Annotated in this window: 57 protein-coding genes, 1 tRNA gene and 2 pseudogenes (1 of these 60 only partly in view); 26 read left to right on the top strand and 34 right to left on the bottom strand. The window is 62.4% G+C overall.

Features of this window, described 5'->3' with window-relative positions; genetic code table 11:
* Together ABDX79_RS16770 and ABDX79_RS16765 are read left to right on the top strand one after the other, a co-directional pair.
* On the top strand, window positions 1-847 hold the end of the coding sequence (locus ABDX79_RS16770) for an ABC transporter transmembrane domain-containing protein (RefSeq protein WP_346221499.1). Its footprint begins 953 nt before the window's first position; only the last 847 of its 1800 coding nucleotides appear in the window; the start codon falls outside the window, past its left edge; it ends in the stop codon at window positions 845-847.
* A 133-nt stretch (window positions 848-980) separates the two neighbouring features.
* Window positions 981-1397, top strand: a complete 417-nt coding sequence (locus ABDX79_RS16765; RefSeq protein ID WP_346221454.1) for a DUF7282 domain-containing protein — start codon at window positions 981-983, stop codon at window positions 1395-1397.
* Window positions 1398-1493: 96 nt separating this feature from the next.
* Here ABDX79_RS16765 and ABDX79_RS16760 read toward each other — a convergent pair whose 3' ends face one another.
* The 7 genes from ABDX79_RS16760 to ABDX79_RS16730 form a co-directional block, all read right to left on the bottom strand.
* Entirely contained in the window at window positions 1494-2021 is a 528-nt protein-coding gene (locus ABDX79_RS16760; protein WP_346221453.1) for a peroxiredoxin-like family protein, read from the bottom strand.
* A gap of 132 nt (window positions 2022-2153) precedes the next feature.
* The gene (locus ABDX79_RS16755; RefSeq protein ID WP_346221452.1) at window positions 2154-2486 is read right to left on the bottom strand and encodes a c-type cytochrome; all 333 of its coding nucleotides are present in this window, start codon (window positions 2484-2486) and stop codon (window positions 2154-2156) included.
* An 84-nt stretch (window positions 2487-2570) separates the two neighbouring features.
* A complete protein-coding gene (locus tag ABDX79_RS16750; protein WP_346221451.1) occupies window positions 2571-3830 on the bottom strand; it encodes a PQQ-dependent sugar dehydrogenase in 1260 nt (419 codons plus the stop codon).
* Between the two features lie 114 nt (window positions 3831-3944).
* Complete coding sequence (locus tag ABDX79_RS16745) at window positions 3945-4637, bottom strand: dimethylsulfonioproprionate lyase family protein (protein WP_346221450.1); 693 nt, start codon at window positions 4635-4637, stop codon at window positions 3945-3947.
* 53 nt (window positions 4638-4690) lie between these two features.
* The gene (locus ABDX79_RS16740; RefSeq protein ID WP_346221449.1) at window positions 4691-5725 is read right to left on the bottom strand and encodes a peptidoglycan -binding protein; all 1035 of its coding nucleotides are present in this window, start codon (window positions 5723-5725) and stop codon (window positions 4691-4693) included.
* Between the two features lie 3 nt (window positions 5726-5728).
* A complete protein-coding gene (locus ABDX79_RS16735) occupies window positions 5729-6775 on the bottom strand; it encodes a MotA/TolQ/ExbB proton channel family protein (RefSeq protein WP_346221448.1) in 1047 nt (348 codons plus the stop codon).
* Between the two features lie 170 nt (window positions 6776-6945).
* Window positions 6946-7809 carry an inositol monophosphatase family protein gene (locus ABDX79_RS16730; RefSeq protein ID WP_346221447.1) on the bottom strand — a complete coding sequence of 288 codons (864 nt, stop codon included), beginning with the start codon at window positions 7807-7809 and terminating at the stop codon, window positions 6946-6948.
* Here ABDX79_RS16730 and ABDX79_RS16725 point away from each other — a divergent pair.
* On the top strand, window positions 7808-7978 hold the full coding sequence (locus tag ABDX79_RS16725; protein ID WP_346221446.1) for a hypothetical protein: 171 nt from the start codon (window positions 7808-7810) through the stop codon (window positions 7976-7978). The genes ABDX79_RS16730 and ABDX79_RS16725 overlap by 2 nt on opposite strands.
* Here ABDX79_RS16725 and efp read toward each other — a convergent pair.
* The 4 genes from efp to ABDX79_RS16705 form a co-directional block, all read right to left on the bottom strand.
* Window positions 7957-8520 (bottom strand): elongation factor P, encoded by a 564-nt coding sequence (gene efp, locus ABDX79_RS16720; RefSeq protein WP_346221498.1) that lies wholly within the window; start codon window positions 8518-8520, stop codon window positions 7957-7959. The two genes, ABDX79_RS16725 and efp, sit on opposite strands and share 22 nt — an antisense overlap.
* Before the next feature lie 183 nt (window positions 8521-8703).
* Window positions 8704-9723 (bottom strand): tetratricopeptide repeat protein, encoded by a 1020-nt coding sequence (locus ABDX79_RS16715; RefSeq protein WP_346221445.1) that lies wholly within the window; start codon window positions 9721-9723, stop codon window positions 8704-8706.
* Window positions 9720-10400 (bottom strand): thiamine phosphate synthase, encoded by a 681-nt coding sequence (locus ABDX79_RS16710; RefSeq protein ID WP_346221444.1) that lies wholly within the window; start codon window positions 10398-10400, stop codon window positions 9720-9722. The genes ABDX79_RS16715 and ABDX79_RS16710 overlap by 4 nt, the downstream gene beginning before the upstream one ends.
* Window positions 10401-10521: 121 nt before the next feature.
* Window positions 10522-11661, bottom strand: coding sequence for a hypothetical protein (locus ABDX79_RS16705; protein ID WP_346221443.1), 1140 nt, complete (start codon window positions 11659-11661; stop codon window positions 10522-10524).
* A 223-nt stretch (window positions 11662-11884) separates the two neighbouring features.
* Here ABDX79_RS16705 and ABDX79_RS16700 point away from each other — a divergent pair, with 223 nt between their 5' ends.
* The 3 genes from ABDX79_RS16700 to ABDX79_RS16690 all read left to right on the top strand — a co-directional run bounded on the left by ABDX79_RS16700 (window position 11885) and on the right by ABDX79_RS16690 (window position 14464).
* The gene (locus ABDX79_RS16700) at window positions 11885-12463 is read left to right on the top strand and encodes a nitroreductase family protein (RefSeq protein WP_346221442.1); all 579 of its coding nucleotides are present in this window, start codon (window positions 11885-11887) and stop codon (window positions 12461-12463) included.
* Window positions 12464-13081 (top strand): flavin reductase family protein, encoded by a 618-nt coding sequence (locus ABDX79_RS16695; RefSeq protein ID WP_346221441.1) that lies wholly within the window; start codon window positions 12464-12466, stop codon window positions 13079-13081. It begins immediately after the preceding gene.
* A gap of 240 nt (window positions 13082-13321) precedes the next feature.
* Complete coding sequence (locus tag ABDX79_RS16690) at window positions 13322-14464, top strand: DUF2336 domain-containing protein (protein WP_346221440.1); 1143 nt, start codon at window positions 13322-13324, stop codon at window positions 14462-14464.
* A 14-nt stretch (window positions 14465-14478) separates the two neighbouring features.
* Here the strand turns inward: ABDX79_RS16690 and ABDX79_RS16685 are convergent, their stop codons facing one another.
* Entirely contained in the window at window positions 14479-15252 is a 774-nt protein-coding gene (locus tag ABDX79_RS16685; protein WP_346221439.1) for an NAD kinase, read from the bottom strand.
* 269 nt (window positions 15253-15521) lie between these two features.
* Between ABDX79_RS16685 and ABDX79_RS16680 the strand changes: the two genes are divergently transcribed.
* From ABDX79_RS16680 to ABDX79_RS16660, 5 genes are all read left to right on the top strand, one after another.
* Window positions 15522-15597 (top strand) — tRNA-Thr (locus ABDX79_RS16680).
* A gap of 153 nt (window positions 15598-15750) precedes the next feature.
* A complete protein-coding gene (locus tag ABDX79_RS16675; RefSeq protein ID WP_346221438.1) occupies window positions 15751-16146 on the top strand; it encodes an acyl-CoA thioesterase in 396 nt (131 codons plus the stop codon).
* A 76-nt stretch (window positions 16147-16222) separates the two neighbouring features.
* Window positions 16223-17470, top strand: a complete 1248-nt coding sequence (locus tag ABDX79_RS16670; protein ID WP_346221437.1) for an MFS transporter — start codon at window positions 16223-16225, stop codon at window positions 17468-17470.
* Window positions 17471-17709: 239 nt separating this feature from the next.
* A complete protein-coding gene (locus tag ABDX79_RS16665) occupies window positions 17710-18528 on the top strand; it encodes an outer membrane protein (protein WP_346221436.1) in 819 nt (272 codons plus the stop codon).
* 243 nt (window positions 18529-18771) lie between these two features.
* Entirely contained in the window at window positions 18772-18996 is a 225-nt protein-coding gene (locus ABDX79_RS16660; RefSeq protein WP_346221435.1) for a YrhK family protein, read from the top strand.
* 40 nt (window positions 18997-19036) lie between these two features.
* Here ABDX79_RS16660 and ABDX79_RS16655 read toward each other — a convergent pair whose 3' ends face one another.
* From ABDX79_RS16655 to mnmA, 4 genes are all read right to left on the bottom strand, one after another.
* Window positions 19037-20104: an extensin-like domain-containing protein gene (locus ABDX79_RS16655; protein ID WP_346221434.1), complete on the bottom strand. Its 1068-nt coding sequence runs from the start codon at window positions 20102-20104 to the stop codon at window positions 19037-19039.
* A gap of 184 nt (window positions 20105-20288) precedes the next feature.
* Window positions 20289-20771 (bottom strand): cupin domain-containing protein, encoded by a 483-nt coding sequence (locus ABDX79_RS16650; protein WP_346221433.1) that lies wholly within the window; start codon window positions 20769-20771, stop codon window positions 20289-20291.
* An 82-nt stretch (window positions 20772-20853) separates the two neighbouring features.
* Window positions 20854-21798: a DUF547 domain-containing protein gene (locus ABDX79_RS16645; protein ID WP_346221432.1), complete on the bottom strand. Its 945-nt coding sequence runs from the start codon at window positions 21796-21798 to the stop codon at window positions 20854-20856.
* A gap of 123 nt (window positions 21799-21921) precedes the next feature.
* Window positions 21922-23106: a tRNA 2-thiouridine(34) synthase MnmA gene (mnmA, locus tag ABDX79_RS16640; RefSeq protein WP_346221431.1), complete on the bottom strand. Its 1185-nt coding sequence runs from the start codon at window positions 23104-23106 to the stop codon at window positions 21922-21924.
* A gap of 287 nt (window positions 23107-23393) precedes the next feature.
* Here mnmA and sciP point away from each other — a divergent pair, with 287 nt between their 5' ends.
* Window positions 23394-23684, top strand: coding sequence for a CtrA inhibitor SciP (gene sciP / locus ABDX79_RS16635; protein WP_346221430.1), 291 nt, complete (start codon window positions 23394-23396; stop codon window positions 23682-23684).
* A gap of 302 nt (window positions 23685-23986) precedes the next feature.
* Here the strand turns inward: sciP and ABDX79_RS16630 are convergent, their stop codons facing one another.
* The 3 genes from ABDX79_RS16630 to ABDX79_RS16620 form a co-directional block, all read right to left on the bottom strand.
* Window positions 23987-25615: a BCCT family transporter gene (locus ABDX79_RS16630; RefSeq protein ID WP_346221429.1), complete on the bottom strand. Its 1629-nt coding sequence runs from the start codon at window positions 25613-25615 to the stop codon at window positions 23987-23989.
* 322 nt (window positions 25616-25937) lie between these two features.
* Window positions 25938-26276, bottom strand: coding sequence for an SMI1/KNR4 family protein (locus ABDX79_RS16625; RefSeq protein ID WP_346221428.1), 339 nt, complete (start codon window positions 26274-26276; stop codon window positions 25938-25940).
* Window positions 26277-26420: 144 nt separating this feature from the next.
* Window positions 26421-26981, bottom strand: a complete 561-nt coding sequence (locus ABDX79_RS16620; protein ID WP_346221427.1) for a hemerythrin domain-containing protein — start codon at window positions 26979-26981, stop codon at window positions 26421-26423.
* 321 nt (window positions 26982-27302) lie between these two features.
* Here ABDX79_RS16620 and ABDX79_RS16615 point away from each other — a divergent pair, with 321 nt between their 5' ends.
* The 5 genes from ABDX79_RS16615 to ABDX79_RS16595 all read left to right on the top strand — a co-directional run bounded on the left by ABDX79_RS16615 (window position 27303) and on the right by ABDX79_RS16595 (window position 32252).
* On the top strand, window positions 27303-28301 hold the full coding sequence (locus ABDX79_RS16615) for an ABC transporter ATP-binding protein (protein WP_346221426.1): 999 nt from the start codon (window positions 27303-27305) through the stop codon (window positions 28299-28301).
* Window positions 28302-28365: 64 nt separating this feature from the next.
* Entirely contained in the window at window positions 28366-29649 is a 1284-nt protein-coding gene (locus ABDX79_RS16610) for an ABC transporter substrate-binding protein (protein ID WP_346221425.1), read from the top strand.
* A 4-nt stretch (window positions 29650-29653) separates the two neighbouring features.
* On the top strand, window positions 29654-30619 hold the full coding sequence (locus ABDX79_RS16605) for an ABC transporter permease (RefSeq protein WP_463671190.1): 966 nt from the start codon (window positions 29654-29656) through the stop codon (window positions 30617-30619).
* A gap of 3 nt (window positions 30620-30622) precedes the next feature.
* Window positions 30623-31525 carry an ABC transporter permease gene (locus ABDX79_RS16600; protein ID WP_346221424.1) on the top strand — a complete coding sequence of 301 codons (903 nt, stop codon included), beginning with the start codon at window positions 30623-30625 and terminating at the stop codon, window positions 31523-31525.
* Window positions 31526-31541: 16 nt separating this feature from the next.
* Window positions 31542-32252 carry an aspartate/glutamate racemase family protein gene (locus ABDX79_RS16595; protein WP_346221423.1) on the top strand — a complete coding sequence of 237 codons (711 nt, stop codon included), beginning with the start codon at window positions 31542-31544 and terminating at the stop codon, window positions 32250-32252.
* 380 nt (window positions 32253-32632) lie between these two features.
* Here the strand turns inward: ABDX79_RS16595 and ABDX79_RS16590 are convergent, their stop codons facing one another.
* The 3 genes from ABDX79_RS16590 to ABDX79_RS16580 form a co-directional block, all read right to left on the bottom strand.
* On the bottom strand, window positions 32633-34069 hold the full coding sequence (locus ABDX79_RS16590) for an NAD(P)(+) transhydrogenase (Re/Si-specific) subunit beta (RefSeq protein WP_346221422.1): 1437 nt from the start codon (window positions 34067-34069) through the stop codon (window positions 32633-32635).
* Window positions 34070-34088: 19 nt separating this feature from the next.
* A complete protein-coding gene (locus ABDX79_RS16585; protein WP_346221421.1) occupies window positions 34089-35663 on the bottom strand; it encodes a Re/Si-specific NAD(P)(+) transhydrogenase subunit alpha in 1575 nt (524 codons plus the stop codon).
* Window positions 35664-36054: 391 nt separating this feature from the next.
* Window positions 36055-36582, bottom strand: coding sequence for an IS110 family transposase (locus tag ABDX79_RS16580; RefSeq protein ID WP_346221420.1), 528 nt, complete (start codon window positions 36580-36582; stop codon window positions 36055-36057).
* Window positions 36583-37133: 551 nt separating this feature from the next.
* On the opposite strand from ABDX79_RS16580, the gene ABDX79_RS16575 reads away from it, so the two are divergent.
* A complete protein-coding gene (locus tag ABDX79_RS16575; RefSeq protein WP_346221419.1) occupies window positions 37134-37496 on the top strand; it encodes a thiol-disulfide oxidoreductase DCC family protein in 363 nt (120 codons plus the stop codon).
* 44 nt (window positions 37497-37540) lie between these two features.
* Here ABDX79_RS16575 and ABDX79_RS16570 read toward each other — a convergent pair whose 3' ends face one another.
* Window positions 37541-39109: a S41 family peptidase gene (locus tag ABDX79_RS16570; protein WP_346221418.1), complete on the bottom strand. Its 1569-nt coding sequence runs from the start codon at window positions 39107-39109 to the stop codon at window positions 37541-37543.
* 111 nt (window positions 39110-39220) lie between these two features.
* On the opposite strand from ABDX79_RS16570, the pseudogene ABDX79_RS16565 reads away from it, so the two are divergent.
* Window positions 39221-40132 (top strand): annotated as a pseudogene (locus tag ABDX79_RS16565) (glutamate synthase-related protein); the annotation flags it as partial.
* 289 nt (window positions 40133-40421) lie between these two features.
* Here ABDX79_RS16565 and ABDX79_RS16560 read toward each other — a convergent pair.
* The 7 genes from ABDX79_RS16560 to ABDX79_RS16530 all read right to left on the bottom strand — a co-directional run bounded on the left by ABDX79_RS16560 (window position 40422) and on the right by ABDX79_RS16530 (window position 46898).
* Window positions 40422-41411: an alcohol dehydrogenase catalytic domain-containing protein gene (locus ABDX79_RS16560; RefSeq protein ID WP_346221416.1), complete on the bottom strand. Its 990-nt coding sequence runs from the start codon at window positions 41409-41411 to the stop codon at window positions 40422-40424.
* Window positions 41408-42169 (bottom strand): SDR family NAD(P)-dependent oxidoreductase, encoded by a 762-nt coding sequence (locus tag ABDX79_RS16555; RefSeq protein ID WP_346221415.1) that lies wholly within the window; start codon window positions 42167-42169, stop codon window positions 41408-41410. Before ABDX79_RS16555 ends, ABDX79_RS16560 begins: the two co-directional genes overlap by 4 nt.
* Window positions 42170-42178: 9 nt before the next feature.
* Window positions 42179-43486: a histidinol dehydrogenase gene (hisD, locus tag ABDX79_RS16550; RefSeq protein ID WP_346221414.1), complete on the bottom strand. Its 1308-nt coding sequence runs from the start codon at window positions 43484-43486 to the stop codon at window positions 42179-42181.
* Window positions 43487-43547: 61 nt separating this feature from the next.
* A complete protein-coding gene (locus tag ABDX79_RS16545; RefSeq protein ID WP_346221413.1) occupies window positions 43548-44864 on the bottom strand; it encodes a TRAP transporter large permease in 1317 nt (438 codons plus the stop codon).
* Between the two features lie 9 nt (window positions 44865-44873).
* A complete protein-coding gene (locus ABDX79_RS16540) occupies window positions 44874-45389 on the bottom strand; it encodes a TRAP transporter small permease (RefSeq protein ID WP_346221412.1) in 516 nt (171 codons plus the stop codon).
* A gap of 136 nt (window positions 45390-45525) precedes the next feature.
* The gene (locus tag ABDX79_RS16535; RefSeq protein WP_346221411.1) at window positions 45526-46677 is read right to left on the bottom strand and encodes a TRAP transporter substrate-binding protein; all 1152 of its coding nucleotides are present in this window, start codon (window positions 46675-46677) and stop codon (window positions 45526-45528) included.
* Entirely contained in the window at window positions 46674-46898 is a 225-nt protein-coding gene (locus ABDX79_RS16530) for a hypothetical protein (protein ID WP_346221410.1), read from the bottom strand. Before ABDX79_RS16530 ends, ABDX79_RS16535 begins: the two co-directional genes overlap by 4 nt.
* A gap of 161 nt (window positions 46899-47059) precedes the next feature.
* Here ABDX79_RS16530 and ABDX79_RS16525 point away from each other — a divergent pair, with 161 nt between their 5' ends.
* Window positions 47060-48070: a LacI family DNA-binding transcriptional regulator gene (locus ABDX79_RS16525; RefSeq protein WP_346221409.1), complete on the top strand. Its 1011-nt coding sequence runs from the start codon at window positions 47060-47062 to the stop codon at window positions 48068-48070.
* A gap of 78 nt (window positions 48071-48148) precedes the next feature.
* Here ABDX79_RS16525 and ABDX79_RS16520 read toward each other — a convergent pair whose 3' ends face one another.
* Both ABDX79_RS16520 and ABDX79_RS16515 read right to left on the bottom strand, forming a co-directional pair.
* Window positions 48149-49189 carry a YeiH family protein gene (locus tag ABDX79_RS16520; protein ID WP_346221408.1) on the bottom strand — a complete coding sequence of 347 codons (1041 nt, stop codon included), beginning with the start codon at window positions 49187-49189 and terminating at the stop codon, window positions 48149-48151.
* 118 nt (window positions 49190-49307) lie between these two features.
* Entirely contained in the window at window positions 49308-50036 is a 729-nt protein-coding gene (locus tag ABDX79_RS16515; RefSeq protein ID WP_346221407.1) for a GntR family transcriptional regulator, read from the bottom strand.
* Window positions 50037-50309: 273 nt separating this feature from the next.
* Here ABDX79_RS16515 and ABDX79_RS16510 point away from each other — a divergent pair, with 273 nt between their 5' ends.
* From ABDX79_RS16510 to ABDX79_RS16495, 4 genes are all read left to right on the top strand, one after another.
* Window positions 50310-50600, top strand: a complete 291-nt coding sequence (locus tag ABDX79_RS16510) for a UxaA family hydrolase (RefSeq protein WP_346221406.1) — start codon at window positions 50310-50312, stop codon at window positions 50598-50600.
* A gap of 85 nt (window positions 50601-50685) precedes the next feature.
* Window positions 50686-51864, top strand: coding sequence for a UxaA family hydrolase (locus ABDX79_RS16505; protein ID WP_346221405.1), 1179 nt, complete (start codon window positions 50686-50688; stop codon window positions 51862-51864).
* A gap of 91 nt (window positions 51865-51955) precedes the next feature.
* Window positions 51956-52891, top strand: a complete 936-nt coding sequence (locus tag ABDX79_RS16500) for a hydroxyacid dehydrogenase (RefSeq protein WP_346221404.1) — start codon at window positions 51956-51958, stop codon at window positions 52889-52891.
* Window positions 52888-53883: an Ldh family oxidoreductase gene (locus tag ABDX79_RS16495; RefSeq protein ID WP_346221403.1), complete on the top strand. Its 996-nt coding sequence runs from the start codon at window positions 52888-52890 to the stop codon at window positions 53881-53883. The genes ABDX79_RS16500 and ABDX79_RS16495 overlap by 4 nt, the downstream gene beginning before the upstream one ends.
* A gap of 51 nt (window positions 53884-53934) precedes the next feature.
* On the opposite strand, the gene ABDX79_RS16490 is transcribed toward ABDX79_RS16495, so the two are convergent.
* Window positions 53935-54306, bottom strand: a complete 372-nt coding sequence (locus tag ABDX79_RS16490; RefSeq protein ID WP_346221402.1) for an antibiotic biosynthesis monooxygenase family protein — start codon at window positions 54304-54306, stop codon at window positions 53935-53937.
* 86 nt (window positions 54307-54392) lie between these two features.
* Between ABDX79_RS16490 and ABDX79_RS16485 the strand changes: the two genes are divergently transcribed.
* Window positions 54393-54875, top strand: coding sequence for a MarR family winged helix-turn-helix transcriptional regulator (locus tag ABDX79_RS16485; RefSeq protein ID WP_346221401.1), 483 nt, complete (start codon window positions 54393-54395; stop codon window positions 54873-54875).
* Between the two features lie 536 nt (window positions 54876-55411).
* Window positions 55412-55666 (top strand): annotated as a pseudogene (locus tag ABDX79_RS16475) (Arm DNA-binding domain-containing protein); the annotation flags it as partial.
* A 12-nt stretch (window positions 55667-55678) separates the two neighbouring features.
* Here the strand turns inward: ABDX79_RS16475 and ABDX79_RS16470 are convergent.
* Window positions 55679-55872 (bottom strand): hypothetical protein (locus ABDX79_RS16470; RefSeq protein WP_346221504.1); only part of this gene is annotated, 194 nt, incomplete at its 5' end.

Genomic DNA, 55872 nt, shown 5'->3' with positions numbered 1-55872 from the left:
AGGTGCCGCCGAGCGCCTGAGCGAAATCCTGATGGAGGAGCCGCAGGTCGTCGCTCCAGCCCAACCGCTCCCCCTGACGTCACCCTCCGAAGGCCGGATCGTCTTCGATCATGTGACCTTCGCCTATCCGAGCCGGCCCGACCTGCCGACGATCGAAGACCTGAGCTTCACGATCGCCCCCGGCGAAACCGTCGCCATCGTCGGGGCGTCCGGCGCGGGAAAATCGACGATCTTCGGACTGATCGAGCGTTTTTACGACCCCCTGTCCGGCACGATCGCCATCGATGGCGTCGATATCGCGAAAGCCGACCCGGCCGATGTGCGCGCACGCATCGCCTTCGTTCCCCAGGACACGACGATCTTCGCAGCCTCGGTCGTCGACAACATCGCCTTCGGCCAGCCCGGCGCGAGCGAGGCCGAGATCCGCTCCGCCGCCCAATCCGCCCTCGCCTCGAATTTCATCGAGGCGCTCGACAGGGATTATGCGACACTTCTCGGCGAGCGCGGCATCACGCTGTCGGGCGGCCAGCGCCAGAGAATCGCGATCGCCCGCGCGATCTTGCGCGATGCGCCGATCCTTCTTCTCGACGAGGCGACGTCCGCGCTGGACGCCGAAAGCGAGGTCTTGGTCCAGAAAGCCCTCGACGAGCTCATGGTGGGGCGCACCACCCTGGTGATCGCCCACCGTCTGGCGACGGTTCTGAAAGCCGATCGGATCCTCGTTCTCGACGGCGGCCGCATCGTCGAGGAAGGCACCCATCAGAGCCTGATCGAGAAAAACGGCCTCTATGCCCGTCTCGCCCGGTTGCAGTTCGACGCTGGCCAGATACGCCAGGCAGCGGAGTAAAGCCCTCCTGACGGACACGTGAACGACTTCGAAAAATCAATAACGAAAAAAAGAATTCGAAACCATTCGTTCGGCCAACCGTATCTTCCCCGAACATCCGAAACAGGATGTGAAGATAACGGAAGGATTCTACATGACCCGCACGATGATTGCACTTCTCGCATCCGCTGGCTTCGCTACGGCAGCTTTCGCGCAGTCCGACAACATGACGCCAGGCGTCACCGCCTCCAATCAGGACGTTTCCGGCGGCTCCGTGACGGCTGAATCCGTAACCGCTCCCGAAGCCGGCTGGCTCGTCGTTCACCGCACCGATGCCGACATGAAGCCCGGCCCGGTCGTCGGCCACACCGCGCTCCAGGCGGGCGAGAACGAGAACGTGACGGCGGATCTCGATGAAGAGGTCGCAAGCGGCGACATGCTCATGCTGATGGTCCACTCCGAGGCCGGCGGCAATGAAGAAGGCGTGTTCGAATACACGCTCGGCGCCACCGAAGACGGCCCGATCAAGGTCGATGGCGAACTCGTCCAGACGACGGTCACTGCACAGTAATTACCGCATAGGTTTTGGGCTTTTGCCCACTGAAACGAGAAAAGGGCTCCTTGCGGGCCCTTTTCTTTTGTCTGTCGGTGACATCGTCCTCAGGAATCAGGCGGCGAGAGTGCCGCGGACCGGATAGTCTTTCTCGATAATGAACGTCAGCCCCTCGATCAGGCCGTCGAGCGTCGGCCGGGCGAAGGGGACGTTCTGGAGGTGGAGCGAGTAGAGCGTTCCGTCAGGTCTTATCGCCGCGATACCCGGCTCTGCGAACCGCGCAGGCTCGGCATCCTGTTCTTTCTTCGAGATATAGAGACCCCACTCGCGCGCGCTCGCCTCACTGAGGCCATAGCCGATGGCAAGATCGTCGATCGACCATTCGGCCTTCTGTTTCTCGGCCCGATCCCTTTCGTCCATCGAAATGGCGTGAACCTTCACGCCGATTTGCCTGAAGGCGTCGAGCTTCCCGTTCAATTCCTCGAGCTGCTTGCGGCAGATCGGACAGTGCAATCCGCGATAGAAGAAGACGAGGGTGAAATTTTCGGGCCGGTCACTTCGAAGATCGATCGCCTCGCCGCCAAGCGCCTCCACCTGAAGCTGCGGTGCGGTCTGTCCCGGTGTCGGGGTCGTGTGGGTCATGGGAATTCCTTTCTCGGATCCGGTGCGGGACCAGAGCTATGTACGAGCAGCCCACATGTCGAACCGGGTCACCCGGAAACGAGCGATGACCTTCCGCCAAACCGTGATGAGGTCACTCATCGCGTTCTGGTGTCATTTCTGCGGAAGCGTCGCCGTCACCTCGATCGAGGCATACCAGGCGGAAAGGTCCGCGATGTCCTCGTCGCTGAGGCTGGATGCGATGATCGACATCTGCTGATGCTGGCGCTCGCCCGATTTGAAGGCCTTGAGCTGAGCCTCGGTATAGATCGGGCTCATGCCGGCAAGGTTCGGCGCATCGGGCTGGACCGCGATGCCGTCCTTGCCATGGCAGGTTGCGCATTGAGAGGCCTTCTCCCGCCCTGCGGCGGCATCGGCCGCGAGGACTTGCGCCGGCAACGCGAAAGTCGAGATCATGACTGCGGAGAGGACGAGCCGAACGATCATTCTCTTGATCCTGGATTGGCATGACGGAGATCGGACGGCGCGACCAGATGTCCGCGCCGCCCAGGATTTCGAACCCGGCGAGGTCTATTGCTCGTAGGAGATCCGGTAGAGCGCGCCTGCCAGATCGTCGGAAACCAGCAGCGATCCGTCCTTCATCACCGAGACGTCGACCGGCCGGCCGATATATTCGCCGCTGTCAGTCAGCCAGCCTTCCGCGAAAGGCTCCGGCTCGCCGGCGGTCCCGTCCTCGTTAAGCGGCGTGAACATCACGCGCGCACCGACGGGCTCCGTGCGGTTCCAGGACCCGTGCTGGGCCGAGAAGATTCCGCCCCGGTATTTCTCCGGGAAACTGTCCGCGCCGTAGAAGTCCATTCCGAGATCGGCCGCGTGGGCCACCGTCTCGGCCTGCGGCATGACGACGTCCGCCGGAATGTCCTCGTCCTTGTACTCGTTGGTGCGCACGTCGCCGCCGCCATACCAGGGGAAGCCGAAATTCTGGCCGGCTTTTTCCGCCATGTTAATCTCGCCGGGCGGGATATCGTCCCCCATGCCGTCCACCTGGTTGTCCGTGAACCAGAGCTTCCCGCTCTGCGGGTCGAAATCCATGCCGACCGAATTGCGCACCCCGGTCGCATAGACCTGACGGTCCGAGCCGTCGCGCTTCATCGAAATGATGCCGCCGATGCCCTCTTTCTTGTAGAGGTCCATCTTCTCCTTCGGCGGCACATTGTAGGGCTGGCCGAGCGAGATGTAGAGGCGGTCGTCGGGTCCGATCCGGCAGACGCGGGCGGTATGGTTGAAGCTCTCCTCCGACTTCGGAACGAGCTCGCCCTGCGGCGTAACGACGCCCACGGCGACATCCGGACTTTCGTAGAAGAATTCCGCCGCCGGCAGCACCAGGACGCGGTTCTGCTCGGCGATGTAGAGGAAACCGTCATCGGAGAAGCAGACGCCGTTCGGGATCGTGAAGTCGATCGACGGCGCGAATTCCTTCACCTCGTCCGCCACGCGGTTCTTGTCGCGATCGGTGACCACCCAGACATTCTGCTTGCGCGTTCCCACGAAAGTCGCAACGCCCTGGGGCCCGTTCGCAATGTGCCGGGCGTCCGGGACGACGGCGTAGAGTTCTATCTTGAAGCCGTCCGGCAGCTTGATCTGTTCGAGATTCTTCTTCAGCTGATCGGCATAGTCGCCGGTCTGGTCGACGGTTTTGAATTCCATCGACGTGCCGGTCGACTGCATGCCCTGCAGCTTTTCCATGTTGTCGGGGATGTCCTGCGTCTGCGCGCCGGATGCGACCGTCAGGGCGAGCACAGCCGCCGAGGCCAGAAGCCAAGTCTTCATGAATTCCTCCCTTTGCCGCCTTTACGGCGTGCGTTTCGAGCGGTCTCCCAACCGCACGATGGGGATGCTGCCGTCAGTTTCACCAAAGGTCAATCTGCAGCCGGCCGCGTCTGTTCAACTCCGCACGTTCACGTCTGATGGTTTTCCGGCTGGCGTGCGGCGGCCCGGCGAGAACTTCATGCCGGGCGCCGTGAGACGATCGGCCGGGCCGATCCAGGCATAGACGAGGAGGCAAGGATCGACCCCACCGGTGGTGATGCGATGCTGCTCTCCTGAACGGTTGAGGATGAGCGAGCCCGGCGCATAGACCGCCGCGTCGTTTTCCGACCAGGCACCGGCGATCGAGACATAGCTCTCCTCGATGTCCTGATGATTGTGCTGCGGATAGGTCGTGTTCGGTGCGAAGAGCACGGCGCCAAGGATCAGCCGGTCCGTTGGGATAGGACCACGCGGCCCAAGAAACTCAGTATAGGCAAACCGTTTCGCAAGGCCTTTCGGCACGCTTTCATAGCCGTATTCCCAAGCCAGATCGGGTGCGATCCGGGTGAGGATGCGGGCAAAACCGTGCATCGGGCCATAAACGCCAAGATCGAGCGCGCGGGCCAGATGATCGACCACCGGCTTGGACTGGGGCTCCCGCTCGACGATTTCGGGGTTTTCATCGACGATCGAAGACAAGAGATCTCGGACTCGCCTGCGATGGCTTCTGATCACCTTGCTGCCGCCCGCCGAACCGTACCGATAGACAGTATCGAATTCCTGGCAGAGATAGGTCCAGTCGGCGGATTCGCTCAGGTGACGCGTCATGTGCCCGGAAATAGGCTTGGCCGATTTGGCGTCCAGAGCGCGGTGTCTCGCCTCTACTGCTCGGTCAGCTTGAACTCGATCCGGCGATTGCGGCGGCGCGCTTCCGGCGTATCGCCCTCTTCGATCGGCTGAAACTCGCCAAAGCCCGTGGCGGCCAGATGTTCGGCCGGAACACCCTGACTGACCAGATATTTGACGACCGAACTCGCGCGCGCGACCGAAAGCTCCCAGTTGTCGTCATACTGTCCGGTGCCGGACAACGGCACATTGTCCGTATGGCCATCGACGCGAACGATCCAGTTGATGTCCGAGGGAATTTCGCGCGCAAGGTCGCGGATTGCGCTCGCCATCTGGTCGAGTTCGTCGGTGCCTGCCGTCTGAAGATTCGCGCTGCCCGAGGGAAACAGCACTTCCGACTGGAAGACGAAGCGATCGCCGACGATGCGGATATTCTCCCGGTCGGCGAGAATTTCGCGCAAGCGGCCGAAGAAATCGGACCGGTAGCGGTTCAATTCCTGCACCCGCTGAGCCAGCGCGACGTTCAGTCTGCGGCCGAGATCGGCGATCTTGGTCTGGCTCTCCTGGTCTCGGCTTTCCGACGCCTCTAGGGCGGATTCGAGAGCTGCGATCTGCTGGCGAAGCGCTGTGAGTTGCTGATTGAGAAGTTCAACCTGGGAGCGCGCCCTTTGGGAAATCGACTCTTCCTGTTCGAGATTGTCCTCGAGGGCGCTGATCGTCGCATTCGCGGCCGCTGTCGAACCGCTGCCCGATTCAAGGGCACTTTGAAGCCGGGAGCGCTCGTCCTCCAGCGCCCCCAGGGATGCCCTCAGCGATGCGATCTGGTCCTCGCTGTCCTGGGCGTTCGAGCGTTCCAGCGCGAGGAGCTGCGTCAGTTCGGCGATCTGCCCGTTCAGCCGGTCGAGCGCCTCGTCCCGCCCGGAAATCTCGCGGCTTAGAATGAACTGGGCCAGCACGAAGACCGACAGGAGAAACATGATCGCCAGCAGCAGCGTCGAAAGCGCATCGACGAAGCCCGGCCAGTAATCCGCGCTCCCGCCACCACTTCGTCTGTTACGGGAGAGGGCCATCGATCAGCTTCCCCCGCCATCAGTGCCGTTTGAGCGCGACAGACGATCGAGCACCAGGCGAAGCTCGCGTTGCTCGTCGGCCTGTTTTTCCACGAAATCGCGCATGATCTGCTGTTCGGACCGCATGTGCTGAACGAGGCCCTGAATGCTCTCGGCGAGATTCGCCATCGCCGCACTCGTCTTCGGAGAGTTCGACTGGTCCTGCACGAGCCGGTCCAGCCGCTCGGTCAGCCGCTTGAACTCCTCGTTTCCATCGGCGGTAACCGCCCCCTGCTGGTTCGGCGGTAGCACCATGTCCGAGCCGACATCGGTTACGGATGAAAGCCAGTTTTCGAGCTCGGTGTAGAAGCGATTCTGTGCCCGCCCGATCTGCAGATCGAGAAACCCGAGGACGAGAGAGCCCGAAAGACCAAAGAGCGAAGACGAGAAGGCCGTTCCCATGCCGGCGAGCGGCGCGGCAAGGCCCGCCTTCAAGGAATCGAGCACGCTTGCCGTATCGCCGCCCGTGGGATCGAGCCCCTGGATCGTCGCGCCGATCGAGCCGATGGTGCGCAGGAGGCCCCAGAACGTGCCGAGCAGGCCGAGAAAAACCAGAAGTCCGATGAGATAGCGCGCGATGTCCCGCGTCTCGTCGAGGCGGGTGGCGATCGAATCGAGGATCGAGCGCATGGATGTGGTCGAGAGCGAAATCGTACGACGGCTGCCGATGAGCGCGCGCATGGGCGCAAGCAGCACCGGGTCCTTCATGCTGTTGAAGCTCTTGTCGCCGTCGCGATAGGCGTTGACCCAGCGCACCTCGCGCGAGAGCCGCCAGACCTGAAGCAGCGCCAGAACGACACCGACGAAGAGAACGCCGACGATGAGGCCGTTGAGACCGGGATTGGTCGCAAAGGCCTGGGAGACCTGGCGTCCGAGGATCATGACGACGAAGCCGACAAGCGCCAGGAAGACCAGCATCGACCACAGGAAGACCATGGGGCTCGATAGCCGCGTCGGATCATATGCCCGCGGTCTGGCATCCGTTTCGGTCTTCGAACTGAAGAGTTTCATTATGCCCCGTTGTGTTGCCGGCTATGCCGCCTGATCGACCGACAGTCGAACGAATTGCCCGGACGCACGGCGTGTATCTCCAGACAATAGGAAATTACGGCAACATTTGAAACACGGAGGGCCTTTCGGGGGCCTTGCACGGTTAAATTATGACCAGCTTCCGGGAGAATTCAGGCCGGAGCGTTGGGATCCACTTCGCCCGTTTCGCGCGATTCCCCGGCGCGGCGCGCGGCCTGCCGCTTGGTCGAGGCCTGTTTCAGCTGCCCCACGAGGGCCTTGTGGATGAATTCGTTGCCACAGGCGATATCGCCGCGAATATGGTCGAAGGTCTCGCCCTCAAGCCCGGTGACGAGGCCACCCGCCTCCTTCACCAGCAAGGCGCCGGCCGCAAGATCCCACGGCTTGAGCGCCCGTTCCCAGAAACCGTCGAGCCGCCCGGCCGCGACGAAGGCGAGATCGAGCGCTGCCGCGCCATAGCGGCGGATGCCCGCGCTCTCGCCCATCAGCTGGCGCAACTCGTAAAGAAAGCCGGGGTGATCACCCACGCCGAGGAAGGGTATACCCGTTCCAAACAGCGCTTCGGGAAGCGTCTTGCGCGAGGCAACGCGGATGCGCCGGTCGTTGAGATAGGCGCCGCCCCCCTTTTCGGCGGTGTACATCTCGTCCATCGCCGGATTGAAGACCACCGCCGCGACGATCTCGCCGTCGCGTTCCAGTGCGATCGAGACCGCGAACATCGGCAGGCCATGAAGGAAGTTCGTGGTGCCGTCGAGCGGATCGACGATCCAGCGATGCTGGGGGTCCTTGCCCTCGATCGCACCGCGTTCCTCCATCAGGAAGCCCCAGTCGGGCCGCACTCGCGAGAGTTCCTTGAAAACGACCTCTTCGGCCTTGCGGTCGGCCGAGGACACGAAGTCCGCCGGACCCTTCATGGAAACCTGAAGGTGCTGGACCTCGCCGAAGTCGCGCGCCAGGCCGCGTCCGGCCTTTGTTGCGGCCTGGGTCATGACGTTGAGGAGCGCGGAACGGGCCATGGGTATCCTGTCGAAGTCGAATGCAAATGAGCGCGCTCATCGCGCCGTCTCGGATGATGGATCGGCCCTGGAGCGGAATTCGGGTGAACCGACCGTCCGCATTCCGCTCCAGAGCTTCGCCTTGTCGCTTTTGAAGCCGGAAAAGGCCTATTCGGCGCGTCTCAGATAGGTGATCTCGTTGGTATCGACGAGAATCTTTTCACCGGCCGAAATGAACGGCGGGACCATGACCCTGATCCCGTTTTCCATCAGCGCCGGCTTGTAGGACGAAGAGACCGTCTGGCCCTTCACCACCGGATCGGCCTCGGTGATCTCGAGCACCACCTGATCGGGAAGCTGAATGCCGATCGCCTTTTCCTCGTAGAGCTCGACGGTGACCGTCATGCCGTCCTGCAGGAAGGCGGAGCGATCCCCGACGAAATCCTTCATCAGCTCAAGCTGCTCGAAGGTCTCGGAATCCATGAAGACCAACATTTCGCCTTCAGCGTAGAGGAACTGATATTCCTTCTGCTCCAGCCGGACGCGCTCCACCGTTTCGGCGGCGCGGAAGCGTTCGTTCAGCTTCGTGCCGTCGATCAGGTTCTTCAGTTCCACCTGCGCGAAGGCGCCGCCCTTGCCCGGCTTGACATGCTGAGTCTTCACGGCAGCCCAAAGACCGCCCTTGTGCTCGATGACGTTACCGGCGCGGATTTCGTTTCCGTTGATCTTCATATCTGTCTCGAAACCATTTCGTTTGATCGTCCGGTGGCGCGCAATCGGAACCTCGCAGCTCGAACCGGCAGGCGTCGTGGCGGGCACATGGACGATGCGCACCGCAAGCCGAGTGCTCAACACCACAAATCCGGTTCTGCTTCAAGCGCCGTTGCGGGAGGAGGCAAGCAAAGGCGCTTGAAATCAGCCGGCGGTGAACCTGTTGGCCTCCTCCAGGGCCGTCTTGCGCGCCTCGTCGCTCAAGCCGTTGAAGAAGGTATCGAGCGCGGGATCGCTGTTGTCGAGCCGTTTGGCGATGACCGCCCATTTCGCGGCCTCTTCCCGGTTCGGTTCTGTCCCGAGACCATCCTTGTAGAGATGGGCCACCCTGTTGACCGCGATCGGATTGCCGCGCAATGCGGCGGATTTCAGAAAGGAGAAGCCTTCCCTCGGCCTTGCCTGCCCGCCCCGACCATTGATCAGCCAGATGCCATATTCGATCTCGGCGATCGAAAAGCCGTTGATCGCCGCGCGGCGAAGCCATAGGCGCGCCTCGGCCTCGTCCTTGTCCGTGCCCCGTCCGGTCGCGAGCAATTGCGACATGGCATATTGCGCATCGGCAATCCCGGCATCGGCCGCTGAGCGGAAATAGGGAAGCGCGTCGGCAAAACCGCTGGTCGGCGAGGTTCGCACGAGAAGCTGGGCATAGTTGAACTCGGCGAGCGGGAGCTTGGCGTCCGCCGCTTCCTTCAGAAGACCCAAGGCGCGCTGTTCGTCGCGCGCAATCCCGGTGCCGGAAAGCAGAAGCATCGCGAATTCGAACTGGGCTGCACGGTCGCCACTCTTGGCCGCCGCCTCGAACCAGCGTGCGGCCTCGTCGGCATCGATCGGAACCCCGAGGCCCTCGCTGTAGATCTCCCCGAGGAGGGCTTGCGCCTTCGCGTCACCGAGCTTTGCGAGCGGCTCGGCGATCGACTTCGCGGTAAGGTAATTCCCGATCTGATATTCGGCATAGGCACGGGTGCTGGAATTCGGCTCACCCGTCGACCCGGCACCCGTCGTCGGTGCAAGGTTGAGACGCAGATCGGGCAGCGGCAGGAGCTCGCCCGGGTTTGCCTGACCAGGCGTCGCGGGAAGCCCCTCAACCTGCGCCATGGCAGGCGAACCGACCCCCAGGCCGAGAACGGCCGCGAGAGCCACGCCCGAGGCGAGCGCCCGCTTCATGCGTTCGCCCTTTCACGGGCCTCGGCCTTCTCCCTTTCGAACTTCTCCTGGAGCAGGCGATTGGCCTCCGTCACCCTCGCATCCTCCTCGCCCTTCGCATCGAAGACGAAGGCGGAAAGGCCGATGAACTCCGCGCCGGTCTCGGCGACCGCCTCGACGCTCTCGAAGGTTCGTGCACCGAGCGCGATACAGGGAAGCTCGACCATGGCGGCCCACCATTCGGCCATCGACAGCGTCTTGGGGTGAGGCGTCTCTTCCGCGTCCTGCCCCAGACGCCCGAACAGGAGATAGTCCGGCATCGCTTCGCCGGCTTCCAGCGCGCTGTGCCGGGTCTCGAAGCCCGATCCCCCGACGATCAGCTTTGGCGCGTGAGCCTCGATGGCGTCGGCGAGCGCCTCGACGTTTCCATCCGTCAGATGAATGCCGTCGGCCCGCGTGCGGCCCGCGATCTGGGTGTTGTCGACGATGATCGCAGCAGCGCCGGCCTCCTGAACGATCGGCACCAGCTTTTCTGCGAAGATCTGAAAGGCCGCATGCTCGCGGCCCGCCGGATCGATCAGGACGGATGCGACGTCGCCGCCCGAAAGCGCGCGCTTGATAGCTTCTTCGGCCTCGTCGTCGGCAAGCGGCGTGGTGAGCAGCACAAGGCGCTGGCGAATTGGATCATCGGAGTTCATTGAAACGATTTCGGTCCTGACAGGAATTGGCGGTGCGCGCACTCAGCATGAGAGTGTGGCGAAAGTCACCCCGATTCAAGCCGGTCAAGGCCGGAAATCGGGCGCCCGAAACACCGTTATATCAATCGCCGGATGTCGTCTCGACCAGATCGCTGAGAAGAATCTCCACATCGCCGTCCTCACCGGCCTTCACGCTGAAGCTGCGCTGATAGGTCGTGTCGCGATTGCGCGCCACAGCCATGTAGTCGCCTTCCGCGAGAACCATGGAAGCGAAGGCGCCGGCGCTCTTGCGCAAGATATCACCCGACATGCTGGTGACCGTCCAGGCGGTTCCGGCGATCGCCTCGCCGCCGTGCTCGCGGACAAGCTTCAGGGTCTGCTGTGCCGCGCGATGCTGAAGCGTCGCCTCGATCAGCTTGCCGGCCTCGACGCGAATATCGGCCTGCGTGCGCGCATTGATCGAACCGTAGGTCGAAACCACGTGATACATCCCGGCATTGAGGCGCACCACTTCACCGGGTGCGACACCGCTTGCGATGAGTTCGCGGTCGCTGTCGCGTTCGGCATCGGCGTAGATGTCGAATTTCAGACGCGAGCCTATCGCGCTCTGGCCCTCGCGGGACACGGTTGCATCGAGCTTGAGCCCGCCCGCGCCGAGCACGACGACCTCCTTGACGCTGACGCCGTTGAAATCGATCCGCTTGACGACGCCCGCCCGCCCGAACGTCGCATGGACGACATAGGCGCCGGGCGGCACGTTGAAGCTCGGGCTTGCTTCCTTCGAGGTGGCGATCAGGGAAGACCGGCCGTTCAGCTGCGGCACCGCAGAAAACAGGCGCCAGACGAGACCGCCCGGAACGGGCTCGCCATCATCGGAGAGTTTGGCTTCGAGCACGAGTTCGGCATTGGGACGAAACGCATTCTTGTCCACGTTGAATTGCGGCGCGTATGCGGGAAGGTTCGGCATGTCGAGCGACGACAAGCCGGACTTGGCGGCGGGCTCGGGCAGCGCGATCGGATCGAATGTGCGCAGGGATCGTCTTTGCGGCACGCCGACATCCGCCGAATTGGGCAAGAGTTCGCTGGCTGAGGGCGAAGCGTAGACGTTCGGCCGGTCCTCCGAGCCTCCACTCAAGAAGCCCTCGATGCCGCGATCGATGAAACTGGCCTGGGCGAAGGAGGATGTCGCTCCTGCGAGGATCAAAGCCAGGGCAAGAAGAACGACATGGGCAATCCCTGAAAGATGAGAGCGGGCACGCATGGCTGAACTTCAGGTCTCCTCTGGTTTCGGCGGTCACCGGCACAAGCCAGGTTCGAAACTCTTCTCCTGAGGCCAGATCATGGCGAAGTCACGCCGGGACAAGCGATAGTTCGCCTTGAATCCGCAATTCAACACCTTATAGCCAAGGCTCGTATCCATCAAACACAGGATGCGCCGCTTGTTCAGGGCGCATCGATTTCGCCTCGCGATCGAAAGCCATCCCTTGCCCGATCTTCTCGATTACCTCTCCGCGCGCCGCTCCCGTCCCATTCCCGCGCTCAGTGAACCGGGACCGTCCGCGAGCGAACTCACCGACATCCTCACCATCGCGGCACGCGTGCCCGACCATGGAAAGCTCGCACCCTGGCGGTTCATCCTGCTGCACGGCGACGGCGCGGCAGCTGCCGGTTCTGCCCTTGCGGAGCTCGTCATCGAGCGGGAAGGCCCTCTCGGCGAAGCGCGGGACCTGGTCGAGCGCACCCGCTTTTCCCGCGCGCCACTGGTCGTGGCAGTGATTTCCACGGCAGCCGAGCATGTGAAGATACCGGTGTGGGAACAGCAGATGTCGGCCGGTGCGGTCTGCATGAACCTCATCCATGCAGCGAACGCCAAGGGCTTTGCGGCAACCTGGCTCACCGAATGGCCAGCTTACGACGACGAAGCCAAAAGGCTTCTTGGCATTACGCCCGAGGAGAACGTCGCCGGCTTCATCTATATCGGAACGCCCGGCGAGGCGCCCTCCGATCGCCCACGTCCAACGCTTTCCGAACTCGTCACCACCTATGAAGGGCCGAACGTGTAAATGTTCTACACAACCGATACCAACGAGCACGGCCTTGCGCACGACCCGTTCAAGGCTATCGTCTCGCCGCGCCCGATCGGGTGGATCTCCACCCTCGATGAGAACGGCATCGCCAATCTTTCGCCCTACAGCTTCTTCAACGCGATCGGCGACAACCCGAAGCTGGTGATGGTCTCTTCGGCCGGCGTCAAGGATATGGCGCGAACGGCGATCGCGAGCGGTGAGTTCGTCTGCAATCTCGCAACGGGCAAGCTCGTGCGTGAGGTGGTGAAGACCTCCGCCCCCGCGCCCTCCGATGTCGATGAGTTCGAACTGGCAGGCCTGACGAAGGCACCGTCCCGGCTGATCAAGGCACCGCGCGTCGCCGAAAGCCCCGCGGCGCTCGAATGCGTGGTGACGCAGAGCTTCCGCCCGCGCGGCCGAAACGGTGAATCGGCGAATGTCGTGGTCATCGGCGAGGTGATCGGCATCCATATCGACGAAAGCATTCTTGCGGACGGCCGCATCGACATGGCGCTCGCGGCCCCCCTCGCCCGCCTCGGCTATCTGGACTATGCCATCGCTGACGATGTCTTCACCATGCCGCGTCCAAAACGACCGGATGGAAGCGATATCTGATAGGACATCGGCCCGAGCGCTCCGCGATCGCGGTTTTCAAAGGTGCTCACGCCCCGCGCGGGTGTTGATCGGCAGTCCGGCTGGATCGAGCGGACTGCCTCTGAGCGGGCTCTCGACCGGTCGCTCCGGACTGCGGCTCGAAAAACCGCTCAAAATTTGTCGTTATGGTGAACCAAAGCTTAAACCTTTTCCGGAAGACTGCGAGACAATGTTGGTTGTTCGCGTCCGGAATTGAAGATCATGGCTCACGACACGTCCGCTACCTGGTGCGAGCCCGCAGCGCCGAGCCAGCGCGCTGAATGGGCAGCGCTCCTCGCGCAGGCCCATATCGACGGGCTGACACCGGCTGAACAGCGCGGCGAGATCGACGACGTCCTGATCAGCATCGCCGCAGATCCCGCGGTCTCGGTCCGCAGAGCCCTGGCCATCACGATCGCCGGGGCGGAGACGGTGCCGCCAGGACTGATCCGGCTTCTTTCCCGCGACAGCGACAGCGTCGCAGCACCCGTGATCCGGTCGTCGCCGCACCTGTCGGACGAGGATCTCATCGAACGCTTCTCCAGCGAGCGGCCAAAGCTGCGCGAGGCTATTCTCGCCCGGCAAACCCTCTCCGAGCGCGTGACCGGCGCGATCATTCCCATGGCGGATTTCAACGAGGTCCGCGTGCTCCTCGACCATCAGGGCGCGATGTTCTCAGGCCAGACGCTGCGCCGGATTGCCGAAGCCCATGGCGATGACGCAAGCCTGCGCGGTGCGCTCGTCGAACGATCTGACCTGCCGGCGGATCTGCGCCAATATCTCATGCTGAAGACCAGCGAAGCGGTTGCCTCTTCGCCCCTCGTCGCCCTTGCACTCGGGGAAAGACGCGGTCGCACGATCGGCACGGAAGCCTGCCAGCGAGGCACCGCCACCATTCTCGGGTCTGCGCAAAAAAGCGAACTGACGCCGCTCATCGACCGGCTCGTGGCCGCCGAACAGCTTTCGCCTGCCGTTATGCTGCGCCTCGCCTGCTCGGGCTCCCTGGAAGGATTGAGCGAGTCGCTGTCCCGCCTTTCGGGCGTCAAACCCGTTCGCGTCCGCTCGATCCTCGTCGAAGGTCGCCACAAGCCTTTTGCCGCGCTGTGCGAGCGCGCGGGCCTGCCCAGCGCCTGCGTCGCGATCCTGTTCCATGCCGTCGCCGTCTGGCGCAATGCGGATGAAGACGGCGAGATGCTGACGGACGGCGAGGTCGCCGCCCGAATCATGCAGCGGATGGCGAGCGAGCTCGGCAAGGGTGACGCGGATACCATGGCTCCCGCTCTCGCCTTCCTGCGGGGGCTGTCCCGGGAAGCCGGCGTCCGCCGTCCGTCATCGTCGCCATCGACGGATGTCGTCGCGGCTTAAGACGCCGACCGCCTTCAGTAACGGAACTGTTCGGCGAGGATGCGCTCGTCCCAGGAATGGGTCTCGTCGAACAGGATCAGACACTTGTCCTTGCCGCTTTCCCGAATGGTCACCTTGCGGACCGACTTGACCTCCTGAGCATCCGCGACCGCATTGACCGGCCGCTTGCTTGATTCGAGAACTGTAATTTCGACGGTCTGGTGATTGGCGAGCAAAGCGCCGCGCCAGCGACGCGGCCGAAACGGGCTGACCGGCGTCAACGCCAGAAGCGGGGCCTCGATCGGTATGATCGGCCCTTGTGCGGAGAGATTGTAGGCGGTCGAGCCGGTGGGGGTCGCCACCATCACGCCATCGCAGACCAACTCGTCAAGACGCACGGTGCCGCCGACCGCGATCCTCAGCCGCGCCGCCTGATAGGACTGGCGGAAAATCGAGACCTCGTTGATCGCCAGTTCCTCGCGGATTTCACCGGCCTCGTCCTCGGCCGTCATCGCGAGCGGATGAATCCAGTTCTCGACTGCAGCTTCGAGGCGCTCGCGCAGATTCTCCTCGCGATATTCGTTCATCAGGAAGCCGACCGTGCCGCGATTCATGCCGTAGATCGGCCGGCCCGTGTTCATGAAGCGGTGGAGGGTCTGCAGCATGAAGCCGTCGCCGCCGAGCGTGACGATGACATCGGCATGGGCGGGGTCGTCATTGCCGTACATCGCCTTCAGCCGATTGGCCGCTTCCCGCGCCCCCGGCGCTTCGCTCGCCATGAAACTGATCGACATGCTGCTGGTGGACATAAAAGACAGGCTCGCGGGCTTTTGGCGTTCAAACGTCGGTCGCGGCCAAGATGTCGCCGGTTTCCATCCGCGAAACAAGTCGGCCGGCTCCCGGACCTCAAAAACGGCGAACGCTTACCCAGCGCAAGGAAATGCAAGCTGAAGGCCGGGGGATGCCGCCGTCATGTGGCATTTAAGCCTTCGACGGCAGATATCCGCGATCTCGTGTCGTTGCGTGTCGCACAAAGCGTTGCGAGCCCGCGAGGCCTGTTGTAGAGACGGACCTCAAGGCCGGCTTAGCTCAGTTGGTAGAGCAATGGTTTTGTAAACCGGAGGTCGGGGGTTCGAGTCCCTCAGCCGGCACCATATCCGTCTTGTCCGGCCCGGAGACATGGGTCACAGTTCATGCTTGGCAGAACATGATCGGCACGCCGCTTCCGAGCGCGCTTGGCGCTTGCCCTTCAGATCGTTTCCCTCGTAGACCTGTCTCGACGAAATCCGACAGGACGAAACGCCGCGATGGATGAGAGCGACGAAATGCCGAGAGGCGAGCTCACGGTGCGCATTCCCGCCATGCCGGGCGATGCCAATGCCAATGGCGACATCTTCGGCGGCTGGGTCGTCGCTCATATGGACATGGCGGCAGGCATTCGCGCCGCCGAGCGCGCAAGGGGCCGCGTTGCGACCGTCGCTATCAACACGCTGACCTTCAAGAAGCCGGTGAAGATCGGCGACACGCTCTGCGTCTATACATCGGTGGAAAAGACGGGACGCACCTCGGTCACCCTCTCGATCGAGGCCTGGACCCAGAGCCGAACCTCACGCGCCGAAACCAAGGTGACCGAAGGCATTTTCGTGATGGTCTCGATCGACGATCAGGGCAAGGCGACCGCGCTACCGCCGGAAGCCGTATGATTTGCGAGCATGATCAAGGCCGACGAGCCCTACGGACGTCCTTGACGAAGACCCTCCAAAATTCCGGCGAAGCGCGATGACCCTGGCCAGAACCGCGGACACGAAAACGTCTTTCGCCTGGACGGTCACGCTCCTTTCGGTGTCTGTGACGCTGTTCTGGAGCGCGATCTACTATTCCTTCGCGGCCATGTTGCCGCTCTGGCAGGCAGAAGAAGGCTGGAGCCAGACCGTGCTGACCGCGCTTTTTGCCGGTAGCGTGCTTTTCTCGGCCGTCCTCGCGCCGCCCATCGGCCGCCTGATCGACGCCGGCCACGGACCGGCCCTCGTCGCATCCGGGGCGGTGTGGGCCGTACTCATCCTCGCGCTCGCACCGTTCGCGCCGAATATATGGGTTTTCTCTGCGTTCTGGGTCTCGCTCGGCTTTGCCATGGCGACGACGCTCTACGAGCCCATCTTCGCGCTGGTCACCCGCGCCTACGACGCGAAAGCCCGCCGCTCCATCACGATCGTCACCCTGATCGGTGCGCTGGCCGGCACCCTCGCCTTTCCACTGGTCCATGCTCTGGGCGAGATCGGCGGCTGGCGTCTCGCCGCCTGGGTGCTTGCCGCCCTTCTCGCTTTTCTGGCCGCACCCCTGCACGTTTATACAGCGCACCGTCTTGAAACGCTCGCGGCAAAGCGGGGCAACCCCACCGCCCGGAGCAAGGCCGAGACTATTTCTGCCGCGACGGTGAAAACGGCGGGATCAGGGGCACCGATAGGGCCGTCAGAACGCCGCAACCTGATCATCATCACGGCGGCCTTCGCGCTTGCCGGCGGATCGCACGGCCTCATTGTCAATCATATTCTGCCGATGATGGCGAGTTTCGGCTTCTCCAGCGATACGGCGGTGCTCGCCGCATCCGCGATCGGCCCCATGCAGCTTCTCGCCCGGCTCACCGTCCTTGGAACGGAAGAGCGGCTTTCGGCGCGGCTCATCACCATGACGAGCTTTGCCGCACTCGGGGTCTCGGCGCTTTGCCTGATGGGATCGGCAGCCCTACCGCTGCTTTTGATCGGCTTCGGCATCCTGCAGGGCTATGGCTATGGTTCGATCTCGATCATGCGCCCGGTTCTCCTGCGCGAAAGCGTCGGAATGGCAGCGTTCGGCGCAAGAAGCGGCCTGATGGCGCGGGCCTATATCGGCGCGATCGCCTTCGCTCCGTTTTTGGGCTCGCTCCTCTGGCAACTCGGCGGATATGAGCTGGCCCTTGCGATCTGCGTTGTAGCCTGCGCGCTGGCCTCCATTCTGACGGCGCGGCTTGGCCGAAACGCAAACCGATAAGACGCTGATTTCAAATCAATCCCTACCAAAACCTTAACAAAAGTGATGCTCTTGCGACACACCCCTGCGTGCACTTTGCTGCATCAGGCTGTTCTGCCACCGGCCACCCGCAAAACGGGCAATTCCGCGAGCTTGGCGCAAGCTACCTTCCTCACGGTGCCAACAGCCTCATAGCCGGCAGCGCTTCGATCCATCGCGCAGTTGCTTTGAGCGTTCACGGCTCAAGCAAGGGGGACCCTATGGCCAAAACGATGATGAAACGACTCGCAACCGCTGCCGCCTTCGGCCTGCTGACCAGCGGTGCCCATGCCGCCGACAATTTCTTCGAGACGCCCGCCATGGCACCGGCCCAGGCCTATGACTGGACCGGCGTCTATCTCGGCGGCCATGTCGGCCTCGGTGCGGCCGAGAGCGACACGAGCACGTTCGTCCCGAATATCGGAACCGGTAACGATATTAATCCCATCGCGGCGGCCTTCGCAGAGGCTTCCGGCGACAACGATTTCAGGGATACCGATTTCGTCGGCGGCCTTCATCTCGGCTACAATTATCAGTTCGGCAATATCGTCGCTGGTGCAGAGGCGGACATCGACTATGCCGGCCATGACCAGTTCTACTTTACCGAAGTAACATTTAGGCGGGGCGTCGCGGTCACCACCGACAGGATCGAGATGGATTATGTCGGCACGGTGCGGGCCCGTCTTGGTATGGCCATCGACCGCGCTCTTGTCTACGGCACGGGCGGTTTCGCCTATACTGACGCCCGGGTTTCGCGCACGGTGGATTCCAATGCGAGCGATCCCTGCCCTGTCCTCGCGAACGGTCTGGTGCGTTGCCATTCTGGCGCAACGGACTTCGACTACGGCTACACGCTGGGTGGCGGTGTCGAATACGCGTTCTTCGACAATCTCATCGGTCGGATGGAATACAGCTATACCGACTTCGGCAGCGAAAGCTTCACGACGACAAGCGTCGCCTATCCGAACCAGACGCTCGACCACAATGTCGAATTCGACATCCAGACGGTCAAATTCGGCCTGAGCTACAAGTTCAACTGATCCAAACGATTTTCGGCGCCCCGAAAAGCGACAGGCTTCGGGGCGCCGTTCTCTTACGAAATCCGTCTGATCGCTTCGCGATAACGGAATTGAAAAAACGCCCATACGCCGCTTGGGGCTTTGATACCGTCTCCGACCTCATCAGCCGGATATGGTATCATTCTTAGGCATAGCGGATGACATCGCGGGCGAGACGCATAGGTCGCGGGACGACAATCCATCCCGCTCAAGGCTCCAATCGCAATGCTTCAAAGGCTCGTTCGCGACTTTTCCTTCATTCACACCGGCATATCGGTCCTCGGAAATGCCGCCTTCGTCCTCGGATCGATCTTCTTCTTCAAGGCGTTCGAGAGCTACTACACGCTTGCGGTCTGGCTCTTCGTCATCGGATCGAGCGGCATATTCGTTGGCGCACTCGGGGAGTTCGCCAAGCGGGTTTACGAGGCGCTTGAAAAGCGCCGCGGCTGAGACCTAACCCGGCTGATCCAGCCGGGCGCCCTAGGACCGGTTACTTGCAATAGGTTTTCTTGCGCTCACGGGCGTCGAGATGAAAGTGGTTCCGGTGGAGATAATCGTATCCGGGACCCAGAACCGTGCCAAACCAGCGGCAGGCAGAACCACGCACGTCGTTCTGAAAGGCCTTTTCGCGCGGCGAGAGAATGCCCTTCTTCTCGACGTCAATCTCGTTTCCATCGGCCATGACGAACGCTGCCACATCGAGCGCGTTGCCGCTCGCATGCTGCGAGATGCCGCCACTGCCCGCGACCCGCGAGCATCGATAGGAGGATGAGTTCCTGATCGCCGCGATGCGGGTGCCAAGCGTCGAATGGGCGGCGCGTTTCACCTCCTTGTCGACCCAGCGGGAAATTCTGAACGCCGCATCGCAATTGAGCGTCGCCGCAGGAGACATGGCGACGCCCTTGGCGATCCGGGTCACCTTGACCGGATAGGGCACGCTGCAGGACTTGCTGGTCCGGATCGGGCTAGGCTCGGTGAATTCGACGCCAAGCTGCACCAGCGCTGCACGGCAGAGCGCTTCCTTGTGCGGAAGGTTGCGCCAGCCCGACGGCGTCTTGTGGACAAGGGGCGCGCGCTCCTTGACCGGCTCTTCCAGCCTGGGCGCGGGCCTCTTCTCGAGCGCGGCATAGGCGTTCGAGCGAGGCGGCGCGCTTTTCTGAAGCCGTTTGAGGTCGCCCTCGGTGAGCGCACCGGGTGTGACGGCCTTCATCGCTGCCCACGGGTCCTGACGGGGCAGTTCGGGCAGCGTCGTTCCGCCGAACAGCGTGTCAGCGTCCCGCATCGGCATCGGGGCCGGCGGAGGCGCGAGATCGGGAGCCGGCTGGGCGACCGGCAAAAGGGCGCCCGGCGTGGGCACCGGCGCGGTCTTCGGCAGAAGGTCGTCCGCGATGATCTCGGCTGCGGAGGGCGCCGGCAAGGGCGCGGGATTTCGCACCGGCTGCGTTGCGTTCGTGTCCAACATATCGACCGCCGATGGGCTAGGTCGATAGGTCTGGTCGGGTGCGGGTAACTCACCACCCCAGACGAGATTGCCATTTGCCTGGGCAAAAGAGGGCATCCCCATGCTCACGACGACAAGAGCCGCCGCGCGCCAAGATCTGCCCCCAACGCGAATACGCAAAACCATGCGTCGGGTCCTTCAAAAGCCCGTCATGGGCATATGACCTGAGTGTTTATCCCAACGCGGTTAGCGAAGACTGAACGCGCTTCGCATCTACAAGCGAACAGCGATCAAGCCCTGATCAATAAGGCGTGCCATCCTTGTGAGTGAAAAGCCATGCGCCCTCCCGCCAGTCGGCAACGAGATCGTCGTCCGGATACTCCGCAGAGTCTCCCGGGCTGCGATCGCCGATTTCGAGATAGGTAACAGGCGATTGCGAGCGGTTCACCACTTGGTGCGCGCGCCCCTTCGCCGGAAACCCCGCACACATACCCGGCATCATCTCGATCTCACCGTCGTCGGTAACGAGTGTCGCGGTGCCCTCGATGACGTAGACGAATTCATCTTGTGTCGCATGGCGATGGAGGAGCGCCGAGACGGCGCCGGGCTCCAGAACCGTCAGGTTGACGCCAAAATTCGCAAGGCCGAAAAGCTCGCCGAGGGGACGCTTGATGCGTCCCCTCATCCGGCTCCTGAAGGGTTCGGGATAATTGCTCGGCCTGGCGCGGACGGGCGCCTGAAGCGCGGTAACCGCAAGCGGCGCGTTTTCAGTCTCTTCGGGCATGACGACGATGGCCTCCTGATAGCAGAGCAGACCAGATTTATCGCACGGCGCGCTCACGAGCCACGGCCCATTTGCAAAGCGATCAGTTCGAAGCTGAGCTCGTCTCAGTCCTGGTGTCGTTGAGGTTCCAGTCGTAACGATAGCCGGAAATCCTGGCATCCGGTGCATTCAGCCAGTCGGCGCGCTCGCCCTCGGCATAGGTCTTCATGTAACTGGCGATCTCACCGGCCCCGCCAAAATCGGCCGCATACCAGTCGAAGATCTTCGATGCGAGAAGATTGCCGGCACTCGACTGGCGAAGGCCGCGCTCGGAATTGATGTAGTTGCGCGCGGCCGTGTCGAGATCGGCCTCCAGCGCACCCGCCGTCCAGGGCGTTGCTTTCAGGTCGGGGCATCCGATCGACGCGCAATTGACGGCGTAGTGGACCCGCTCGTCCCCCATCGGCCTGAGGATCGAATGCTCTATCTCGTCGAGCGAGAGCTCCGTGCCTTTGATCGTCACCAGATCGGTCGACCATGGACCGATGTCGAAAGCACTCGAAAGGGATGCGAACAGGCCCTGGTCCGTCCGTTCGATCTGTATGTCGCGGATCGATTTCACGGGATAATGGTCGAGCACGACATCGAGCGTCAGCGCATTGTAGAGATTTGTGTAGAAGGCGAACTTCTGCGGCGCGGTCAGCGCATCCACATCGAGCGCCGTCCACCGCGCGATCATGTCCTTCAGTGCCTGATGATCGGCATCGGAGACGGCCCCGTAATTCACGCGGTTGAGGCCGTCCGGATCGTCCACGACATAAGTGCCGAGAAAATCGGCATAAGGCTGCCAGTCGAGTGTAACGGTCTCTTCGTCGGCATGGCCAGCGAATGTTTCGGCGACCGCCTTGTCCGCCCGCTCGTTGAGCGAGGCCGCATCGAATGGCTTTGCCTCGAAGGCGAACGCAGTGGCGGGGCTCGAGGCCGTCAGGCCGAGGACGGCGGCAATCGCCAAAGCCTTCGTCGAATAGCGTGAATGGTCACGAAGCATAAGACATCTCCTGTGGTCGGCCCGAACGCGACTGGACAGCGCCGAAGCGCCGTTCATAGGAAGCTTCGCCTCGAGAGCCACGGAAGTTACGTCTGAGGATGCCGGAGGGTTTCGAGGTCAGCCCTACTCGGCCGCCGTCAACACCTGCCCGCGCGCTGCCTCGCGGCCCTTTAAGGAGCCGTCGATGACGCCGCCGCCGAGAACTTCGGCGCCCGCCCCTTCTTCCGCATAAAAGACACAGGCCTGTCCCTTTGCGACACCATATTCGGCGGCAAGAAGTTCGACCATCCAGCCGCCCTCCCCGTTCGCAACGAGACGGGCAGGGCTCGGTGGGCGGGTCGAGCGGAGCTTGACGAAGATCTCGCGCCCATCGGCCGCATAGGTCTCAGGCGCGTCCTCTGCGAGCCAGTTGACCTCCCGCAGGCGAACGGCGTCAGTCGCCAGCGCTTCGCGCGGGCCGACCACCACCTGGCGCTCAGCCGGATCGAGCTTGACGACATAGAGCGGCTCACCCGCTGCAACGCCAAGTCCCCGGCGCTGGCCGACGGTGAAATTGATGATTCCGTCGTGCTGTCCAAGCACCCGACCGTCCACATGCACGATCTCGCCGGGATCGCCGGCCTCGGGCCGCAGCTTGCGGATGAGATCGGAATACCTGCCCGCCGGTACGAAGCAGATGTCCTGGCTGTCGGGCTTGGAGGCAATGGCGAGACCATGCTTCGCGGCGATCTCGCGCGTTTCGTCCTTGGTCAGGGACGCCAGAGGGAAGCGCAGGAAATCCACCTGTTCCTGCGTCGTCCCATAGAGGAAATAGCTCTGGTCGCGATCGAGATCGAAGGGCCGGTGCAGGCTGCGATGATCGCCCCGCTTACGGCTCTCTATATAATGGCCGGTCGCAAGCGCATCCGCACCAAGGTCCATTGCGGTCTTCAAAAGGTCGCGGAACTTGACGGTCTGATTGCACGAGACGCACGGGATCGGGGTCTCGCCGGCCACATAAGCGTCGGCGAAGGGATCGATAACGGCCTCGCGGAAGTTCTCTTCGTAATCGAGAACATAATGGGGAATACCGAGCAGGTCGCACACCCGGCGGGCATCGCGAATATCCTGCCCCGCGCAGCAGGCCCCGGCCTTCGCGGGCGTGTCGCCCGCATCGTAGAGCTGAAGCGTGATGCCGACGACGTCGTAGCCTTCGTCCTTGAGGATTGCCGCCGTGACGGACGAGTCGACGCCGCCGGACATGGCGACGATCACGCGCGTGTCTTCCGGCGCCTTGGCGATATCGAGGCTGTTCAATTGGGTCGTCATGTTTGCTGGCGCTCCGCCGGCCGCTCGGTTTCGTCCTAGAATGAGCCCTACTTAGGACGTTTGATCCGCCTGCGCAAAAGGCGCCGCACCGCTTAACGCAGGTGCCCCGCCACGCCGGGGCTCCCGTTGGCTCCCGTTAACCTCTGGGGCGGCGGCATGGCGAAAAGAAGGACCGCGTTTACCAAACGCGATGTCTAAACGAAAGCTTACCTCAGGCTTGACGGATTCTTAGGATCGACTGGCTAGCTTCGAACTCGATTAGGTCGCTGTGTAGAGTAGAGAGTCCAATGGCCGATCAGGTGAGATCAAGAATAAAATACGTCATCGGCCCCGATGGGTCGCCGCTGACACTGGCGGACCTGCCTCCGCAGAATACAAGACGCTGGGTCATTCGCCGCAAGGCGGAAGTCGTGGCGGCCGTCCGTGGTGGCCTGCTCAGTCTCGAAGAGGCCTGCAGCAAGTACACGCTGACGGTGGAAGAGTTCCTGTCCTGGCAGCTGTCGATCGATCAGCATGGCCTTGCAGGACTTCGGACAACGCAGATCCAGGAATATCGCGGCAAGGGCGATTTCCACTAACAGCAATGCAGGGATTTTTCCCTGCCTTGACCACGGCCGGCGAATGCCCGCCCGGACCAATGAAAAAACCCCGTCAGCTATGGCGGGGTTTTTCGTTTGGGGTGACAAGCCGTCGCCCTCGGTATCGAGTTTGTTTTACGGGCGGACGTTCAGGAAGCACTGGTTTTGATCGCGCGAAAGCGAAATGCCGCAAGATCGAGTCGGCATTTCGCTCTGATCCTCTGCATTCGCTGCCGGTGTCGTCCGAAAAGCCGTGCAAGTTTTCTGCGTCATGCGTCAGGACAGATGAACTGACTCAGCGGTCAAGTCTCTTCTTTGCTCAGGAGATCTTCGAGCTCCGGCCGCTTGCCTATCGTCACATGATCGATGTCCTCGGCGGCAAACCCCCACATGATCGACGGGATCATAGCGCAGACGAGGAGAAAGATCGGCAGCCCGACGACGGTAATGACCTCCTGCAATGCGGTCAGCCCCGCATCGCCCGCGAGCAGGATCAGCATTGCGGCAATGAGGCCCTGGATCACGCCCCAGAACACCCGCTGCCTGGCCGGCCCAGACTGTTGTCCGCCGGTGCACATCATGTCGACAACGAGGGATGAGGAGTCTGCGGATGTCGCAAAGAAGATCGCGACGACTATGATCGCGATACCCTGAATGATGGACGAGAGCGGCAGCTCGGCGAAGAAGGCGAACATGGCGAGAGGTACCGACTCGGAGACGGCTCTGCTGATCGCGCCAGCCTCCTCGCCCATCGCCTCGCGTGCCGCCTGTCCAAGCCCGTCGAGTTCCATTGCCTGCCAGCCGAAGATTGCGAACCAGATCACGGTGAAGAGCGAGGGCGCGAGCAGCACGCCGAACACGAACTCGCGGACCGTGCGCCCGCGCGAGATGCGCGCGACGAAGATGCCGATGAAGGGCGACCAGGTTACGGTCCAAGTCCAGTAGAACACTGTCCAGTCTGCTTGCCAGCCCCAGTCCCCTGTGCCCATGTTCGGCCCGTGGATCATATCGTTCCAGAAGGCGAGACGCGGAAGGTTCGACAGATAGAGCCCGAAGGTCTCGACGATCCCGCGCAGGAGGAAGAGCGTCGAGCCAGTCACGAGCACGAAGACGAGCAGACCGACCGCCATGCCGATATTGATGTTCGACAACATCTTCACGCCGCGATCGAGCCCGGCTGCGATCGAGAAGACCGCGACGAGCGTCAGAGTGACGAGGATCGCAATCCGAAGCCCGGTTGCATCGCTCCAGCCGAAGAGTTGCGAAAGGCCGGCCGAGATCTGCGAGGAGCCGAGTCCGAGAGAAACCGCGACGCCGAACAAGGTTCCGATGATAGCGGCGATGTCGATCGTCTTGCCGATGGGGCCGTGAATGCGGTTCCCGAGCAGCGGGTAGAATACCGAGCTGACCCGCATCGGAAGGTCGTAGCGGTTGATGAAATAAGCGAAGGCGAGACCCGGCAGGGCGAAGATCGTCCAGGTATGGATCGCGAGATGATACAGCGATATCGAGATCGCATCCTGGGCCGCCTCGATCGTGAACGGCTCGACACCCGGCAGCGGGGGGTCCTGGTAGTGGCTGATCGGCTCGGCGACGCCCCAGAACATGAGAATGGTTCCGATGCCACCGGCGAAAAGCATCGCGAACCAGGATAGGTTCGAATATTCAGGCCGGGAGTCCCTGTGCCCCAGCCGGATATGACCATGCCGAGAGACAGCCGCAAAAACCAGAAAGCCTAACCAGACATTGACGCCGAGGATAAAGAACCAGCCAAGATTGGTCACGATCCAGCTGCGGCTGGCGGAAAAGATGTCACCGATCTGGTTGGGGATCGCAACGAGGAGAAGCACGAAGCCAAGGGTCAGAAATGCCGCTACGAAGAAAATATCCGCATCCACTTTCAGGCCGAGGCGTAGTGCTAGGTTCTTCAATGTTATCACACCTTTCCGTACCGTTAATCTTTCACATATCGTTCTCTCTCCAATAGGCAACCTGCCCACATGATGGAGCATTCCCGGACGATCGAACACGTAGCCTCCAATGATCGGCCACAGGGAAACTTGTCGCGGCGGTCTTATCGAGAGCCCGAGACAGACTGGATCTCGTATAAAACGGCGGGTCGCTTGAAGCACTGATTTCAAGGGACCTGCCGCATCACAAGCGGCGTTTCACCGAAGAAGCGGAGAGCATTGGCCCCGGCGGTCAAAATTCGTGCGGATGGCTTTCGATCTGGACGATCCGACGGCGCGGATCTCAGGAGGCACCTCTTATTGGAGCATGGTCCACGTCGGGGACGCTAATACCGTTTAAAAACGCCTCGTTCAGGAATTCGGCGTTTTCTGCCGCGTCTTGGATTGGAACGAGCTGGAAGCAGCCCCAAAACCGGCGCGATAGCGCGGCTGCGCGGCTGCGCGGCTGCCCGTCGACCAAGAGGTAGAACCGCCGATTGGAGGGCGCCAGGGCAAGGCCCAGGCGACGTTCCGCCACCTCTACCTGATGATCGGACGCGGACCCGTTGAACGCCGGTCCGTTCTCGCGGGAGTTCACTTCGATCCAGTTGGCGATGGCGCCGAAATCCTCTTTCAGTGTCATGACGAATGCTCAAGCTTGTGCCAGTCACTGTTGGCGCCCCGCCTCCCCGTCAAGGACGAACCGGAAAACAAAAGGTCTGCTCAGAGTGCTCGAAAATACAGGGCGGACACTCCCATTTCCACCGTTTCCAACTGCCCCTCACCGTCAGATCGGAACCTCGTAAAAACCGATGGCATCGGCGAGCTGGACCTCTTCATACCCAAAGTGGGAGCGGACCAGCGCGTCGAGCGTACGGAGCGCTTCGCGTGCTTCGGCGAATCTCTCGGATGTCGCCTCGTTGGCGACGATCTCGGCCTTTTCGGCCAGCGCTTCAATCTGCGCGTGAATGACCACGTGTTCCTCGGCCAGGCGATCGAGCACTTTGAGAAGCCCATCCCCCGCATGCTCGCGCAGTGCCGGAAACAGCCCATGTTCCTCGGCTCCGTGATGGAAACTCAGCTGCCTGCATTCGCGGCCGCACAAGGTGCCGAAGCCTTTATACGCACGCACCATGGGCAGAACCGAGATCGCCTCTGCCAGATCGGGCGCTGATCGTTCGCCGGCCTCGATCATCGACACGAGCTTGTTCAGCTCGTCGAGCTCGCGAAGATGCATGGCGTGAATATGGGCCAATGTCTTGCCGTGCAGTTCCTGAAACGGCGTCAAACCCTCAATTTTCGGAGCGAGCGGTCGCGTCCGTTCGTCGATCAGCGTGGTCTTCGTCAAGATTGGATCAGCTTATTGAAAGGAGCCAACGGCGTGCAGACTTGAAATCAATCGTCCCGCGCGTGGCAAGTGCTTGGATTCTCTGCATGTTAAATGGTAAGCCGTGTGAATTGAACCGGAAAGTGAGTGATTGCACAACATTTGATCACCTTGGTTGAATTTGGCTCTAGAATAGGCAACCCGGACCGGCGGCCTCCCATGAAATAGAGACACCAATGTGTATTGCCGTGCGCCGCGCACATGATTTCGCAGACTCAATGAAAGATTGGCACAGGCTTTGCTTTTGGAAACCCGAAAGCAGAAACAGGAGCAGGCCAGCCCGTGCCATCCGCAGCCGCCGATCTCGAACTCGCCGCCGTCACCAAAGCCTATGGTGACACGCTCGCCGTCGATCATGTCTCACTGAAGGTACCAGCGGGAACCTATTGCTGCCTTCTCGGACCTTCCGGCTGCGGCAAGTCCTCGACCTTGCGCATGATCGCGGGCCACGAGTTCATTTCCGATGGCGACGTGATGATCGGCAATACGATCGTCAACGACCTGCCGCCAGCCAAGCGCGGCACGGCCATGATGTTCCAGAGCTATGCGCTGTTTCCGCATCTGAGCGTTCGCGAGAACGTCGCCTTTTCCCTGAAGATGGCGGGCACCGACAAGGCCGAACGCCTCAAGCGCGCCGACGACATGCTCGAAATGGTCGATATGGGCCGCTATTCCAGCCGCCTTCCCGCCCAGCTCTCCGGCGGCCAGCAGCAACGCGTGGCGCTGGCTCGCGCCCTGGTCACCAATCCGACGGTGCTCCTCCTCGACGAGCCTCTTTCCGCCCTCGATCCCTTCCTGCGCATTCGCATGCGCGCCGAACTCAAACGCTATCAGCGCGAATTCGGCATCTCCTTCGTTCACGTCACCCACAGCCAAGAAGAGGCGATGGCGCTCGCCGACATGGTGGTCGTGATGAATGACGGAAAGATCGAGCAGGTCGGCCCGCCCCGCGAGGTGTTCAACCGGCCACGCACGAAGTTCGTCGCCCAGTTCATGGGCGGCCACAACGTCGTCAGTGACGGCCAGACGGCCTATGCGGTCCGGGCAGACAAGATCCGGCTTCTCGGCCAGGTCTCATCCGGCGAGACGAGCGGCCAGAAGGCGAGCGTCACCGATGTCGAATATCAGGGCATGACCGTTCACGTCGCGATGCGCCGCTCGGACGGCACGGACCTTCTCGCCACACTCACCGAGGACGAATTCGACCGGGCGCCCGTCGCCCCCGGAGACGAGGTGCTGGTCGGCTGGCATGCCAGCGACCGTCACGAACTCGCAGCCTGATCCGCGAAGGAAAGGGGGTCTTACGTCCCTTTCCGCCAACCGACCATGACCAAAAGGATGGACGATGACAGACAAGACCTCTGAAGGCCTCTCGCGCCGCACGCTTCTGAAAGGCACCGCCGCATTTGCGGGCGCTGCAGTGACCGCCAAGCTCTCCGCCTTCCCCACCCCGGCGATCGCCCAGGAGAAGGTGACCCTGCGCTATCTCTCGACGGCGGTGAACCAGTCCCCTGCCATCGCCGAAAAGGCTGGTGAGGATCTCGGCATCAACATCGAATATATCGCGGTGACGACCGACGACGTCGCCAAGCGGGTGATCACCCAGCCGAATTCCTTCGACCTCGTCGATACGGAATATTTCGCGCTGCCGAAGCTGCTCCCCTCCGGCAACATCATGGGTCTCGACGCCTCGAAGATCAAACTCTCCGACAAGATCGCCTCGGTGATCCGCAACGGGACCGTCGACGGCAAGAAGGTCGGCTTGGACGGAACTGCGCCGGCCGAGGTGCTCTACCTGCCGAGCGAGGACGCGACCGAGTTCGCCGGCGAGGAAACCGGCTTCCTGACCCTGATCCCCACCACCTACAATGCCGATACGCTCGGCATCCGCCCCGATCTCATCGACGGCCCGGTCGACAGCTGGGCCGCGCTCCTCGACCCGAAGTTCAAGGGCAAGGCGGCGATGCTGAACATCCCGTCGATCGGCATCATGGACGCGGCAATGGCGCTCTCGGCGCGCGGCGACGTGACCTATGGCGACAAGGGCAACATGACGCGCGAGGAAATCGACAAGACGATCGCCGCGCTGATCGAGGCCAAGCGCGCCGGCCAGTTCCGTGCCTTCTGGACCGACTTCAACGAGAGCGTGAATCTGATGGCCTCGGGCGAGGTGGTCATCCAGTCCATGTGGTCGCCAGCGGTGACGGCCGTTCGCACGCAAGGCATCGAGTGCAAATATCAGCCGCTTAAGGAAGGCTACCGCGCCTGGGCCTCCGGCTTCGGTCTGCCGCCCGCCATCGGCGACCGCGAAAAGGATGCGGCCTACGAGTTCATCAACTGGTTCTTGTCCGGCTGGGCCGGCGCCCATCTCGCCAAGCAGGGCTATTACACCGCCGTCCTTGAAACCACGAAGGAGGCTATGGAGCCTTACGAGTGGGCTTACTGGTTCGAAGGCAAGCCGGCCGAGAAGGACATCATGTCGCCGGACGGCAAGCTGCTCGAAAAGGCCGGCGCGACCCGCGACGGCGGCTCCTACGACGAGCGCATGGGCTCTGTCGCCTGCTGGAACGCCGTCATGGACGAAAACATCTACATGATCCGCAAATGGAACGAGTTCATTGCGTCCTGAGGCGATGACCAAGACCGTGGAGGCTCCGGCTCATGCCGGGGCCGCCACACGGGGCGAAGCGCGGGGGAACACCGCCAAACGGGCGCGGCGCACGAGCTGGACGCCCGGGTGGGTCGCCTATGCCCAAGCCGCGCCCATGGCGCTCGTCTTTTTCCTGTTCTTCGTTTTGCCATTGGTGGCGACCTTCATCGTCTCCTTCTGGAACTACACCGAATATTCGATCGAGCCGGCCTTCGTCACGACGAACTATACGGATGTCTTCTATGGCTGCTTTTCCGGCGGCTCGGCGCTCTGCACCACCTTCGCAACCTATCTGTCGACGCTGAAATTCGTCGCGATCGTCTGGGTGACGACGCTTCTGATCGGTTTCACGGTCGCCTATTTCCTGTGCTTCCATGTCAAGACGCTGCCGATGCAGATCGCGCTCTTCATGGTCTGCACCATCCCGTTCTGGACCTCGAACGTCATCCGCATGATTTCGTGGATCCCGCTTCTCGGCCGCAATGGCCTCGTCAATGAGACGTTGCAAAACCTCGGGCTGATCGACGCGCCGCTCGAATGGCTTCTCTATTCCGACTTCGCGGTCGCCCTCGCCCTCGTTCATCTCTACACGCTGTTCATGGTGGTGCCGATCTTCAACTCGATGATGCGCATCGACCGCTCGCTTATCGAGGCCGCCTACGACGCCGGCGCCAGCGGCTGGCAGACGCTCACTAACGTCATCATTCCGCTGGTGAAGCCCGGCATCCTCATCGGCTCGATCTTCGTCGTTACCATCGTCACCGGCGATTATCTGACGATCGGCATCATGGGCGGCCAGCAGATCGCTTCGGTTGGCAAGGTGATCCAGACCCAGATCAACTTCCTGCAATTTCCGATTGCCGCAGCCAATGCGATCGTGCTTCTCGCCGTCGTCCTGTTGACGATCTGGGGCATGCTGCGCCTCGTCGACATCCGCAAGGAGCTTTGAGGAATGGCCGTGAAAACCGTGCCTCGCGAGGAAAAGCGCCCCCGCAGCTTTTACCTCCTCGCCCTGTTCTTCGCCCTTTTCGTCGTCTTCCTCTACGGGCCGGTCGTCACCATCCTGACGCTCTCGTTCCAGGGTCCGTCCGGCGGGCTGACCTTTCCCATGAACGGGGTTTCGTTCTACTGGTTCGAGCGGCTCTGGGGCGGCGGCGGCACCGTGGACATCGGCTCGGCCTTTCGCCGTTCGCTCGCTCTCGGCCTCACCGTGATGGTGCTGACGGTCGTCATCTCGGTGCTCGCCGGGCTGGCCTTCCGCAAGAAGTTCAAGGGCTCGACGCCGCTCTTCTATGTGGCGATCGCAAGCCTTATCGTGCCCTCGATTGTCGTTTCGCTGGGCATCGCGCTGGAATTCCGGATCATCGACGACCTGCTGCGACCCTCTCTTGCCGCGATCGGCCTCGTCGCGCCGCGCGGGAACTCGCTGGGTCTTTTCACATCGGGTCTTGGGGCGCATCTTTCCTGGACGCTGCCCTTCGGCCTTCTCATCATGTTCGCGGTCTTCAACCGCCTCGACAAGAGCTATGAGGAAGCGGCCCGCGACCTTGGCGCGACGAACTGGCAGAGCTTTCGATATGTGATCCTGCCCATGATCGCGCCCTTCCTCATCGGCATCGCGCTGTTCGGCTTCACCCTTTCATGGGACGAGATCGCAAGATCCAGCCAGACCATGGGCTCGACGAACACCCTGCCGCTGGAACTTGCCGCATTGACCACCACCGTCACCACGCCGGAGATCTATGCTCTCGGTACGTCGGTGACGGCGGTTTCCTTCACGGTCATCTTCGGGACACTTGCCGCCTTCATCTTCCTTCAGAAGCGTCGTCAGAAACGTGCGTTGAAAGACAGCTGAAGCAAAGGCAACCGATATGCGGCTCTCGATCGTCAACCCGAATTCGACCCGTTCGATGACGGAAACCATCGCCGGCGCGGCGCGGCGCGCGGCCGCGCGCGGAACGGAGATCCTCGCCTACCAGAATGATGTCGGGCCGGTCTCGATCGAGGGCCATGTGGACGGCGCGCTCGCGGTGCCGGGCCTTTTGAAGGCGCTTCAGATCGCCGAGGCCGATGGCGCGGAGGGCCATATCATCGCCTGTTTCGACGATACGGGCCTTGATGCCGCCCGCTCCGTGCTGACCGGTCCGGTCATCGGCATCGGCGAGGCGGGCGCTCGCATGGCAAGCCTCGTCGCGCGTCGATTTTCCGTGGTGACGACGCTTTCGGTGTCGGTGCCGATTCTCGAGGACAATCTCGTCAAGGCGGGGCTCGCAACGTGCTGCGCGAGCGTTCTGGCAAGCGAAGTGCCGGTGCTGGCCCTTGAGGAAGATCAGCAAGCAGCGAACCACAAGATCGCCGAGACTGTGGAAAAAGCGATCGCGCGCGATGGAGCGGAGGCGATCGTTCTCGGCTGCGCCGGCATGGCCGAATTCGCGGCAGACCTTTCCGAGCGTTACGGCATCCCCGTCGTCGACGGCGTCGCCTCGGCGGTCAAGCTGATCGAGGGCGCGGTCGCCATGGGGCTGACCACTTCCAAACGCGGCGGCTATGCCTTGCCTCGGGACAAGGGCGGCGGGCTGTAACGAGGCAAGAACAGCGCACTGTAAAACCAGAGGTCATATCGCACGGCGCTTCGCTTCAATTTGCCCACTCGATCACGACGCCTGTTGATGGAAGGCGTGGATCGTTCTCTCGACCGTCACTCTCGGGCTCCGTCCCGAGAAGGACGAAACGCTGATTTATTCCGCACTCCAACGACGACGACAGCCCGGAGCTGAACACCGTGAAACCGGGGCCGATAACCCGCTCCAAGCCCTTGCTTCTACAAATGATCCGGGTTTCAGTCGGCCCCCGGATCAAAGCACGCGCGGCGCGGACACGTTCGTCAAATCCGTCATCGCTCAGCAATCAAACGGATTTTTTTATGATGCCGGAACGTCGACAGACGTTCCGGCATCATGGTTTACCCGTCGATCTTCGTCAGAAGTTCTTCCAGCGACTTCTTGGCGTCGCCATAGAACATGCGAGTGTTGTCCTTGAAGAACAGCGGGTTCTCGATGCCGGAATAGCCGGTGCCCTGGCCGCGTTTGGAGACGATGACCTGCTTGGCCTTCCAGCATTCCAGCACCGGCATGCCGGAGATCGGGCTGTTCGGATCGTCCTGGGCGGCCGGGTTCACGATGTCGTTTGAGCCGATGACGATGACGACGTCGGTGTCTTTGAAGTCATCATTGATCTCGTCCATCTCCATGACGATATCATAGGGCACCTTCGCCTCGGCCAGAAGCACGTTCATGTGCCCCGGCAGGCGTCCCGCGACGGGATGAATGGCGAAGCGCACGGTCTTGCCCTGCCCTCGGAGCTTCGTGACCAACTGGCTTACCGCCTGCTGGGCCTGCGCCACCGCCATGCCATAGCCTGGAATGATGATGATGCTGTCGGCATCCTCGAGGGCGTTTGCAACGCCCGCCGCATCGATCGCCACCTGCTCGCCCTCGACCGCCATCTGCTCGCCGCCCGCGCCGCCGAATCCGCCGAGGATGACCGACACGAAGGACCGGTTCATCGCCTTGCACATGATGTAGGAGAGGATCGCGCCCGACGAGCCCACGAGCGCGCCGACGGTGATGAGGAGATCGTTGCCGAGGGAAAAGCCGATCGCCGCAGCCGCCCAGCCCGAATAGCTGTTCAGCATGGAGACGACCACCGGCATGTCCGCGCCGCCGATGCCCCGGATCAGGTGATAGCCGATGAAGAGGGCGGCCAGCGTCATCAGGATCAGCGGCAGGAGCCCGGCGGTGTTGAAGTACCAGATGAGGCAGATCGCCGAGAGCGCGGCAGCTCCGATATTCAGCGCGTGGCCACCCGGCAGCTTGGTCGCCGCGGACGACACCTTTCCGGCGAGCTTGCCATAGGCGATGACCGAGCCGGTGAAAGTGATCGCGCCGATGAAGATGCCGAGGAAGAGTTCGATCCTGAGGATCGCAAGTTCAGTCGGGTCCTTGTGCGCAAGGAGCGCGGCAAAGCCCGCCAGTTCCTCACGTTCGGGGGGCGACATGCCAGTGACGCGCCTGAGCTCGATATGGGCGATGAAGCCGACGAGCACTGCGGCAAGGCCCACCAGGCTGTGCATGGCGGCGACCAGCTCGGGCATCTGCGTCATCTGAACGCGCGTCGCCAGCTGATAGCCGACGGCGGCGCCGATGAGGATGAGGATGATCGAGACCGGCCAAAGCCCGGCGCCCGGGCCGATCAGCGTCGCGAGGACCGCGATCGCCATGCCGGCGATGCCGTACCAGACCGCCCGCTTGGCGCTTTCCTGGCCCGACAATCCGCCGAGAGACAGGATGAAGAGAACAGCCGCGACCACATAGGCCGCCGTCGTGAATCCGTATGCCATATCGTGAAGCCCCCCGCCTTCAGGATTTCTGGAACATGGCGAGCATGCGCCGTGTCACGAGGAAGCCGCCAAAAATATTGATGCCGGCCATGAATACCGAGAGCGCCGCCAGAATGATGACGAGGAACGAGCCCGACCCGATCTGCATCAGGGCGCCGAGAATGATGATCGACGAGATGGCGTTGGTCACCGCCATCAGCGGCGTGTGAAGGCTGTGGGCGACACCCCAGATCACCTGGAAGCCGACGAAGACGGACAGAACGAAGACGATCAAATGCTGCATGAAGCTCGCCGGCGCGAAGAGACCGGCGAAGAGCACCAGCGCGCCGCCGACGGCCAGAAGCGTGACCTGGGATTTGGTCTGGGCCTTGAACGCGGCCTTTTCCTCGGCCCGCTTCTCCTCCGGCGTCTTCTCCTTCACCTTCTCCTTGGGCTTCTGCGCCGCGATCGCCTTCACCTTGGGTTTTGGCGGCGGATAGGTGATCTCGCCGTCATGGGTGACAGTCGCGCCGCGAATGACGTCGTCATCCATGTCGTGAACGACCTTGCCGTCCTTTTCGGGCGTCAAATCGGCCATCATATGCCGGATATTGGTGGCGTACAGCGTGGACGACTGGGTCGCCATCCGGCTCGGGAAATCGGTATAGCCGACGATCGTCACGCCGTTGTCGGTGACGATCTTTTCGTCCGCGACGGTCAGCTTGCAGTTGCCGCCCTTCTCGGCGGCGAGATCGACGATGACCGAGCCCGGCTTCATGCTCTCGACCATGTCCTTGGTCCAGAGTTCCGGTGCCTCGCGGCCCGGAATGAGCGCCGTCGTGATGACGATGTCCATGTCGGGCGCGAGCTCGCGGAACTTCGCGAGCTGGGCTTCACGGAATTCAGGGCTCGACACCGAGGCGTAACCGCCCGATTCCGAACCGTCCTTGGTCTCCTCGTCGAAGTCGAGATAGACGAATTCCGCGCCCATGCTCTCGACCTGCTCGGCGACTTCCGGGCGCACGTCGAAGGCGTAGGTGATCGCACCGAGCGAGGTGGAGGTGCCGATGGCCGCGAGACCCGCGACGCCAGCGCCGACGACGAGGACTTTGGCCGGTGGCACCTTGCCCGCCGCCGTCACCTGGCCCGTGAAGAAGCGTCCGAAATTGCTGCCGGCCTCGATCACGGCGCGGTAGCCGGCGATATTGGCCATGGAGGAGAGGGCGTCCATCTTCTGGGCGCGCGAGATGCGCGGCACCATGTCCATGGCGATGACAGTGGCGCCCCGATCCTTCGCAGCTTCGAGCAGTGCTTCGTTCTGGCCCGGATAGAAGAAGGAAATCAGGGTCTGGCCTTTCGCGAGACGCTCGATCTCCTCGTCCTTCGGCTCGCGCACCTTCACGACGATATCGGCCTCGCTATAGAGCGCCGCCGCGTCATCGACGATGGTCACACCAGCGTCCCGATAGGCCTCGTCCGTGAAGCCGGCCTTGATGCCGGCGCCGGCCTCGATCAGGCACTCATGGCCAAGCTTCTTCAGCTCCCCGGCCGATTTGGGCGTCATCGCGACACGCGCCTCGCCCTTGTGGATTTCCTTCGGTGCGCCGATTTTCACCCTGATATCCTCCCGAAAATTCCCATCAAGCCATTTTGGAAAATGCTTGGCGATGACCTCGCGCTCCAAGCTGCTTCCCCAAGCAACGCTCCGCCATCAGATTCGCATACATCTCCCATCACAGGCATCAACGCAACTCAATGAAACCAGCGGACGGCCTACAGGACGCGGCGGCAAGTCACAGCGGGAAAGCCCCTTTCCCCGCCACGACCCGCCGGGCTCAGGTTTTGAGCGCGCCATTCCATCGAAATTGACTTGAAGCAAAAGATCGCAAACGCCCGCTGTCGCGGCGGAAGGCCGGCGGCCAGCCAGACCGAGAATCAGGACATGCGGCGGCGATGCCCACGCCAGATGAACACGTCGCAAAGCTTTGGCGGAACAAAGCCTGAGGTTAACGGTCCATCGCTGTGAGCTGGCGTTCGATCTGCTCCAGCCGCTCCGCATTCTGGCGCTTGAGAATGCCAATCGTCGTGATCTCCGCCCGGTTCCTGGCTGCGGTCCGGTCCTTGATCAGCGCTTGGCGCGCGACGATCATCTGTTTGAGGTCGCTAAGGGTCTGGCTTGGAACCGCGTGCACTTCGAGCGCCAGCACGGCGCCCATCCTGGCCAGCAGGGCTGCATCGATCCGGTCGGTCTTGGCCAGCCGTCCGGTCGCCTCGGCAAAGCGCCGGGCGTTTCGCGGATTGACCTTGACGACGGGAAGCCCAGCCTCGGCGAGTTGGCGTTCCAAAGCCCGGTGATAGGCTCCGGTCGCTTCGAAGACGATACGGGCGGGCGGCTCATCACTTGGGTTCAGCCAGCGCAAGAAGGCCGTACGACCGGTCTTGTCATTGGCGAACTGCCGGCTCTCGCCACCCGGCAGGCGATGGACGTCAATACGATCTTTCGAGATGTCGATGCCGATGGTAATCTCTGTCATCTTTTATCGAGCCTCTGCTTGTCGTCCGGAACCAAATTCCGGGTATCCGTTCAGGCCTTCGAGAAAAGACGAGGGTGATCAAACTCTAATTCGGCCCGTCAGACGGCCTGCATCGGAACGATCCATCCCTCGCCGCCGCAGGAGGGAAGTGAGCCCTTCCGCGGCGGTTCATATTCGCCTGATCGGCAGAAAAAGTCATAAGACAAGCATCGGCGACACGGTCTCGCTTACGGATAACAATCAGAGGACGCCTCACCACAGGGTCGAAGGCCTTGAAGCGCTCTGATCCGAACGTCAACCTATGATAGGTTCATGGCCCTAATCCAAGGTTTACGGGATTTCCCGCTCGCATTGCCCCGCCCCTCGTTGTCCCGTGACGACGCCGGTCGCAGTGCGACGTGCATCGCTGGTCGAGAACTGGCGTAAAGGCGGGGCTCAATCGAGATGCCGAGGGCTACACGTCTCGCAAAGGGGTCGGATGCGACCTGATGGTGCGATCTGCCGCACGTAGCAGATCGCGATTTTCCCCCGCGAAGCCCCATCTTGGGACCATGGCAGAACTTACAGTCTGGTACGATGGATCGTGCCCCTTGTGTCGGCAGGAGATCGCGCTTTTGCGCCGGCTTGATCGGCGAGGCGCGATCCGCTTCGTGGATGCCATTGGAAGCGAACAGGAAGGCTGCCCGCTGGACAGAAGCGAACTGCTTCGACGCTTTCATGCCTTGGAGGAGGGCCGCATTCTCAGCGGCGCTGCGGCCTTCGCCGCCGTCTGGCGCGCCGTGCCGGTGCTGCGGCCGCTTGGGCTTGTGTTTCAGGGCCGCATCGCCCTGGCCATGCTCGAGAAATGCTATCTCGTTTTCTTGAAGGTCCGCCCTGCCCTTCAGGCGGTCATCCGCCGGCTGGAGCGCTCCTGACATGGGCGGCCGGAATTCGGATCATCGTGTGTGATAGCAGGATTTTACCGTTTCGACATCGGCAGTGTTCTGATCCAGGCAAGCAGTGCCGCATCGTCGGTCATGTCGCCCTCATAGGCGAAGGCCGGAACTTGCGGCTGGTTCGAACCTCTGGCCCTGTCCCGATAAACCTTCATCGGCGTCGTCGCCCTGACCAACCCGCTGGGAAGCACCTCGTGGTGTGCTTCCAGATAAAGACTGTCGGCATAGGTCTGGCGGCCGATCTGGATGCCCTGAAGCGCCTTCCACAGATCGATCGAGGTGAGGCAGGACGAAGCGCAGCGATAATTGGTGAGAAGATAGACCGGCCCGGCCATGGGGTTTTTGATGGCTTCGGCATGGCCTGGCGGGTGTTTGGTCTTGTCCTCCTCGCGCCAGTACGGCTTGCCGGCGGCAAGCGATTGCCGCATCCCCGAGGCGATTTTCTCCAGCTCGGCCGACAGTCCCGCCGGGCTGCCGGATTTCCTGAACATCTCGGCATAGGTTTCGACCAGTGCCGTGTTGCCCTTCGAGGCCCGCCAGTCCACCGTATCGTTCCCCGGTTTGGGGTGGGCTGCGATCCATTCCTTGCCCCACAGTATTCGCGCGATCTCCTCGCTCCAATAGGATGACCCGCCGCCATTGCCGCGCACGTCGAGCACCACGAAGGGCGCGGCCCGCAGCGCCTCCTGATGATCGCGCGCCTGTTCGATGATTTCGGTGAGCCCCTTGAACGGGACGCTTCCCTCGTGACCGTTGAAGGACGACATGGAGAGCCAGTATCCGCCGCCTGGCAGTGCCCGCATGACAAAGGGCGGCCGAATGTCCTGGCGAAGGCGCGTGAGGGCGTCCGCGATGGTCTCTGCCGCGATCGGTCGCCAGTCCAGCCTATAATCCCGCGTCTCGCCATCCGCCTCGAAGCGACAGCGTAGCGGCAGCTTGGCCCATGGATTGCCGTAATCGATGAAGAGCTTCGGCCCTTCCTCGATCCTTTGGGCCGGCAGGAACCACAGACCCTCGAACGCGCCGATGCGGGTCTCGGCGAGCGTCTCGGCCGCCACATCGTCGCATGAGATGAGTTTCGCACCGAGCGGCGGCAGCGCCGAATGGGCCGATGGCGCAGTTTCGCCCGATGGTGCCGCGACCTCGGCCACGATCTGGTCCGCGCCCTGATACCGGGTGAGAAAGCCCGGCCATCTCGTGGAAAAGGCGAAGTCCTTGTCGGTCATGTCGACGGCCACGTGACCGTCATTGAAGCTTGCTGCAAGCCCGGCCATGGCAAACCACCAGGCTTCGCGGGAATCGGCGGTTTTCGCCCGCTCCAGGGCGAGGTCGCGAGCGGCTTCGACCTGAGCTTTGAAACCCGGATTTATCTTGTCGTAGACGCCGGGATGGTTGGCCATGATGAAGGCGACCATCGCTTCGGCATCGCCCTTCAGCGTCGCCGACCAGTCGCGCGCCTTGCCCGTCTCGCCAGCGGCGGGAAGCGTCATGGCGATGAGGCTTGAAAGCAGGAGCAAGGCGCAAGACAGACCCGCCCGGCGCGGCAGGTGGCGGGGCCTTGGCCAGATCCCGGGAGATGTCTTGCCCGTCATGCTTGTCTCCGCCCGCCGATCCATCAGGCGGCGAAGTCTTGAACGACCGCCGTTAAGCCGGGGTTACGAGGGACGTGATGGCCCCGGCAATGGTGTCGACGGAGGCGAGCAATGCACGCGTCCCTACGAGGCGGCGCGGCTCAACATCAGCGCGATGAGCTTTGTGCCCTGGGTTCCCACGCGATCGAGGCGCTCAACCTGGGCGCCAAACAGGGCGTATTCCATCACGATACGGGTGAAGGCCGGCTCTCCGAATATCACCTCAAGGATGGCGGCGACATCGCGTGGGAAATCGGCCTGGGTTATTTCGGCTGCCGAACCGACAAGGGCGACTTCGACGCCGGTCAGTTTGCCGAGAAGGCGAAATACGATCAGGTCAGGATGACCGAGATCAAGCTGAGCCAAGGCGCGAAGCCCGGTCACGGCGGCCTTTTGCCCGGCGAGAAGGTGACGGAAGAGATCGCCAAGGCAAGACAGGTGCCTGCCCATAAGGATTGTCTCTCGCCTCCGGGCCATTCGGCATTCTCGACCCCGCGCGAAATGCTCGAATTCGCAGCCAAGATGCGCGAGCTTTCGGGCGGCAAGCCGGTGGGCATCAAACTGTGCGTCGGCATGCCCCATGAGGTGTTCGCGATCTGCAAGGCGATGGTGGAAAGCGGCATCCTCCTCGACTTCATCGTCATCGACGGTGCGGGCGGGGGAACGGGCGCTGCGCCGCAGGAACTGTCCGATCATGTCGGCCTGCCGCTTCGGGTGGGTCTGGCCTATATGACGAATGCGCTGATCGGCACCGGTCTGAAGGACAAGGTGAAACTCGCGGCTTCGGAAAAGGTCTATTCGGGCTCGTCCCTTGCGATCAACGCAGCGCTGGGCGCCAACTGGAGCAATGCGGCGCGCGCCTTCATGTTCTCGCTCGGCTGCGTGCAGTCGTTGCGTTGCCACACCGGCACCTGCCCAAAGGGCATCGCCACCAGTTCGCCCGCACGCCAGCGTGCGCTCGTCATCCCTGAGAAAGCGAAGCGCGTCGCCTCCTTCCAGTCAGCGACCCTCGACAGCCTCCACGACATCGTGGTCGCCTGCGGACTGGAAACGCCGGACGATTTCCGTCCGCAGCATCTGCGACAGTGGCGCAACAACACCGACATGATCCCGATCTCGGACGTGGTGTCCTTCCTGTCCGACCGGCAGTTGCTGGATGATCCCGACAGCACGCCTTACGGCGCTTACTGGCGCATGGCCGATCCCGATTCCTTCCGGCCCAAGATGTGAGCCCGGAGGACCTTCGAGAGCACCGCTCTTGAAGGTCCGCGCATTACGGAACGAGGACGATTTTCGGGGCCGCGATCCGGCCGTTCAGGATGTCGGCAAAGGCGGCTGCGCCGTCTCGCAAGGGGCGCATATGCGGCCAGTCGAGAGCGCCGAGGCGGCCATCGAAGATAGCGGCGGCGGTCTGGCGGAAATCGTCGGACGTATAGGTGTAGGTGCCGATGAAGCTGATTTCCTGAAGGGTCAGGCGGCGTATATCGAGACCGCCCTCATTGTCTCCGAGTCCGATATGGACGATGACGCCGCCGGGTTTTGCGATGCGGCTCGCCATGGTGCGGGTGGCGGCAAAGCCGACGCCGTCGATCACCACATCGGCGGTGATCGAAACGGGATCAGAGGTGGGATCGACGATCTCGAAGGGACCGGCGCCTTCGAGCGCGGCGTGTCGCCTCGGATTGGTCTCGGCGATGATCACCCGGCTTGCCCCCGCAGCGTGAAGCGAAAGAGCGGCCCCGAGGCCGATCGCGCCGCCGCCGATGACGACGCACGTGCCGCTCCGCAAGGCGTCCGGATCATTGCGCGCGGCCACGCGGACGGCATGCCAACCACAGGCGAGCGGCTCGGCGAGACAGGCTTTGTCGACGCTGACGCCGTCGGGAATTTCGACGAGATTTTTCTCGGGGATGGCGAGATACTGGGCAAAAGCGCCGGGCCTCGGCGCCATCGAGATGATCTGACGATTGGGGCAGAGATTGTTGCGCCCCTTTTCGCAGGCCGGGCATGTGCCGCAGGTCACCAGCGGATTGACGGTGACGCGTTTGCCCGCAAGCTTGCCGCTTGTCACGGTGCCCGCCGCCTCATGGCCGAGAATAAGCGGCGCGGGCCGTCTTTCGTCATGGCCGAGAAAGGCGTGCATGTCCGAGCCGCAAATCCCCACGGCCTCGACCTTGACGATCACTTCGCCGTCGCGCGGTTCGGGATCGGGCGCGTCGCGATAGTCGAGGGTTTTGAGACCGGTGTAGACGAGCGCTTTCATCGGGCGGTGAATCCTCCATCGACAAAGAGGAGCTGGCCGGTCACATAGGCCGACGCATCGGAAGCCAGAAACAGAAGCGGCCCGCGCAGATCCTCCATCTCACCATTACGGCCAATACAGGTCTGGCGTGCATTCCGCTCGGCAAGCCCCTTGTCGGAAAAGACCGGTCCGGTGAGCTCGGTCGGGAAGAACCCGGGGGCCAAGGCGTTGGCATTGACCCCATCGCGCGACCAGGCCTCGGCCATGGCGCGGGTCAATTGTTCGACGCCGCCTTTAGAGGCGCCATAGGCTATTCCCCCGGGAAAGGCGCGGCGCGACTGCAGCGAGGCGAAGTTGACGATCCTGCCCCAGCCCCGCTTTTTCATCTGAGGCGCGAGCGCCTGGGCCAGAAGAAAAGGAACGGTGAGATTGAGATGGATCGTCCGGTCCCAGCCCTCGGCCGTCACCTGATCGGCGGTCTCACGAGTGTTGATCCCAGCCGCATTGATCAGAATATCCGGCGACCCGAAAGGCTCCGCGACGCGTTCCGCGATCGAGGGTAGCGCGTCTCTATCTCCGAGATCGGCGGCGATGCTGGCGGTCTCCCCCTCCGCTTCCGCTTCCCATTCGAGCAGTCGGTCGGCCCGGCGCGCAACACCGACCACCTTGGCGCCGGCCTCGGCGAGCATGGAGGCGGCGGCGCGGCCAAGGCCGCTGCTCGCCCCGGTCACGCAGGCGATCCGTCCCGTCAGATCGAAGAGCGAGGATGGGCTTGTCATGGCTTCGCCCTACTCCGCAGCCGAAAGATCGAAATTGTCTTTCGGGAAATATTTGCGCAGACGGATGTCGGCGGTGCGGGCGTGGCCCTCCATGCCTTCGAGGCGCGAGATCCGGGCCGTCGCCTCGGCCACGGGTTTCGAGCCCTCGCGCGTTGCCCGCTGCCAGGTGACGATCTTCATATATTTGTGGACCGAGAGGCCGCCCGTATATTTCGCCGCGCCCGAGGTCGGAAGGACGTGATTGGTGCCGGACGCCTTGTCGCCATAGGCAACCGTCGTCTCCTCGCCGAGAAAGAGCGAGCCGTAGCATTTCAGACGATTCAGCCACCAGTCGAGATCGCCCGCCTGAACGGTCAGATGCTCCGGCGCGTATTCGTCGGAGGTGGCCGCCATCTCCTCGCGATCGGAACAGAGGATGATTTCGCCCAAGGTTTCCCAGGCTTTTGAGGCGCTGTCGCGGTTCGGCTCGGGAAGGTCGGCAATCATATTGGGCACAAGGCCCATGACGGTTTCCGCAAGCCTGCGGTCGTCGGTGACGAGCCAGACGGGGGAATTGTAGCCATGCTCGGCCTGGCCGACGAGATCAGCCGCGACGACATCCGCATCGGCGCTCGCATCGGCCAGGATCAGGCTGTCGGTCGGGCCGGCGAACATGTCGATGCCGACGCGGCCGAACAAGGCGCGTTTGGCTTCGGCGACGAACTGGTTGCCGGGGCCGACCAGGATATCGGCGGGCGGGGTTCCGAACAGACCAAAGGCCATGGCGGCGACGCCCTGGACGCCGCCCATGGCAAGGATCGTGTCGGCGCCGCACAGATCGGCGGTATAGAGGATGGCGGGATTGACGCCCGTGTCGGGCCGGGGCGGAGAGCAGACGGTGATATGCTCGCAGCCCGCGACCTTGGCGGTTGTCACGGTCATGATGGCGGAAGCGACATGACTATAACGCCCGCCCGGCACATAAGCCCCGGCGGCGCGCACCGGAATGCTCTTCTGGCCTGCCGTGAAGCCGGGCACGATCTCGTATTCCACATCGCCGAGGGTCGCGAGCTGGCGTTCGGCAAAGCGCCGCACATTGTCATGGGCAAAGCGAATGTCGTCCTTCAGCTTCTGGGAAACCTTGGACGCTGCCTCCGCGATCGCATCTTTCGTGACGGCGGCCGGCCCTTCATAGCGATCGAATTTCGAAGCATAGCGCAGCGCAGCCTCTTCGCGCCCGTTTTCGATGTCGTCGAGGATCGACAGGACGGTGTGGCGGACATCCTGCGCGCTCGATGCCGGAACCTCATCGGCTTTCTTGAGATATTCGCGGCTCATGAGACACCTCTTTCGTAGTCGTATCGGTCGAAGAAACAAACGGCTTGGCAGGGTCCCGGCATCAGAAGACCGGGACCGAAAGGACGGGGACGTAGGCGATCAGAAGGACCACCATCAGCATGAAAAGGACGAAGGGAACGGCCCAATAGGCGATCTTCAGGATCGGCTCGCCGGTCAGCCCCGCCGTCACGAAGAGGTTCAGCCCGAGGGGCGGCGTGATGAAGCCGACGCCCAGCGCCGTGATCATCATCACGCAGAACTGGAGCTCGCCCATGCCGATCTCGTCGGCAAGCGGTTTGAGGATTGGAGCCAGGATGACGATGTTGGGCGTCGTTTCCATCACGCAGCCTGCGGCGATAAGGACGACGATCATCAAGGCAATGATGAAGATCGGATCGCTGGTGATTTCGGTGATCGAATAGACAAAGCCCTGGGGCACGTTGAGAGCGGCAAGCGCCTGGGCGAGCGGCAGCGAGAAGGCGATGATCGGCAGGATGACGCCGTTCACCTTGGCCGACGATACCAGCATCGAGGGAAAGTCCGCAAAGCTCAAGGTGCGCAGTATGAAGCCCATGATGATGGTGACGACGACGGCGACCGCACCCGCCTCCGTCGGCGTAAGGCGGCCCGAAAAGATGCCGTAGAAGATGATCGCCGGCACCAGGAACGCGTACCATCCCCGCTTCAGGGCCGCGGCAACATTGGTGCCCCATTCGGCAAACGAGATCGCGTCGTTGTTCTCGAACGCCTTCACCCGGTTGACCACCGAATTGGTGACGAGAATGGACAGAAGAATGAGAATGCCCGGGATCAGCGCCGCTTCGAAGAGGGTCGACGCCGAAATGCCCAGCACGAGACCAATGACGATATAGGCGATCGAAGGCGGGATCAGGATGCCGGTGCAGGCTCCAGCAGCGACGAGAGCGCAGGCATAGGGCCGGGGATAGCCCGCTTCGGCCAGACGGTTGATGGTCATGCGCCCGACTGCGGCGGCACCCGCCGCATCCGAGCCGGAGATAGCCGAGAACATGCCGCAGACGAGCACGGTCGCCGAGCCGAAGCCGCTTCTGGCCCAGGAGGTGAGCGCGTCGGCGACATCGAGGAACTTGCGGCTGAGCCCGGTGCGCACGAGAACGTCTCCGGTCAGGATGAAGAGCGGGATCGCCGTCAGCGCGAACGCGTCAATCCCGTCGAACAGGGCCTCACCCACGAGCGAAAGGGGCAGGACGCCGGAAATATAGAGCATCAGACAGGCGGCGACGCCGATCGCGGCCCAGACGGGAACCGCAAGGCCGCACAGAACGACGAACGCAATGACCGGACCGTAAAAAGACCAGCCAAGCTCGACCGTCTGTTCCTGGAGTTGTTGCCAAAGCATGAGTTCACCTCAGTCGAACAGACGTTCGCCTTCATAGACCGGTGTGCCTGCCCGCAAGGAGCCGACGTCGCGGATGATGGATTGGAGGAGGCGGATGACGACGAGGGCGAAACCGATTGGAACGGCGGCCAGGAACCAGACCATGGGCAGTCTGAGACCATGGCTGACGGAGCCGAACTTCCACGACACCGCGACCGTCTCGTAGGACCAATAGAGAGCGATGAAGGCCACAGCGAGCATGACGAGATCGCCAAAGATGAAGACGGTGGTCTTCGCCCTTTGCGGCAACAGCGCGGTCAGGATGTCGATGCGGATATGCGCCCGTTCCTTGATCGCCGCCGCGACACCAATCCAAGATAGGTAGATGAAGGAATAGCGCACCACCTCCTCGCCCCAGATTGACGAATAAGCGAAGACTTCGCGCCTCACGACTTCAACGGCCATGACGAGAACGAGCATCGTATAGAAAACGAGCAGCGCCCAGCGTTCGAGATTGCGATCGAGGATTGCGAGAATGGAGCGCATGCCACCTCCCGGCACGCCGCGCGTGCGAGAAACGCACGACGGGCGGTAACGGTTTGAGTTCTTTGCATCGCGCCAGAGCGACGCGTCGTGGCCGAGCCGGCGCGCAAGAGCGCGCGCCGGCTCCTGTCACAGACAGTCAGGCATCGTTGACGGCGTATTTGCTTTGCGTGCCCGCAGCTTCTTCGAGCTTTACGAATGCGTCCATCGACCCGGCAAGCTCGGACTTGTAGGTGTCCCATTCGCTGCGCTGATAGCCGCCCACCTCTTTCCACTGGGCGAGCTGATCGTCATCGAGCGTGTGGAATTCGACGCCCGCGCGCTGCATCTCATACATGGCATAGGCACGCGCCGACGGCACCTTGGCGAGATTCTGGACCGAGGTGATTTCCGACGCGATCTCGATCGCCTCCCTCATCTCGTCGGAGAGGCCGTTGAACCACTCCAGATTGCAGGAATAGATCTGAGCGTCGGGAACGGCCTGTGTGAAGGTGACGTGGGACAGGATGTCCTTGAAGCCGAAGACGTAGAGGGCGCCGACCGCCGGATCGAGCGCATCGGCAACGCCTTGCTTGATGGCGGACGGGGTTTCGCCCCAGGCCACCGGCGTCGGGTTGGCGCCGACCATGCGATAATATTGCTGGAGCATTTCCGAGCCGGGCACGCGGAACTTGATGCCCTTCAGGTCGCCCGGCAAAATCACCGGCTTGTCCTCGCCCTTGCGAAGCGCGACGACGCGCGGATCGATGACCACGTAGAACAGCGGCTTGAAGCCACGCTGCTCGATCTGTGGATGCACATCGTTCCGCCATGCATCGGATTTGACGAGGTTCACGAACCGCTGGTTCGAACCGCAGAAATAGGGAAGATTGATCAGATCGACGGCGGGCGCGAAGGGCGCGAAATTCGAGATCGAATGCTGGGCCGCCTGGATCGTGTTGCTCTGAACCTTCTGGACGAGTGCGCCACCAGCGCCAAGCTGCCCACCGGGCGCCAGCTTCACATAGATGCGGCCATTCGAAAGGTTCTGGATGTTTTCCTTGAGGTCCAGCTGCATGATCGGATAGCTGCGCGAGGCCCCGAGAACATAGGCCGTTGCGATGGTCATCGTCTGCTCGGCGTCGGCTTCGCGCTGGCGCTCTTCATTGGCGCCTTGCGCCGCCGCCTCGTCCGACCAGAGCGTTCCAGCAGCCCCGGCGACAAGCGCCGCGGTGAAACTGCCGGCAGCCGTCAACTTCATGAAGTTCCGGCGCGCGTGGTTTTCGAGCTCTGATCTGTCACTGGTGGTCATAGGGTCTCCTCCCGAGACTTTCTGGATTGGTTTTTCGATCTGGCTCTGGCCTCGCACTGGAGCGTCCCGATGACGAACAGGATGCTGACGGCGATAATGAGCAGCAATTCGCCGCTACGGCCGACAAAGCCAGCGCCACCGGCTGCGCCCACATAGACATTCGCAAGAAAGACGAGAAAAACGGCGAGCGCGCCGATCAACCAAATCAGAGGATTGTTCACGAGCCTGGCCCTCCCAAGCCGAACTGCACGATCAGTGTAAGCGCTTACAATCTGAACTGCAAGCGTTTTCATTTCCGTCAGCGAGAAAATATGGATTATAGCGAGGCAAGGTCGGGCCGATCATCGCGCGGCGTTAGCGGTAAAGGGATAGAGACAAAGACGTGTCGCTCAGAAGCACCCTCGAAGACGTCGCGAAAATGGCAGGGGTTTCGACGGCAACGGTCTCGCGCTGCCTGAACGAGCCGGGCAAGGTCACCGAGAAGACCCGCGAGCGCGTCATGAATGCGGTCGATACGCTCGGCTATACACCGCATTTCGGCGCGAAGGCACTTGCCTCCCGCAAGACGCGGACCGTCGGCGCGGTCATTCCCACGATGGACAATGCGATCTTTGCCCGCGGCCTCCAGGCGTTCCAGGAGACGCTCGCCGCCTCCGGCGTCACGCTGCTCGTATCGAGCTCGGGCTATGACGCGGACCGGGAGGCTGACCAGATCCGCGTGCTCGTCACGCGCGGCGCGGAAGGCATTCTTCTCATTGGCGCTGCGCGACTGGCTAGCGCCTACGAATTCCTGGAGCGTTCCGGCACGCCCTACGTGATCGCCTGGTCCCTTTCGAACCAGCAGGAGCCCTGCGTCGGCTTCGACAATGTCGGGGCGGCGAAGGCAATGGCGGAGCGCGTTCTGTCGCGCGGGCACAGGGAGATCGCGATGATTTCCGGCATCACCACCATGAACGACAGGGCCGCCGGCCGCGTCGAAGGCGTGCGCGCGGCCCTTGCCGAGGCGGGCCTCGATCCGGCGGGACTTGCGGTCGAAGAGGTGCGCTATGCCTTCGACGAGGCGGCCGCGGCCTTCGACAGGCTGATGAAGCGCCCTCCCCGCCCGACCGCCATCATCTGCGGCAATGACGTGCTTGGCGTCGGCGCGATCTCGGCCGCAAAACGCGCGGGCTTGCGGATTCCCGACGACATTTCCATCACCGGGTTCGACGATATCGACATCGCCGCCCATGTAGAGCCCGGTCTAACGACCGTTCACGTTCCCCACCAGCGGATGGGCGCGGGTGCGGCGGCCTCGCTGCTCGCCCTGATCGAGGGCAAAGCACCGGACGGCCCCCGCTGCATCGAAACCGCGATCGTCGAACGGGGATCGCTCGGCCCTTCGCCGTCGTGACATGCCCATCACCATGCGACGAATAAACCGACATTCGGTTCATTCGTGATTCGCCAACCCGTTCCGAGGCCGACGGCCTTACCCGGCAAGACCAATCTCGACGGCGGTGATCGCGAGAATCAGGAGAACGAGTGTTTCGGTGACGACCATGGCGACATGCCGCCAGCCGAGCTGCAGCATATCCTTCATGTTGGTGCGTACGCCGAGCGCCGAGATGGCGATGACGAGAAGCCAGCCCGACAGATCGACGGCCCCTTGCGCCACTATACCCGGCAGCCATCCAAGGCTGTTGATAGCGGTCAGAACCGCGAAGCCCACAACGAAGGACGGCAGGCGCACCGATGTCGCACCGCCGCTTTTCTGCCCCGCCAGGACCAGCACGATGATGATGAGAACCACCGGCAGCATCGTGACGCGCAGGAGCTTGATGATGGTCGCGACGTCGCCGACATCGGTGGAGATCGAATAGCCGGCCCCCACGACCTGGGCGACGTCGTGAATGGTCGCGCCGACCATGAAGCCGCTCTGGCTGGGGCTCAGCCCCAGCACCGTGAACAGGATCGGATAAAGGATCATCGCGATCGTCGAGAGCGTAGTGACCGAAACCACCGTGAAGAGAAGATTGCGCTCGGTCTTTTCATTGTGAGGAATGACGGAGGCGATGGCGAGGGCGGCGGACGCGCCGCAGATGGCGACGGAACCGCCGGTCAGAAGTGAAAAGCGCCATTGCTTGTCGAAGATGCGCCCGCAGACGAAGCCGGTGGCGATGGTGAGCGCGATGAGGCCGATCACCGTGGCGAAGGTCGAGATCCCGAGCGAGGCGATGTCCGTCGTGGTGATCCGCGCGCCCAGAAGCACGATCCCCAAGCGCAGCAGGCTCTTGGAGGAAAACTCGAGGCCTGGCTTGAAGCGCGGATCGACGGCCAGAAAGTTGAAGGCCATGCCGATCAAAAGCGCGAACAGCATCACCGGAGCGCTGTAATGGTCGGCCACGAACCGCGCCGCGGCGGCCACCACAAGGGCCAGCAGAATACCCGGAAACAGCGGCCAGTAGCGGTCCTTGAGGGCCGAAGGCGCGAAGTTCGATCGAGGCTGGGTCGATTGGGACTGTGTCGGCATGGGCTGGCCTTATACTGTCGCCCCGACGCTTCGGCTTGGCCGGCGGGGCGGGTGAGATCGCTTCGAAGGGGGAGAGGAGCCGGGTTCTAACGACGGCTCCAGGACCTGACCGGCGTTGTCAAAGGTCTGCTCCGTAGTGGAAATCGTCGGTCAGGCAGGTGGACAGGCGGTGCTCGATCGGCGTGTCGTCGAGAGCCATGGCGACGCGTTCCACCTGAAGGACGGGGTGGCCGCTGCCGCAGCCAAGATGCCGCGCCACATGATCGCTGGCAGCTTTCGCCTTCAGCTTCTCGGCGGCCCGGCCGATCGTGATGCCGTAGTGCTCCGAATACAGCGCATAGACATTGTTGGGGATGGTCTCCATCTCGCCGAACCCTTCGAAACGAGCGACGGGAAGCGTGACGCGCTCCACGATGACCGGCTTTTCGCCAAGCCGCCTCACCCGGTCGATCCACCAGATCTCGTCGCCGTCGGCGAGCTTCAGCTGATCGCGAACCGTGCTCGATGCCTGGGCGCGGCCGCGGCCGATCACCTCGCTTCGGGGAAAGAGCCGCGTGCCGTCGTCGGCCACGAGGCGGAAGAACTTGAAGAGAATACGACCCTCTTCCGGAACAGCGACGAAGGTGCCGCGCCCCTGCCGGCGGACCAGAAGATGCTCGGCGGTCATGGCGTCGAGGGCCTTGCGGACGGTGCCCTGGCTTACGCCGAGCTCTTTTGCGAGCTGGAACTCGCTCGGCAGCATCATGCCAGGCGTCCAGTCCCCCGTAATCAGGCGCTGGACCAGCCGCGACCGGACCTGGGCGTAGAGCGGCCTGAAGGCCAGTCCTTCCAATTGACTTTCGCTCATCGCAGCCCGGTCTCCATCGAAGCCAATCACGTCACGCCTTTTCCGGCCCTTTGAAAAGCGCGCTCCCGCTTCATAGCACTCTTGACACCCGATCGAAAACATATTTTATATCTTATACAAGACTTCAGCGAATGCAAACCCCGATCGCTTCGCGGACTGCCCGGCGAAACCGATGGGCGAGCGCAAAAGGCGATTGGGAACAAAGGCCAAGCGGCCCGCAGGCTCGGCTCAGATCGCCGCGATTTTCATGAAATTCACCAGGGAGAAAACATCATGAGCAGTCACCCGCAGCTATTGGTTCACGACCAGAAGGACAATGTCGGCGTGGTCGTCGTCGAGGGACTGAAGGCGGGCACAGACATGCTCTGCGTCGTCACCCACGACAATTCCTCGTTTCGCCTGACCGCCAACGACGACGTTCCGATCGGGCACAAGATCGCTCTCAGCGATATTTCGTCGGGCGATACGGCGGTGAAATACGGCGAGGACATCGGACGCTTCAAGGCCGACGTGAAGAAGGGCAGCCATGTCCACGTCCACAATCTGAAGACAAATCGCTGGTGAGACCGCCTCGGATTGCGCCGGCGCACAGCGCCATACGCGTCCCATGTCTCTCCCGCTTCCGCCTCATCTTGAAAAGAGCTTGACCATGCCGATCAATACGAATCGCAAATTCCAGGGCTATCGTCGCGAGAACGGCCGTGTGGGTGTGCGCAACCACGTCGTCATCCTGCCGGTCGACGATATTTCCAACGCCGCCTGCGAGGCCGTCGCCAACAACATCAAGGGCACGCTCGCCCTGCCCCACGCCTATGGCCGCCTGCAGTTCGGCCCCGATCTCGACCTTCACTTCCGCACCATGATCGGTACCGGCGCGAACCCGAATGTCGCGGCCTGCATCGTCGTCGGCATCGAGCCGGGCTGGACCCAGAAGATCGCCGACGGCATCGCAGAGACTGGCAAGCCGGTCGCCGCCTTCTCGATCGAGCAGAATGGCGACCTCAAGACGATCATGGACGTCTCGCGCAAGGCGAAGGAATTCGTCCAGTGGGCCAGCGAGATCCAGCGCACGGAATGCGATGTTTCCGAGCTTTGGGTCTCGACCAAATGCGGCGAGTCCGACACCACGACCGGTCTCGGCTCCTGCCCGACCGTCGGCAATATGTATGACAAGCTGATCCCGGAAGGCATTTACGGCGTCTTCGGCGAGACCTCCGAAATCACCGGCGCCGAGCACATCTGCCAGAAGCGCGCGGTTGACGAAGAGGTCGGCGAGCGCTGGTACAAGATGTGGAAGGCCTATCAGGACGATGTCATCTTCGCCCATGCGACCAACGATCTGTCGGAGTCCCAGCCGACCAAGGGCAATATCGAGGGCGGCCTGTCCACCATCGAGGAAAAGGCCCTCGGCAATCTGGAGAAGATCGGCCGCGAGTGCCAGTTCATCGACATTCTCGAACCTGCCGAAGCGCCCCAGAAGGGCAATGGTCTCTACTTCATGGACACCTCTTCGGCAGCCGCCGAATGCGTGACCCTGATGGCAGCGGCGGGCTACGTGATCCACACCTTCCCCACCGGCCAGGGCAACGTCATCGGCAATCCGATCGTGCCGGTGGTCAAGATCACCGCCAATCCGCGCACGGTACGCACCATGTCGGAGCATGTGGACGTCGACGTGTCCGGCATCCTGCGCCGGGACATGACCATCGATCAGGCCGGTGATGCGTTGATCGAGAACATCATGCGCACTGCGAACGGGCGGATGACCGCGGCCGAAGCCCTCGGCCACCGGGAATTCGTGATGACGAAGCTCTATCGCAGCGCCTGATCCTCAAGATCGGGATCCATTCAAAGGTCGCTCGCCCTTCGGGCGGGCGGCCTTTTTTCAGTCAGCCAAGATGAGAGAGTGAGAACGCCATATGTCAGACATCGTCATTTCCGAATTCATGGACGAAGCGGCGGTGAACCAGCTGCGCGAACGCCACGACGTTCTTTACGATCCAGACCTCGTAAACCGTCCGGACGCGCTGAAGGACGCACTGAAGACCGCGAAGGCGCTGATCGTGCGCAACCGCACACAGGTCTCGGAAGACATCCTGTCCGACGTGCCGGCCCTTACCTGCGTCGGCCGTCTCGGGGTCGGTCTCGACAATATCGACCTCGATGCCTGCAAGGCGAAGGCGATCGCGGTCTATCCGGCGACCGGCGCAAATGACGTGGCGGTCGCAGAATATGTGGTGACGGCGGCGCTGACGCTGTTGCGCAAGGCCTATCACCGCAGCGCCGATGTCGCTGCCGGCACCTGGCCGCGCATGGAAATGATGGGAGGCGAGATCGCGGGCAAGCGCCTCGGCCTCATCGGCTTTGGCGGGATCGCCCGGAAGGTCGCCGCCCGTGCGCGGGTGTTTGGCTGCGAGATCGCCGCCTTCGATCCGTTTCTTCCCGAAACCGACGTCGCCTGGGAGAGCGCGCAACGTCTGGAGCTTCAAGCCCTGCTCGAGACCTCGGATATCGTCAGCCTGCATGTGCCGTTGAGCGAGACGACACGCCATCTGATCGGCCGCGATGCCCTCAAGGCCATGAAACCGGGCGCGATCCTCATCAACACCGCGCGTGGCGGTGTCGTAGACGAGGCCGCGCTCGTTGAGGCCCTCAGGAGCGACCAACTGGGCGGGGCCGCGCTCGATGTCTTCGAGACCGAACCTCTCAACGCCGAAGCCGGGGCGCTCTTCCAGGGGGTTCCCAATCTCATCCTGACGCCGCATATCGCCGGGGTCACGAAAGAGGCGAATGTCCGAGTCAGCGCCGTCACCGCGGACAATGTCCTCAACCATCTCAAGAGCCAGTCCGCATGACCAAGATCCTTTCGATCGAAGACGCCGAACGCCTTGTCGCCGAGGCCTTGCAACGGGCCTTCGTCGGGCCCGCACAGGCCGCGTCCGTCGCCCATGCACTCGTCACCGCCGAAACTTCCGGCCAGGGTGGCCACGGCCTCCGGCGCGTCGCGGCCTATAGCGCGCAGGCGAAGGTGAAGAAGGTCGACGGGCACGCAACGCCTCTGATCGACATGCCCCGCTCTGCGACCATGCGCGTCGACGCCGCCGAGGGTTTTGCCTATCCTGCCTTCGATCTTGCCATCGAGCGCGCGCCGGCCGTCATTGCCGAAACCGGCGTTCTGGCCATCGGGGTCCGCAACTCCCATCATGCCGGGGTCCTCGGCCTGACCGTCGAGCGCTTTGCCGAAAAGGGTCTCGTCGCCCTCATGACCGCCAATGCACCGAGCGCCATGGCTGCCTGGGGCGGAACGAAGCCGGTCTTCGGCACCAATCCGATCGCTTTTGCGACGCCGATACCGGACGCGGAGCCGGTCGTCATCGACCTGTCGCTGTCGAGGGTCGCGCGCGGCAAGGTGATGGCCGCCAAGCAGAAAGGCGTCGCCATTCCCGAAGGCTGGGCGCTCGACAAGGACGGTAACCCGACGACGGACGCGGACGCTGCGCTTGCCGGCACCATGGCCCCGGCGGGCGATGCCAAGGGCGCAGCGCTGGCGCTGATGGTGGAAATGCTGAGCGCCGGCCTGACCGGCGCGAACTTTGCCTATGAGGCTTCCTCGCTCTTCGACGACAAGGGCGAGCCGCCGCGTCTTGGTCAGTTCATCCTGGTTCTCGACCCCGAAGCCATTGGCGGCGACGGCGCGCTCGGTCGCCTTGGGGAACTCGCCGCGATGATCGGCTCGGAACCGGGTGTCCGGCTGCCCGGTCGCCGGGGTCTCGAAGCACGGCGCAAGGCCGCAAGCGACGGGATTGCGATCGAGGACGACGTGATGGCGATGATCGAGGCGGTCTGAAGCGGCCGCCTCGGTTCTGAAGCGTCTCAGAGGGGTGGAAACGCGCGTTTCTCACCCCACGCAGATGCCGGGCACCTCCATCCTGCGAAACAGGTGTGGGCTCACTGTCGCGCTGTCCGGGTAAGAGCCGAGCTGGGCCCGGAATTCCGGATTGGCGAAGGCATCTTTGAAATGAGAGACAGACTGCCAGACCGCATAATTCAGGAAGGCGCCGCTGCCGCCGATACCGCGATGAAGCTGGGTCGAGATGAACCCCGGCTGCCGCTTCATGATCTCGGCGTCGCGGCCCCAGACCTCCAGAAACGCATCCACATCACCGGTCTCGACGACGAAGGTGTTGATCAAGGTGACCGGACCGGCCTCATCGTCGTGCAGCTGATCGGCCAGCGAAACACTCCTATCCATTTCCAGAAACTTGGGCATGTCGTTCTCCTTGTGTGCGGGACGCCACAATGACATCATGGTGTCAATATCGATAAACGACATCATGATGTCAATAGGATTTCGACATGCTCGATAGAACACCGTCGGCGGAGATGCTGACCGATCTCATTCTCTCGCTTTTTCGGGTCAACAACGCGGCCCTCACCTGGGGCGACCGTCTGGTACTGCCCCATGGCCTCACGAGCGCCCGATGGCAGATCATGGGCGCCATCGCCTATGCGAGCGAGCCGCAGCCGGTCGCCTGGCTGGCGCGGGACCTCGGGGCGAACAGGCAGAACGTTCAAAGGATCGTCAACGAGCTTGCGAAGGAGGGCTTGGTGACCTTCAAGGCCAACCCCCGGCACAAGCGGGCTCAACTGGTCGTTCTGACGGCAGAAGGACAGCATGCCTATGACAACGCGATCCGTGCCTGGAATCCCGCAGCCGACGAGCTTGCAAGGGATCTGTCGCCCGATGACCTCGCGACGGTCCTTCGCGTTCTGACCGTCCTTCGCGGCCGGCTGACGGCGAGCAATGAAAGCGATGCGCCCAAAGCTCCGCCAGCATGACGCATGCGCTTTGCAGCGATCCCGCTGACCGGAATTCTATGAAAGGCCGCTTTCGAAGACCTACCGGTAGCCCAAAAGGGCCCCACCACCTTTGGCGGCGTCAGGATGACCACCGCACTGCTCGATCGTCTCGCCCGTCGCGGCCAGAGCCTGAAGACCGGAAACGACAGCGTCCGCTTCAGGGCAGGTACCGGAATCGCCAACCGCCAACCGCCAACCGCCAACCGCCAAAAGAAGGAAAACGCTCGTGGCTTTATAAAGACGCCCCCTCCAACTTAAGTCGGAGCCGGATCAAGTCTCGATGGAAAACCCGGATCAGGTCCGCGTGTGAACCAACATCAATGAGTTAGGGATAGGCCTGTCGAGGCCCTGACGTGGCGGTGAGAGAGGGATTCGAATAAGCGTCCATCTCCGTTCGACTCCGTCCAAGACTTCCTTGATTTATTCGGTTGCGCACGTTTTCGAGTCTGGCGATGTCTATTAGTGCCCTGTACGATCCGTGTCATGCGTTGGGGTATACGTTGGGGTAAGATGGCATGGCAGTCCAAACGAAACGCTTGTCAGCACGTCGCGTCGCTACGATAAGCGAACCTGGTCGTCATGCTGACGGCAACGGTTTGTATCTCGTTGTCGGTCCGGGAAATTCGCGGCGTTGGCTCTTCATGTTTCGCTGGCAAGGCAAGCTGAAGGAGATGGGACTAGGTGGAACGGCTACGGTCTCTCTCGCTGATGCTCGAGAAAAAGCCGATAACGCTCGTCGAGTGTTAGTTGGGGGCTCCAATCCGATCGATGAACGCCGACGCTCAACCGAAGCTCAGAGATCTAAAGCTACATTCGGGATTTTTGCCGACGATTTGATCGCCGAACTTTCCCAGGGTCACGTCCGTCAAGCTGGTGTAATTTTCTGGGTGGCCTGAGGTCATGATCAGGCGGCTTTCATGGTTGTGATGGTGAGGATCGGATCGATCTCCTCCTTGTCGATCTCTGCGAAGGCCTC

Origin of the sequence: Fulvimarina fulva (assembly GCF_039652615.1) — a bacterium.
Taxonomy (GTDB): Bacteria; Pseudomonadota; Alphaproteobacteria; order Rhizobiales; family Rhizobiaceae; genus Fulvimarina.
The sequence above is the reverse complement of the archived record's forward strand: the minus strand, read 5'-3'. Positions and strand labels throughout refer to the sequence as shown.

Coding starts and splice junctions, on each gene's coding strand:
- ABDX79_RS16650 (WP_346221433.1), bottom strand. CDS start 20,771: ATGCCCGAAGAGACTGAAAACGCGCCGCTTGCGGTTACCGCGCTTCAG.
- ABDX79_RS16605 (WP_463671190.1), top strand. CDS start 29,654: ATGACCAAGACCGTGGAGGCTCCGGCTCATGCCGGGGCCGCCACACGG.
- efp (WP_346221498.1), bottom strand. CDS start 8,520: ATGAAGATCAACGGAAACGAAATCCGCGCCGGTAACGTCATCGAGCAC.
- ABDX79_RS16625 (WP_346221428.1), bottom strand. CDS start 26,276: ATGACACTGAAAGAGGATTTCGGCGCCATCGCCAACTGGATCGAAGTG.
- ABDX79_RS16765 (WP_346221454.1), top strand. CDS start 981: ATGACCCGCACGATGATTGCACTTCTCGCATCCGCTGGCTTCGCTACG.
- ABDX79_RS16705 (WP_346221443.1), bottom strand. CDS start 11,661: ATGCGTGCCCGCTCTCATCTTTCAGGGATTGCCCATGTCGTTCTTCTT.
- ABDX79_RS16710 (WP_346221444.1), bottom strand. CDS start 10,400: ATGAACTCCGATGATCCAATTCGCCAGCGCCTTGTGCTGCTCACCACG.
- ABDX79_RS16715 (WP_346221445.1), bottom strand. CDS start 9,723: ATGAAGCGGGCGCTCGCCTCGGGCGTGGCTCTCGCGGCCGTTCTCGGC.
- ABDX79_RS16665 (WP_346221436.1), top strand. CDS start 17,710: ATGGCCAAAACGATGATGAAACGACTCGCAACCGCTGCCGCCTTCGGC.
- ABDX79_RS16590 (WP_346221422.1), bottom strand. CDS start 34,069: ATGGCATACGGATTCACGACGGCGGCCTATGTGGTCGCGGCTGTTCTC.
- ABDX79_RS16690 (WP_346221440.1), top strand. CDS start 13,322: ATGGCTCACGACACGTCCGCTACCTGGTGCGAGCCCGCAGCGCCGAGC.
- mnmA (WP_346221431.1), bottom strand. CDS start 23,106: ATGACGACCCAATTGAACAGCCTCGATATCGCCAAGGCGCCGGAAGAC.
- ABDX79_RS16545 (WP_346221413.1), bottom strand. CDS start 44,864: ATGCTTTGGCAACAACTCCAGGAACAGACGGTCGAGCTTGGCTGGTCT.
- ABDX79_RS16725 (WP_346221446.1), top strand. CDS start 7,808: ATGGGTATCCTGTCGAAGTCGAATGCAAATGAGCGCGCTCATCGCGCC.
- ABDX79_RS16500 (WP_346221404.1), top strand. CDS start 51,956: ATGTCAGACATCGTCATTTCCGAATTCATGGACGAAGCGGCGGTGAAC.
- ABDX79_RS16505 (WP_346221405.1), top strand. CDS start 50,686: ATGCCGATCAATACGAATCGCAAATTCCAGGGCTATCGTCGCGAGAAC.
- ABDX79_RS16485 (WP_346221401.1), top strand. CDS start 54,393: ATGCTCGATAGAACACCGTCGGCGGAGATGCTGACCGATCTCATTCTC.
- ABDX79_RS16610 (WP_346221425.1), top strand. CDS start 28,366: ATGACAGACAAGACCTCTGAAGGCCTCTCGCGCCGCACGCTTCTGAAA.
- ABDX79_RS16695 (WP_346221441.1), top strand. CDS start 12,464: ATGTTCTACACAACCGATACCAACGAGCACGGCCTTGCGCACGACCCG.
- ABDX79_RS16670 (WP_346221437.1), top strand. CDS start 16,223: ATGACCCTGGCCAGAACCGCGGACACGAAAACGTCTTTCGCCTGGACG.
- ABDX79_RS16600 (WP_346221424.1), top strand. CDS start 30,623: ATGGCCGTGAAAACCGTGCCTCGCGAGGAAAAGCGCCCCCGCAGCTTT.
- ABDX79_RS16760 (WP_346221453.1), bottom strand. CDS start 2,021: ATGACCCACACGACCCCGACACCGGGACAGACCGCACCGCAGCTTCAG.
- sciP (WP_346221430.1), top strand. CDS start 23,394: ATGGCCGATCAGGTGAGATCAAGAATAAAATACGTCATCGGCCCCGAT.
- ABDX79_RS16660 (WP_346221435.1), top strand. CDS start 18,772: ATGCTTCAAAGGCTCGTTCGCGACTTTTCCTTCATTCACACCGGCATA.
- ABDX79_RS16580 (WP_346221420.1), bottom strand. CDS start 36,582: ATGACAGAGATTACCATCGGCATCGACATCTCGAAAGATCGTATTGAC.
- ABDX79_RS16520 (WP_346221408.1), bottom strand. CDS start 49,189: ATGCCGACACAGTCCCAATCGACCCAGCCTCGATCGAACTTCGCGCCT.
- ABDX79_RS16745 (WP_346221450.1), bottom strand. CDS start 4,637: ATGACGCGTCACCTGAGCGAATCCGCCGACTGGACCTATCTCTGCCAG.
- ABDX79_RS16555 (WP_346221415.1), bottom strand. CDS start 42,169: ATGACAAGCCCATCCTCGCTCTTCGATCTGACGGGACGGATCGCCTGC.
- ABDX79_RS16515 (WP_346221407.1), bottom strand. CDS start 50,036: ATGAGCGAAAGTCAATTGGAAGGACTGGCCTTCAGGCCGCTCTACGCC.
- ABDX79_RS16570 (WP_346221418.1), bottom strand. CDS start 39,109: ATGACGGGCAAGACATCTCCCGGGATCTGGCCAAGGCCCCGCCACCTG.
- ABDX79_RS16490 (WP_346221402.1), bottom strand. CDS start 54,306: ATGCCCAAGTTTCTGGAAATGGATAGGAGTGTTTCGCTGGCCGATCAG.
- hisD (WP_346221414.1), bottom strand. CDS start 43,486: ATGAGCCGCGAATATCTCAAGAAAGCCGATGAGGTTCCGGCATCGAGC.
- ABDX79_RS16510 (WP_346221406.1), top strand. CDS start 50,310: ATGAGCAGTCACCCGCAGCTATTGGTTCACGACCAGAAGGACAATGTC.
- ABDX79_RS16595 (WP_346221423.1), top strand. CDS start 31,542: ATGCGGCTCTCGATCGTCAACCCGAATTCGACCCGTTCGATGACGGAA.
- ABDX79_RS16495 (WP_346221403.1), top strand. CDS start 52,888: ATGACCAAGATCCTTTCGATCGAAGACGCCGAACGCCTTGTCGCCGAG.
- ABDX79_RS16575 (WP_346221419.1), top strand. CDS start 37,134: ATGGCAGAACTTACAGTCTGGTACGATGGATCGTGCCCCTTGTGTCGG.
- ABDX79_RS16540 (WP_346221412.1), bottom strand. CDS start 45,389: ATGCGCTCCATTCTCGCAATCCTCGATCGCAATCTCGAACGCTGGGCG.
- ABDX79_RS16655 (WP_346221434.1), bottom strand. CDS start 20,104: ATGCCCTCTTTTGCCCAGGCAAATGGCAATCTCGTCTGGGGTGGTGAG.
- ABDX79_RS16735 (WP_346221448.1), bottom strand. CDS start 6,775: ATGAAACTCTTCAGTTCGAAGACCGAAACGGATGCCAGACCGCGGGCA.
- ABDX79_RS16755 (WP_346221452.1), bottom strand. CDS start 2,486: ATGATCGTTCGGCTCGTCCTCTCCGCAGTCATGATCTCGACTTTCGCG.
- ABDX79_RS16675 (WP_346221438.1), top strand. CDS start 15,751: ATGGATGAGAGCGACGAAATGCCGAGAGGCGAGCTCACGGTGCGCATT.
- ABDX79_RS16685 (WP_346221439.1), bottom strand. CDS start 15,252: ATGTCCACCAGCAGCATGTCGATCAGTTTCATGGCGAGCGAAGCGCCG.
- ABDX79_RS16535 (WP_346221411.1), bottom strand. CDS start 46,677: ATGACCACCAGTGACAGATCAGAGCTCGAAAACCACGCGCGCCGGAAC.
- ABDX79_RS16730 (WP_346221447.1), bottom strand. CDS start 7,809: ATGGCCCGTTCCGCGCTCCTCAACGTCATGACCCAGGCCGCAACAAAG.
- ABDX79_RS16645 (WP_346221432.1), bottom strand. CDS start 21,798: ATGCTTCGTGACCATTCACGCTATTCGACGAAGGCTTTGGCGATTGCC.
- ABDX79_RS16740 (WP_346221449.1), bottom strand. CDS start 5,725: ATGGCCCTCTCCCGTAACAGACGAAGTGGTGGCGGGAGCGCGGATTAC.
- ABDX79_RS16750 (WP_346221451.1), bottom strand. CDS start 3,830: ATGAAGACTTGGCTTCTGGCCTCGGCGGCTGTGCTCGCCCTGACGGTC.
- ABDX79_RS16560 (WP_346221416.1), bottom strand. CDS start 41,411: ATGAAAGCGCTCGTCTACACCGGTCTCAAAACCCTCGACTATCGCGAC.